We start from the raw sequence: 54726 nt of genomic DNA on the forward strand, positions 1-54726 counted from the left end.
GCGCGATCCAGCATCTGGCCGGGATGAAGGACGCCAAGGTCATCGTCGCCATCAACAAGGACGAAGAAGCCCCAATCTTCCAGGTCGCAGATTACGGCATCGTCGGGGATCTTTTCAATATCGTCCCAGAAATCACCGAAAAGCTCTGAGCCCAGGGGGCCCGGGCCTGCGGAAAGGGCGCGCCTCGAGGCGCGCCCTTTTCACACCATCCGGCCGATGACCGGCAGCAGCCGCGCGGCGGCCATGCGGTGGAAACCCTCCTCAAGCGAACCCCCTGCAGATTCGGGATCGACCGGGCGCCCGGCGCCGGGATCTGTCAGATATTCGACCTGCGCCCCGGCCCGGCCCGCCAGCGCCTCGACCATGGCGCGATCCACCAGCGCCGGATCGGCCGACGGATCGCCCGGAGAGGAATCCAGCGGAGGCGGCGCGATCCCCGCCCACAGCAGCAGCCTGCGGCGGGGCAGCATCTCCAGCACCCGCGACATCCGGGCGAGCCAGACCGATTTCAGCTCGGCCAGCACCGGCGCGAACCGCTCGGGCCCGCGCCGTCCCAGAACCTTCATCAGATGGCCGGTGAAATTCACCTCGCTGAAGTCGACCTCGGGATAAAGCGCCCGCAGGCGCGGCCGCGCGGCAAGGAAGCGGTCGTTGCGCCGGGGATGGACCCGATAGAAATCGTTCGACAGATTGACCGCCCCCACCAGTTGCACGATGCCCAGATGCGCGCCCCGGATCACCGATTCCAGCCTGCGGTCGGCCAGCCAGACATCCGGCCCCGCATTCGCGCAGGAGAGATTGGCGACCCCCAGCCCGCTTTCGCGCCCGATCCGCTCGGCAAAGGGTTCGGCCCCGCCGCGCCCGCAGGATTCGCTGCCGCCCAGAACCACGATGTAATCGCCGTCCAGATCGCGCTCCGGCCCGCGAAACGCCAGGCGGGAGCCCCCGTAGCGACAAGGGGAATGGTCGAGCGCCTTCGCGCCCGTTCGAAGAAGGGACATGCCACACCACCAGTTTTCCAACACCCGGACGGAAGCATGGCGGCGCACTCCTTTCCAAATGACTAAACCATGGCAAGTGGTTCAAACTTGAAACAGTTTCGCGACCCCGCCCGAAGCGCCGCCCGCAGCCTTGCCCTGCCCCGCCCGCCCGCCTAATCTTCGCCCGCAAAGCAGGAGAGGCGAAGATGGACATCCAGTCGGTCGGCATCGTGGGCGCGGGTCAGATGGGCAACGGCATCGCCCATGTCTTCGCCCTTGCGGGATATGAGGTGCTTCTCAACGACATCAGCGCCGAGGCCCTGGAAAAGGGCCTTGGCGTGATCGACCGCAACCTTGAGCGGCAGGTTTCGCGCGGCAAGATCAGCGCCGAGGAGAAGGCGGCGGCGCAAGGCCGGATCCGCACCACGCCGACGCTTGCCGACCTTGGCCCGACCGATCTGGTGATCGAGGCCGCGACCGAGCGCGAGACCGTGAAACAGGCGATCTTCGCCGAGCTTCTGCCGCATCTGAAGCCCGGGACCATCCTGACCTCGAACACCTCCTCGATCTCGATCACCCGGCTGGCCTCGCGCACCGACCGGCCCGAGAAGTTCATGGGTTTCCACTTCATGAACCCGGTGCCGGTGATGCAGCTTGTCGAGCTGATCCGCGGCATCGCCACCGATCAGGACACCTATGAAACCCTGCACCGCGTGGTCGAACGCCTGGGCAAGACCGCCGCCAGCGCCGAGGATTTCCCCGCCTTCATCGTGAACCGCATCCTGATCCCGATGATCAACGAGGCGGTCTATACGCTGTATGAAGGCGTCGGCAGCGTCAAGAGCATCGACGAATCGCTGAAGCTGGGCGCGAACCATCCGATGGGGCCGCTGGAACTGGCGGATTTCATCGGGCTCGACACCTGCCTCGCGATCATGAACGTGCTCTACGACGGCCTCGCGGATACCAAATACCGCCCCTGCCCGCTGCTGACCAAATATGTCGAGGCGGGCTGGCTGGGCCGCAAGACGCAGCGCGGCTTCTACGATTATCGCGGCGAGGTGCCGGTGCCGACGCGCTGATCCGGCGGCGGGCGCAGGCAGTCGCGCGGTGTCCGCCCCGGCGGCAGGACGCATTCCACCCCGCAGGCGGCGCATCGGAAACGGCCCGGACCGGCGCGCCGGTCCTCGCGCCAGCGGCAGGCGCGGCTGAGCCGGTGACTGCGGCGATGGATCCACATGCCAAGGAAGACCAGCGCAAGGCCAAGCGGCAGGAAGATCAGCATGCCGCCCTACCCTTTGGGCCGAATGAAAACGGCCGCCCGCGCCAGGGCGCCGGGCGGCCGTCGGAACGCGAGCGCATGATCAGGCGACGCGATCGACCATCAGCTTCTTGATCTCGGCGATGGCCTTCGCCGGGTTCAGGCCCTTGGGGCAGGTCTTGGCGCAGTTCATGATCGTATGGCAGCGGTAAAGCTTGAACGGATCTTCAAGCTCGTCCAGACGCTCGCCCGTCGCCTCGTCCCGCGAATCGATGATCCAGCGATAGGCGTGGAGCAGCGCCGCCGGGCCGAGATATTTGTCCGAATTCCACCAGTAGCTGGGGCAGGAGGTCGAGCACGAGGCGCACATGACGCATTCGTAAAGACCGTCGAGCTTCTTGCGATCCTCGATCGACTGGCGCCATTCCTTGGCGGGCGTATTGGTCTTGGTCTCAAGCCAGGGCATGATCGAGGCATGCTGGGCGTAGAAATGCGTCAGGTCGGGGATCAGGTCCTTGACCACCGCCATATGCGGCAGCGGATAGATCCGCACGTCGCCCTTGATCTCGTCCAGGCCATAGATGCAGGCCAGCGTGTTGATCCCGTCGATGTTCATCGCGCAGGAGCCGCAGATCCCCTCGCGGCACGACCGGCGGAAGGTCAGCGTCGGGTCGATCTCGTTCTTGATCTTGATCAGCGCGTCAAGAACCATCGGCCCGCATTTGTCCATGTCGAGGAAATAGGTGTCGACACGCGGGTTTTCAGCGTCATCCGGGCTCCAGCGATAGATGCGGAACGCGCGGATGTTCGTGGCTCCCTCGGGCTTGGGCCAGGTCTTGCCGGTCCGAACCTTCGAATTCTTGGGTAGCGAGAACTGGACCATGGGTCAGCCTTTCCAGTCGGGTCTGTCGTAGAGCGGACGCCGGGGCGCCTCGCCGGATTTCGTCATCACGCAGGTCTCGTAGACCGCCGAGGGATCCTTGCCGGTGATCCAGTCGGACGAGATGGAAACGTCAAGCTTGCTGCGCGCCGTGCCGTCCGAGCGGATGCCCACGCCGACCTCTCCGGTCGGACCGGCGGCCATGCGGGCGCGCTGAAAGCATTCGGCCTCGGCGCGCTCAAGCGTCATCGGGCCGCAGGCGGCGAGAAGAAGCGAAAGGAAAGCCAGTTTGCGCATCGACATCCCCCCTCAGAGCACCGGCGGCACGCCGCTGGCGGCAAAGCAGGACTGGGTCCCCGGACGCAGCGAGATATTCCTGACATTCTCGCGGGTCTGGCTGCCCGCCTCGACGCCGATGTCGCGGGCAAGGGCGCGGATCTCGGCGGGGGCGGCGTTTTGCAGCACGCATTCCGTCGCGGCCTGGGCCGGGCCCGCGGGCAGGTCGCGGCTGACCACCGGCAGGACCACATCCGCCGCCATGCTGCGCGCGGTGCGGTCGGCCAGATGCTGGGGATCGCAGGCCGCAAGCGCCAGTGGCGCCAGCAGCAGCAGCCCCCTCCTCCCTGCAAGATGCGCCCGTTCCGCCATCCCTCAGCCCCCCAGCCCGCGCAGCGCGGCGGTGGAAAGGCACTGGCTGGTCTCGGGGCGCTGGACGACCGTGCCCACGGTTCCCGCGACCTGCGACAGGTCCGAGGACGCCCCCGCCCGGGCCAGCGACACCAACTCCGCCGTGGTCGAATTGTCGATCACGCAATCGGTATAGGGCTGGACGTTCACCCCCGGCAGGCGGCGGCTCATCTCGGAATTGACGGCGCTGCGGGCGAGTTCGCGCGTCGCGGCGTCAAGCACGTCCGACCCGGGCGCGCCCGCCACGCAGGCCGCCAGAGCCGAGACCGAGAGAAGCGCCAGGACCCGCATCAGAACTTCCGCTCCGCCGGAGCGATCTTCTTGAGGCTGATGCCGCCCTCCGCCTCGACGGTCAGCGGATCGAGCTTCACCGGGCGATAGTCCAGCCGGACCTTGTTGCCATCCACCCAGGACAGGGTGTGCTTGCGCCAGTTCACGTCGTCGCGGGTCGGGTGATCCTCATGCGCATGGGCGCCGCGGCTTTCGGTGCGGGCATGGGCGCCGTAGATCGTCGCCAGCGCATTCGGCATCAGGTTGGTCAGCTCCAGCGTCTCCATCAGGTCCGAATTCCACACAAGGCTGCGGTCGGTGACCTTGAGGTCGGGCATCTTGCCCGCGATCTCGGTCATCTTGACCTCGCCCTCGGCCAGAACCTCGGCGGTGCGGAAGACGGCGGCGTCGGATTGCATGGTGCGCTGCATCTCAAGCCGCAGTTCGGCGGTGGGGATGGCGCCGGAGGCGTGGCGCAGCCCGTCGAACCGGGCCATGATGCGGTCGATCTCGGCCTTGTTGGTCGCGGGCACCGGCGATTTCGGATCGACGATCTGGCCCGCGCGGATCGCCGAAGCGCGGCCGAAGACCACGAGGTCGATCAGCGAATTCGACCCCAGGCGGTTCGCGCCATGAACGCTCGCGCAGCCGGCCTCGCCCACGGCCATCAGGCCGGGATAGATGGCATCGGGATTGTCGGCGGTGGGGTTCAGCACCTCGCCCCAATAGTTCGTCGGCACGCCGCCCATGTTGTAATGCACGGTGGGCAGGACCGGGATCGGTTCCTTGTGCAGGTCGACGCCGGCGAAGATCCGCGCCGATTCGGTGATGCCGGGCAGGCGGGCCTCCAGCGTCTCGCGCGGCAGGTGGTCGAGGTGGAGGTGGATGTGGTCGCCATGCGCGCCCACGCCGCGGCCCTCGCGGATCTCCATCGTCATGCAGCGGCTGACATAGTCGCGCGGCGCGAGATCCTTGTAATGGGGCGCGTAACGCTCCATGAACCGCTCGCCGTTGACGTTGGTCAGATAGCCGCCCTCGCCGCGCGCGCCCTCGGTGATCAGGCAGCCCGAGCCGTAGATGCCGGTGGGGTGGAACTGCACGAATTCCATGTCCTGCAGCGGCAGGCCCGCCCGCGCCACCATGCCGCCGCCGTCGCCGGTGCAGGTATGGGCCGAGGTGGCCGAGAAATAGGCGCGCCCGTAGCCGCCGGTCGCCAGCACCACCATCTTGGCGTTGAAGACATGGATCGTGCCGTCGTCGAGCTTCCACGCCACGACGCCGGTGCAGGCGCCGTCGGTCATGATCAGGTCGATGGCGAAATATTCGATGTAGAACTCGGCGTTGTTCTTCAGCGACTGGCCATAGAGCGTGTGCAGGATGGCGTGGCCGGTGCGGTCGGCGGCGGCACAGGTGCGCTGCACCGGCGGGCCCTCGCCGAATTCGGTCGTGTGGCCGCCGAAGGGACGCTGGTAGATCTTGCCCTCCTCGGTGCGCGAGAAGGGCACGCCGTAATGCTCCAGCTCATAGACCGCCGCCGGGGCGGAGCGGGCGAGGTATTCCATCGCATCGGTGTCGCCCAGCCAGTCCGAGCCCTTGACCGTGTCATACATGTGCCACTGCCAGTTGTCGGGGCCCATGTTGGCAAGGCTGGCCGCGATGCCGCCCTGGGCCGCCACGGTATGCGAGCGGGTCGGGAACACCTTGGTCACGCAGGCGGTGCGCAGCCCCTGTTCGGCCATGCCCAGGGTCGCGCGCAGGCCCGCGCCGCCGGCGCCGACGACCACGACGTCATATTCATGCGTCTCGTATTCGTATGCAGCAGTCATTCCGTCTTTCCTTACCGCGCGCAGTCGGGGGCGGGCGTCACCGCGCCGCCCCCCGGGGCATGTCTCACAGGGCCAGTTTCACCAGGGCGAACAGCCCGGCGACGATCAGGGCATAGCTCAGGGCCGTCACGGCCACGATCAGCAGCTTGGCCGCCGTGCCATGCACATAGTCCACGATCGCCTCCACCGCCTCGTTCTTGCAATGCAGGGTGACGGCGATCAGGGTCAGGGCGGTGACGATGGCGGGGAACGGGCGGGCGAAATAGGCCAGAACGCCCTCATGGCTGCGCCCAAGGCCCAGGCCGAAGGTGAAGACGAACAGCGGCACCAGCACCACCAGCACGGCCGAGCTGATCATCATATGCCAGTGGTGATGGGTGCCTGCCCGGGCCGATCCCAGCCCCTGCGCGCGCTTGCGGTCGGTGATGAAACGCATCCTTGCCCCTCCTTAGACCACGACGATGGTGACAAGCGTCAGCAGCGTGGCGCCGATGAACATGCCCAGGCCCATGGTCTCGCTGGCCTTCACCTCGACGAAATAACCAAGATCCCAGATCAGGTGACGCAGGCGCCCCAGCACATGATACCAGATCGCCCAGGTCGCGGCGGCCAGAAGCACGTCGCCCAGGATGCTGGTCAGCAGCCAGTCGATCCAGGCGAAGGCGGCGGGCGAGGTCGCGGCCGCAAGCAGCCAGGCGACCAGCAGGAACACCGTTCCAAGCGTCGCGATGCCGGTGATGCGGACCATGATCGAGGAAATCGAGGTGATCTGCGGCCGGTAATACGGGCCGATCATGAACGGTGAAAGGGGTCGGTCGACCCGCTTCGGTGCAGACATGGACTTGTCCCTTCGTCGCTGGCTTGCCCCGCCCAATCGGGGTGTCCGGGGCGGTCTTCCGGGCGGAGCGCGCTTCGATATGGTTCTCTCATAGCGTCTTTTTCCGCCGAGTCACGGGGGTCCGTGCCGCTTTTGCCACCGTTCCCGCTAACGATGACATTTTTATTCTCCAGATGTGATCACAGCAAGAGAAAGTGTGATCACATGCGGCCTCGACGGAAGAAATCCGCCAGTCAGGGACCCGCGGCGCCCCCCCGGGCCCGGGCATCGCCGGGGTCAGAGCGGGACCAGCGCCCAGTAATCCAGATCCAGCAGGACCGGAGGCGCGTATTTCCCGTCCTCGCCGCGCAGGGCGAAAGGCGCCGCGCCGTCCTTCACCGCCACCAGCCTCAGCCGCAGCGCGCCCACGCCCGGGGCGCCGGTCCCGGCGCGGTCCAGCACCTCGGACCAGGCCCGCAAAGTGTCGCCCGCGAAACAGGGATTGGCATGGGCCCCCGCGTTCAGCGCGACCATCATCTGCGCATTGGCGAGGCCGTTGAAGGACAGCGCCCGCGCCAGGCTGATGACATGGCCGCCATAGATCAGGCGGCGGCCATCCTCGCGATGGGTCGCGTCGAAATGCACCTTGGCGGTGTTCTGCCACAGCCGGGTGGCCAGCATATGCTCGGCCTCCTCGATGGTCACGCCGTCGACATGGTCGATCCTCTCGCCCACGGCATAGTCGCCCCAGCGATGACGCTCGCCCGCGAGCGCGAAATCGTAACCGCTGAAATCCAGCCCCGCGGGCACTACGAGATCGGCGGCCTCGACCGCCGGCTTCAGCGCGGGCACCACCGGCGCGGGCGCGGGCGTCTCGCGCCTTTTGCGCACCATCACCCAGCGGACATATTCCAGCACCGTCTCGTCATGCTGGTTCAGTCCGCGCGTGCGCACCCAGACCACGCCCGAGCGCCCGTTGGAATTCTCCTTCAGCCCGATCACCTCGGATTGTGCCCGCAGGCTGTCGCCCGGCCAGACCGGCCTCAGCCAGCGCCCCTCGGCATAGCCCAGATTGGCCACGGCGTTCAGGCTGACATCCGGCACGGTCTTGCCGAAGACGGTGTGGAAGGCGATCAGATCGTCGAGCGGGCTTTGCGCCAACCCGCAGGAGCGCGCGAAGGCGTCCGAGGAATAAAGCGCCCCCCGCGCGGGATAAAGCGCGTGATAAAGCGCCCGCTCGCCCCCCGAAACCGTGCGCGGCACCGCATGGCGGATCACCTCGCCCATGCGGTAATCCTCAAAGAACCGTCCCGGATTGGTCTTCATCCGCCCTTCCCCCCGCGATACCGGCCAAAAGGGGCGGGTCGCCCCTTTCCGGCGCCATCCGCTATTGCTCGCCCAGTTTCAGATCCGGCGCATATTCGCCCGGAACCTCCTTCACCACCGCCTGGCCGCAGCGCATCACGCCATGGCCCGCATCGAAGGCATAGGTCGGCGGGCCGTAAAGCTCCCACCCATTCGCCAGCGCGGCCGAGACCTTGTGGCAGAAGGCGGAAGTGTCGTCCTCGGTCAGAAAGCGGTAGAGTTTCATCCCATCATCCGAAAGCTGCATATCCGAACAGGTAATGCACCCCGGCAAGCGCCGCGTAAACCGCCAGCGCCCCGATCAGCGCCAGCATCTCGCGCCGCACGCCCGCGGGCGCGGGCGGCACCCAGGGGCCCGCCGTCGCATTGATCGCCCACATCTGCACCAGCGCCCAAAGCCCGATCCCGCCGAACAGCAGGAACGACGGCGTGTCCCCGTTCACCAGAAGATGCGCCACCATCCACAGCACCACACCCCAGAGCATCGGATGGCGCAGCCAGCGCGCGGGTGCGGTCTTCATCCCCAACGCGGCGAAAAGCCAGACCGCCAGCAGCATCAGAAGGTTGTTCGCCCCCACCCGCGCCGGGCTGCGGCCCCAATAGACCTCGCCCCCGGCGGCGCGATAGCCGACCACCATGGCAAGCGTCCCCGCCAGCCCCAGGGCGCCGGTCAACGCCAGACCGCCGCCGCGCCCCATCCGTGCCCGAAGCCCGGGGGCGATCCGCCGCAGCAGATGCGCCACGCTCCAGAGAAGGACGCCGGACGCGATCAGGGGCATGGCGAGGGTGGAGGGCATGGCTGGCTCCGGGGAAAGGAGGTTGGCTCGGGACAAGGCGGCCTGGGAATCGGGCAGCCCTGGAATGGGGCGGCCCCGGGGTCAAGGCGGCGGAGGGATCAAGGCGGCGGAGGGATCAGCCCCCCGCCCCCTCCATCTGCGCGATCGCCGCCGCTTTTTCCAGTGTCGCCTTCGCGGTCGCCACATGGAGGTTCTCGACGATCCGCCCGTCGACCACCGCGACCCCGCCGCCCTTGGCCTCGACCTCCTGGAAGGCGGCGATCTGGCGGCGCGCCAGTTCGATCTCGTCAGTCGAGGGCGCGAAAGCCGCATTGGCGATGGCAAGCTGCGCCGGATGGATCAGCGTCTTGCCGTCGAACCCCATGTCCCGGCCCTGTTCGCATTCGAAGGCAAGCCCCTCGTCGTCCTTGAAGGCGTTGTAGACACCATCGACGATGATCCTGCCATGGGCCCGCGCCGCCAGAAGGCACAGCCCCAGCCCGGCCTGCATCGCCAGCCGGTCGGGGCGGAAGCGGCTGCCAAGCTCCTTGGCCAGGTCGTTGGTGCCCATGACCATGCCGCCCAGCCGGGGATGCGCGGCGATGGCGGCGGCGTTGAGCATGCCGAGCCCGGTCTCCATCATCGCCCAGAGATCGACGCCCGGCACCAGCGCCGCCACCGCGTCCAGATCGCCCGGCCCGTTGACCTTGGGGACCAGCACCGCGTCGATCCCGGCCCCCGCCGCGACGGCATCGGCCATGGCGGCGGCATCGGCGCGCCCCCAGTCGGTGTCGAAACCGTTGATCCGCACGATCCGCGCCCGCGCGCCGAAATCCGCCTCGGCCAGGACCCTTGCAACAAGGGCGCGGGCGGCGGGCTTCTCGGCGGGCGCGACGGCATCTTCCAGATCGAAGATGATGGCGTCGCAGGGCAGGTCCCGGGCCTTTTCCAGCGCCCGCTCTTTCGAGCCGGGAATATACAGGACCGAACGGTAGGGGCGGGCCATCTCGACTTCTCCTGAGAAATATTATTGCGCCTAAAAGCACGATATTGGCACATTCGGCAAGAGACTTTCGCCGCATCGCGGAAAGAAGGCGCCCGATCACCCGGCCTCCGGGCCGAAAAACTTCGGAACCGGATCGGCGGAGCGGCGTTGTCCTTGCACAATTCACCAGTGAACATGTGAAAGGAGCTCGCCATGAGCAGCACCAGCGACAGGATCAAGGGTGTGGCCAACGAGGCCACCGGCAAAGTCAAGCAAGCCTTCGGCCGCGCCACCGGCAACGAAAAGCTGGAAGCCGAGGGCATCGCCCAGGAAGTGAAGGGCGAGGGCCAGCAGATCAAGGGCAAGGCCAAGGACGCCGTCAAGAACGTCGTCGACAAGGCCTGAAGCCGGATGCGGGGCTACCCGGCCACGACTTACGAAATAAAGAGGGCGCCCCTGCGGGCGCCCTTGGCTTTTACCCCCGGATCGAACCCGGCCCTCAGATCAAGCCCAGCCCCGCCGCCCCGTCGCGCAGAAGTTTCAGCGACACCAGAAGCAGCGCCCAGACCACCAGCCGGAAAAACAGCCGCTCCGGCAGCCGACGCACCAGCGCGACCCCGGCGAACACCGCCATCGCCGCGGGAACCGCAAGCACGAAGGCCAGTTTCAGATTGCCCGGGCTGAACTGGCCGAGTTGCCAATAGGGCAGCAGCTTCACCACATTGATCACCGCGAAGAACACGGTCGCGGTTCCGGCGAAGACCGTTTTCTCCAGCCGCAGCGGCAGGGTGTAGATCTGGTAGAGCGGCGCGCCCGAATGGCTCACGAAACTGGTGAACCCCGCCAGGGTGCCCCAGAAGAGCCCCGGCCCCACCCGGGCGGGACGCGCCGCGCCCGCCCCGCCCGGCCGCAGCAGCGTGTAAAGCGCGAACGAGACGCCGATCCCCCCGACCAGCGCCGTCACCGCAGCCTCGGGCACCACATGCGCCGTCGCCCAGCCGAACGCCACGCCGACCACCGCCCCCGGCAGCAGGATCGCCAGCACCCGCCGGTCGAGCGCATGGCGATAGGCCCAGAGGCCGAACATGTCCGAGATCACGAAGACCGGCAGCAAGATCCCCGCCGCCACCACCGGCGAGATCACCAGCGCGAAGACCGGCACCCCCAGCATGCCCACCAGGGGAATGCCGCCCTTGCCGATGCCGACGCAGATCGCCGCCACCACCGCCGCCGTCCAGAATTCCGGCGTTTCCATTCCACTTCCCCCCGGGCCCGTCCGCAGCGCCCTGCCCGACGTTACCGCTAACCCCTGGCGCGATCCGGCGAAAGGGCCGAAATCCCGCATACAATCGCATACCGCAGCGTGCGGATGCTGGACAGAAGGCCGCGAAGGGGCTACCCCTCCCCGCAGACTCAGACCCTATAGGGAGACCCCCCATGGCACGTCCCAAGATTGCCCTCATCGGCGCAGGCCAGATCGGCGGCACGCTCGCCCATCTCGCCGCGACCAAGGAACTCGGCGATATCGTCCTGTTCGACATCTCCGAAGGCGTGCCGCAAGGCAAGGCGCTCGACCTTGCCCAATGCGGCCCGGTCGAGGGGTTCGACGCCAGCCTCAAGGGCGCCAATTCCTATGAGGACATCGCGGGCGCCGATGTCTGCATCGTGACCGCCGGCGTGCCGCGCAAGCCGGGGATGAGCCGCGACGACCTGCTGGGCATCAACCTCAAGGTGATGAAATCGGTCGGCGAAGGCATCAAGGCCCATGCGCCGAACGCCTTCGTGATCTGCATCACCAACCCGCTTGACGCGATGGTCTGGGCGCTGCGTGAATTCTCGGGCCTGCCGCATGAAAAGGTCGTCGGCATGGCGGGCGTCCTCGACGCCGCGCGCTTCCGCCACTTCCTGTCGCTGGAATTCAACGTCTCGATGCGCGACGTCACTGCCTTCGTGCTGGGCGGGCATGGCGATACGATGGTGCCGCTGACCCGCTACTCCACCGTGGCCGGGATCCCGCTGCCGGATCTGGTCGACCTTGGCTGGACCACGCAGGAGCGTCTTGACGGCATCGTCCAGCGCACCCGCGACGGTGGCGCCGAGATCGTCGGCCTGCTCAAGACCGGCTCGGCCTTCTATGCGCCCGCCACCTCGGCAATCGAAATGGCCGAAGCCTATCTCAAGGACCAGAAGCGCCTTCTGCCCGCCGCCGCCTTCGTCAAGGGCGCCTATGGGCTGGACGGGCTTTATGTCGGCGTGCCGACCATCATCGGCGCCGGCGGCATCGAGAAAGTGGTCGAGATCAAGCTGAACGGCGACGAACAGGCCATGCTTGATAAGTCGATCGACGCGGTGAAGGGCCTTGTCAGCGCCTGCAAGGGCATCGATCCGACGCTCGCCTGATACCCCGGGCGACGGCGACCGAAGTTGACGCGCGCGCCCTTGGGCGCGCGCGTTGCCGTTTCGGCCCCTGCCACCCTGCTCCGTTGTCCCTTGCCCCCTTGCCCCGATCCGCCCTTTGCGTCATCCCCAGACCGTCCCCAACGCCCGAGGCCCCCATGGACTATTCCAAATCCGGCAATCCGAAACCCGACCGCAACACGCCCCGCCATGCCGGGGCCCGCGCGCCCGGCAAACCGCCCGCCGGGCGCAGCGAGGATGAGAAAAGCCGCAAGGCCGCCCTGCTGGCGCGGATGAAGGCCGTCGCAGGCAAAGCCGCAACGCCCGGCGGCGACGCCTGATCCCGCCGCGCCCCGCCGCCCGCATCCCCAGGAGCCGACAATGGCCGATCCAGAGCGCACAGCCCTTCACGCCGAACTCGAATCGCGGCTGACCCGCTATGCCGCCATCGACAGCCAGAGCGATGCCGACAGCGCCAGCGCGCTCTCGACCGGGATCCAGCTCGACATGGCGCGGCTGCTGCTGGACGAACTGGCAGAGATCGGCGCCGAAGACATCCGGCTGACCGATTACGGCGCGGTGCTGGCGACGGTTCCGGGCACGGCGCCCGGCCCCGCCATCGGCTTTCTGGCCCATATGGACACCACCCCCCAGTTCAATGCGACCGGGGTGAAGCCGCGGGTGATCCGGGGCTATGACGGCGGCGAGATCCGCTTTCCCGACGCCCCCGGACTGGTGCTGTCGCCCAAGGATTCGCCCGCGCTGACGGCGCGGATCGGGCATGACCTGATCACCGCCTCGGGCACGACGCTTCTGGGTGCCGACGACAAGGCCGGGATCGCCGTCATCATGGCCGCCGCCCGGCGCCTGCTGGCCTCGGACCTGCCGCGCCCGAGGCTGCGGCTGGCCTTCACGCCCGACGAAGAGATCGGGCGGGGTGTCGACCCGCGCCTGCCCGCCGACCTGGGCGTGGATTTCGCCTATACGTTCGATGGCGCCAATCCGGGCGAGATCGAATATGAAAGCTTCTCGGCCGATGGCGCCGTGGTGCGGATCGAGGGCGTCTCGATCCATCCCGGCACCGCGAAGGGCAAGATGGTCAATGCCATCACCCTTGCCGCGAAGCTGATCGCGCTGCTGCCGCAGGCGACCATGCAGCCCGAGGTGACCGAGGGGCGCGAAGGCTTCATCCATGCCACCGACATGACCGGCGGCAGTGCCACGATGGAGATCCGGCTGATCCTGCGCGATTTCGAGCTGGAGGGCCTGGCGCGGAAGGGCGAGATCCTGCGCGCCGCCTGCGCCGCCCTTCAGGCGGGCGAGCCGCGCGCGCGGATCGACTGCCGGATCACCCCGCAATACCGCAACATGCGCTACTGGCTGGAAAAGGACATGACCCCGGTCGAGCTTGCGCGCGAGGCCGCCCGCGACCTCGGGCTCTCGCCCGTCTCGGTTCCGATCCGGGGCGGCACCGACGGCTCGCGCCTGACCGAGATGGGCGTGCCCTGCCCCAATCTTTTCACCGGGATGCAGGACATCCACGGGCCACGGGAATGGATCTCGGTCCAGGATATGGGGCTGGCGGTGGATCTGATGCTGGGCATCTGCGCAAGGGCCGCGCGGGGGTGAGTCTTTCGCCCTATCTCGCCCCCGGGTTCTACGACCGGGCGCTGGCCTCGGGCCGCCACCGCGACATCGTCGGCGGCCGATGGGAAGAGACGGCGGGCGCGCAGATGCGCGCGCTGCTGGACGAGGGCATGCGCAGCCACCACCGCCTCCTGGACATCGGCTGCGGCTGCCTGCGGCTTGGCCATGCCGCGGTGCCCTATCTGGCGCCCGGCCATTACTGGGGCACCGATGCCTCGGCCGCGCTGATGGCGCGCGGATGGGAGACGGAACTGCCGCTGTCGGCCCGGCCACGGCTGCCGCGCGCGCAACTGGTCGAGGATGCCGTCTTCGGCTTTCCCGGCATCCCTTCGGGGATGGATTACGCCATCGCCTGGGGGGTCTTCACCCATCTGCCCGCCGAAACGCTGCGCCCGGCGCTGGCGAACCTGCGCCGGACCTGCCCTTCGGTCACGCTTCTGCTGACGGTGTTCCTTGCGCCAGAGGGCCATGAGGGCGCCTGTCGCCAGCCCGATGGCGTGGTCACCCATGCGGATCGCCCGCCCTGGCACCGCGACGCGGGCGCCGTCGAGGCCGATGCAAGTGCCGGCGGCTGGCGGATTTCCTGGCGCGCGGCCCGGCTGCCGCGCGGCCAGAGGCTGGCCGTGCTGCAACCAGGCTGAGCCCTCAGCCCTTCGACAGGATCTCGCGCACCATCGGGATCACCTTCTCGCCGTAAAGACGCAGCCCTTCCATCAACTGCTCATGCGGCATAGGGCCGGTGGCATATTTCATGTCGAAGCGCGAAAGCCCCAGATCCTTCACCGTCGCCGCGATCTTGCGGGCCACCGTCTCGGGGCTGCCGACGTAGAGCGAGCCTCGCTTGACCTCGTCGATGAAATTGGCCCGGTTGACCGGCGGCCAGCCGCGCTCGCGCCCCAGGCGGCCGAACATGTCGGAATAATGCGGCCAGAGCTGTTCGACCGCCGCCTCGTCGGTCTCGGCGACATGGCCTGGGGAATGGACGCCGATGGGCTGCTGCTCGCGGCCAAGCTGATCGGTCGCGCGCTTGTAAAGATCGACATAGGGCAGAAAGCGGCGCGGGTCGCCGCCGATGATCGCCAGCATCAGCCGCAGGTCGTGGCGCACCACCCGCACCACCGATTCCGGGCTGCCGCCGACGCCGACCCAGGTCACCATGCCCTCGGGGCCAAGCGGCGGATAGACGCGCTGGTCCTGCAACCCGCTGCGGGTCTGGCCCGACCAAGTGACGCGATCCTCCTTCACCAGGCGGGCGAAGAGATCGAGCCGCTCCTCGAACAACTGGTCGTATTGCGCCGTGTCGAAGCCGAACAGCGGATAGCTTTCGGTGAAGGAGCCGCGGCCCAGGATCGGCTCGGCCCGCCCGCCGGAAATCGCGTTCAGGGTCGAGAACCGCTGGAACACCCGCACCGGATCATCGGTCGAAAGCACCGTGACGGCGGTGCCCAGCTTGATGCGGCGCGTCTGTCCGGCGATGGCGGCCAGCACGATCTCGGGCGCGGAAATCGCGAAATCGGGGCGGTGATGCTCGCCCAGGCCGATGAAGTCGATGCCAAGGCTGTCGGCAAACACCCCCTGTTCCACCACGTCGCGCAGGACCTGGTCCTGCGGCTTGGGTCGGCCATCCGCGCCGATCGTCACATCTCCGAAACTGTCGAGGCCGAGTTCGACATGCTGGGCCATGGCCGCCTCCCTTGGGGTATCGCCTGTTCGCGGATGAACATAGACACGAAATCTCAGCGGGAAACTGCGCATCCGGGCAGAGAGGCCATGTCAGTTGCGCAGGTCAGAAGCCCAGGCGGCGGCGCAGGTGCCAGCCGCCCCAGGCCCCCAGGATGCAAAACAGCGCGAAGACCTAGCCCGAGGCCGCGCCCGCCATGATCCCCGACAAGAGCACCCCCACGGTGCAGCCAAGCCCCACCATCGCGCCCCAGCCAAGCATCACTCCGCCCAGGAACAGCCGGGGCAGCGTGCGCAGCTTCGGCCATTCGGGCTTCCAGTCGCCCGCCAGCGTGGCCGAGGCGGCCGAGGCCAGCACCATCGCTATCACGAAGACGCCGTTGCGCGACAGGATCGTCTCCTTGACCACCGTCACGCAGCCCGCGAAGGAATCGAGCCCGTGCAGCGTCTCGGGCAGCCAGCCGAGCGCATTGGCGAAGGTGCGCGCATTCGAGCCGAGCTCGGCCGTGACGCCAAGCGGCGCGACGCGGAAATAGGCCAGCACCGCGATCCAGCCCACCAGCGCGCCGCCCAGAACCGCAGGCCAGCGCAGGCGCAGGGCCTCAAGCCCGGTCAGGGCCACCGGCGCATCCGGCAGCGGCCGACGCAAGAGCAAAAGCGCCAGCAGCGACAGCACGCCCAGCGTCAGCGCCAGCGATCCGCCATGGCCCAGCCAGCCCGGCAGCCAGATCACCGGCGCGCGGTAAAGATCGGCCAGATACAGCGTGTTCCAGGACAGGAAGCCCAGGATGAAGCCGCAAAACGCCCCCGCCAGCGCGATGATCGAACCGAAGGCGCCCTCGCCCAGCCGATAGAAATGCGCCGAGACGCAAGAGCCGGAAATCGCCATCCCCAGTCCGAAGACCAGCGCCCCCACCGCAAGCGTGATCGAAACCGGCCCGACATGGGCATCGGGCGGCAGGCGGCCCACGCCGGGGTTCGGCACCCAGGCACCGAAGACCAGGGCATAGCCGATGGCGCCGACCGCCAGCGCCACCAGGATGCCCAGAAGCCCCCTCGGGTCGCGCTCGGCGAACCAGTCGCGGAAGATGCACCAGAAGCAGAACCGCGCGCGTTGCAGCACCAGACCGAAGGCCGCGCCCAGCCCGAACGAGACCGGCAGCGACCGGCCAAGCGCATCGCGCCCGGGCAGCAAGAAAGGGATCAGCGCCAGCGCGACAAGGGCGAAGGCCGCCACGGCGGGGCGCGAGATCGAGGGGGTCGGGGCAACGGTCGGGGGCATCGAGGGTTCCGGCTGTTCGAAATGTTTCGCCGGGGCGATGGAACCCCGCCACAGGCGCGGTTTCAACCCCGAAACGCGGGATATGAAAAGGCCGACCCAAGCAACCCGGGTCGGCAAGTCCAACAGGGAGATGCGTCCCGGGGGACGCGGGGTAACCGGCCCGGCGATGCGGGCCGGAACCCGGGCTTACTGGCCGTCCCAGATCGTGCCGGCCAGGTTGGTCACCGGAACGCCCACGGCATTGCCGTATTCGGTCCAGGACCCGTCGTAGTTCTTCACCTCATAGCCGAGGATCTTCGAAAGCGCGAACCAGGTGTGCGAGGAACGCTCGCCGATGCGGCAATAGGTGATGATCGGCTTGGAGCCGTCGATACCGACCGCGGCATAGACCGCCTTCAGCTCTTCAGCCGATTTGAAGCGGCCGTCTTCCTGTACGGCCTGCCCCCAGGGCACGTTGACCGCGCCGGCCACATGGCCCGCGCGGATCGCGGTTTCCTTGAAGCCTTCGGGCGCGATGATCTTGCCCGAGAATTCGTCGGCCGAACGGATGTCCACGATGGCGGTGGCGCCGCTGCTCGAAGCCTCGACCACATCGCCGATGAAGGCGCGCAGGGCCGGATCGGCCTCGTTCAGGGTGATGTTGCCCGCAGCCAGCGCCAGGGGCGAGGTGGAAAGCTGGCGGCCCTCGGCCTCCCACAGCTTGCGGCCACCGTCGAGCAGCTTGACGTTCTCGACCCCATAGACGTCGAGCACCCAGGCGCCCCAGGCCGCGAACCAGTTGTTGGTGTCGCCATAGAGGATGACGGTCGAATCGTCGCTCACCCCGGCCTGGCGCAGCAGCCCTTCAAGCTGTTCGCGGCTGGCGATGTCGCGGCGGACCGGATCGACCAGATCGGTGTGCCAGACGAAATTGGTCGCGCCGGGGATATGGCCGCGCTCATAGACGCCGGGGTTGACCGAGACTTCGATCAACCGCACCGAGGGGTTGTCGAGATTGGCCTCAAGCCATTCGGTGGTGACGAGCGGGCCTTCCTGGGCGGCGGCGGCGAAGGCAAGAACGGACATGCCCACGGCGGCGGCAAGGGTTCTGAAGCTGAGGGTCATTGAAGGTCCTCCGGTTGATGAAATCTCGACTTACTTGGTCAAGATACCGGCCGGGGCGGCATTCTCAAGGGAAAGGTCAGGTCGATTTTCCGGCTGCCGGAGAGTATATTTTTCGCACGTCCAGCAGCATCGAAGACAAATGTTCCCCGACAAGAGAAAATCGGCCTCGCGACGGGTGCCTCAGCCCCGTCGCGATTCCATCAATGCCTTCAGAACAAGCGCCACCAGCGCGATCAGGGTCAATGTCGAGGCAGCCGCGAAAGCGCCCGCGATGTTCAGATCGTTGAACAAAAGCTCCACCTGCAGGGGCAGCGTGTTGGTCTGCCCCCGGATCGAGCCCGACACGACCGAGACGCCGCCGAACTCGCCCACGGCGCGCGCCGCGCAGAGGATGGCGCCGTAAAGCAGCGCCCAGCGGATGTTCGGCAGGGTCACGCGGCGGAACACCTGCCAGCCGCTGGCGCCCAAGGTGACGGCGGCCTCTTCTTGATCGCTGCCCTGGGCCTGCATCAGCGGCAGCACCTCGCGCAGCACGAAGGGCGAGGTGACGAACATGGTCACCAGCACGATCCCCGGCAGGGCGAACAGGATCTGGATGTCATGCTCGCGCAGAAACGGGCCCAGAAGCCCCTGGCGCCCGTAAAGCAGCAGATAGCAGATCCCCGCGATGATGGGCGAGATCGAGAAGGGGATCTCGATCAGGGTCAGAAGCAGCTTGCGCCCCGGAAAGCGGAACCGCGCGATGGCCCAGGCGGCGCAGATGCCGAAGGCGATGTTCAGTGGCACCACGATCACCGCGACCAGCACCGTCAGCCAGACCGCGTGCAGCGAATCGCGCGACAGGATGTTCCCGGCGAAAACCGCGATCCCGGCGCCGAAGGCCCGGTGGAAGATATAAGCCAGCGGCACCGCGACGAAGATCGCGGTCAGGATCAGCGCAACCCCGATCAGAAGGCGCGGCACCAACCGGCTTTCGCGCGGCGCCAGCGCGCCGGGGGCGGCCATGGCCTGCGCGCTCATGCCGCTTTCCCCTTGTAGCGCAGCGCCCGGGTTTGCAAGAGGTTCGACACCCCCAGCAACACCAGCGCGATGGCCAGCAGGATCAGCGCGATCACGGCGGCGCCGTTGTAGTCGTATTCCTCCAGCCGGATCACCGCCAGCAGCGAGGCGATCTCGGTCTTCATCGGCAGGTTACCGGCGATGAAGACCACGGCGCCGAATTCGCCCAGGCAGCGGGCGAAAGACAGCGTGGTGCCGACCAGCAGCGCGGGCGTGATCTGCGGCAGCACCACGCGGCGGAAGATGGTGAAGCGGCTGGCGCCGAGCGTCAGCGCGGCCTGCTCGTATTGCGGATCCAGATCCTCAAGCACCGGCTGCACCGTGCGGATCACGAAGGGGATCGAGGTGAAGGCCATGGCGATGGCGACGCCCCAGATGGTGAAGACCACCGGCAGGCCCAGAGGCTCCAGCACCGCGCCATACCAGCCATTGGCCGAGAACAGCGCCATCAGCGTCAGCCCGGCCACCGCGGTCGGCAGGGCGAAGGGAATGTCCATCAGCGCATCCAGCAACCGCTTGCCCGGAAAGTCGTAGCGCACCAGGACCCAGGCCATCAGCAGCCCGTAAAGCACGTTGAAGACCGTCGCCATCGCCCCCGCGAGCAACGTCAGTTGCAGGGCGGCGATGGTGCGCGGCGCGGTGGCGATGGCCCAGAATCGGGCGGGTCCGATCTCGGCCCCTTTCAGCACCAGCGCGATGACAGGCAAAAGGACGATGACACCGAGGTAAGTCAGCGTCATGCCCATGGTCAGTCCGAAACCCGGAAGCACCCGCTTCGGCCGCAAGACCGAAGCGGGCGGGGAAATCGCCGTCATTGGTTGACGAGCAGGCTGTCGAGAATGCCGCCCTCGGCGAAATGCTCGGCCGAGATCTGGGCCCAGCCGCCGAAGACCTCACCCACGGTCACCAGCTTGAGCTCGTGGAAACTGTCGGCAACCTCGGCCTTCACGGTCTCGTCGTTCACGCGGTAGTAGAAATCGGCAAGGATACGCTGCGCCTCCTCGGTGTAGAGGAACGACAGATAGGCCCTGGCCATCTCTTCGCTGCCCGCCTTGCGGGCGTTCTCGGTCACCACCGCGACCGGGAATTCCGCGATCAGCGACAGCGAGGGCGTGACCCGCACCAGCCCCTCGGCGGCATATTGGTCGGCGATGCCGCCGGTCTCGGCCTCGAAGGTGATCAGCACGTCGCCGATCCCCTGCTCGACGAAGGTCGTGGTCGCGGCGCGGCCGCCGGTGGCGAAGACCGGGACGTTGCCCAGGAAGGCCTTGACGAATTCCTGCGCCTTTTCATGGTCGCCGCCATTGGCGTCCAGCCCGAAGGCATAGGCCGCCAGATAGCTGTAGCGCGCATTGCCCGAGGTCTTGGGATTGGGGATCACCACCTGCACGTCGTCGCGGGCCAGATCGGACCAGTCCTGGATGTTCTTGGGATTGTCCTTGCGCACCAGGAACGAGGGCAGCGAATAATAGGGCGAGGCTTCGTTGGCGAAGGCCTCGCGCCAGTCGGGATCGACCAGGCCGCCGTTCACCAGCACGTCGATATCGGTGACCTGGTTGAAGGTCACCACATCGGCGGGCAGCCCTTCCAGAATGGCGCGGGCCTGGGCCGAAGAGCCGGCATGGCTCTGGTCGATGGTCAGGTCGCGCCCGGTCTCGGCCTTCCACTTCTCGGCGAAGACGGGGTTGATCGCCTCGAACAATTCCCGGGCGATATCGTAGGAGACGTTGAGCAGCTTGTCCTGCGCGACGGCGGGAGTGGTCAGGCCGAGCGCGAGGGCGGCGGCCAGAATGCGGGTTTTCACGAGAGGGACTCCTTGATCGTGGAAAGAGGCGGAGGGGGATCCCGGCGCTCGGGCGCGGGATGCGCGCCGCCCGGGGCATTCTGGAACGGAAAGATCTGGCCCGCTTCGGGCCTGAGGCGAAGGGTCTGGCCAAGGGCGAAGCTCTGGCCCGCGCGCCGGGGAACCTCGGCCTCGGCGATACAGTCCGACGGGCCTTCCAGCCGCAGCCGGGTCAGCGCGCCGGTGGTCGAAACCTCGACGACGCGGAAGGCGCCTTCGGGATCGGGGATCGGCGTGATATCGGCCGGGCGCAGGAACAGGACCGCCGGGCCATCCGCCATCGCGCGGCACGGCAATGACGAAGCGTCGAGCCCCGGCGCCTCGGCGCGGCCCGCCCGCAAGGTGACGGGAATCTCTACCGTCAGCCCCAGGAAGCGCGCGACGAAAGGCGTCGCCGGATGGTCGTAGATGTCGTCGGGGCGGCCGATCTGCTCGATCCGGCCCGCGCCCATGACCACGACGCGGTCGGCCAGTTCGAAGGCCTCCTCCTGGTCATGGGTGACGAAGACGGTCGTGGTCCCCGCCGCGTCATGCACATTGCGCAGCCAGCGCCGCAGGTCGCGCCGCACCTGGGCGTCCAGCGCGCCGAAAGGCTCGTCCAGAAGCAGCACCTTCGGCTCGATGGCCAGGGCACGGCCAAGCGCCACGCGCTGGCGCTGGCCGCCCGAAAGCTCGGCCGGGTAACGGTCGGCCAGGGGGGTGATCTGAAGGAAATGCAGCAGTTCCTCGACCCGGGCGGCGATCGCCCTGGGCGGCGGGCGGCTGGCCGAGGGCCGCACCGTCAGCCCGAAGGCGATATTGTCGCGCACCTTCATATGCGGAAAAAGGGCGTAATGCTGGAAGACGAAGCCGGTCTGACGGTCCTGCGCCTTGCGCGCCAGCCAGTTCTCGCCCTCGATGGTCAGGCTGCCGGCATCGGGCCAGTCGAGCCCCGCGATGATCTTGAGAAGCGTGGTCTTGCCCGAGCCCGACGGGCCCAGAAGCGCAACCAGCTCGCCCTTGCCGACCTCAAGGTCGATACCGCGCAGCACCTCGGTCTGGCCAAAGCGGCGGGTAAGATTGGCAATCGTCATCGTCATGGGCGGCATCCGGCTCTCGGGTCCCGCACCCTAATTGGGGCAAGGCCTTGGGTTCAAGGAAAGGGAGCGGGCGATTTTTGCCTGTTCGGTAGAATAATATTCTACGGATGCGCCGGATTTTCGCGCGGCGTTTTCCCGCGCATCCATCGGGCGGCGGGAATCGGCGCAAGTCGCGGGCCTGCCGCCCCGGGGCCAAGGCCCCGCCGCGTATGGGGCGGATCAGGCCCCCACCGCCTGAAGGACGGATCAGGCCCGCAGCCCGGAGGGCGGATCAGGCCTTGTCGCGCACCATCAACTGGTTGCCCTCTTGCCGGACCTCGAAACGCGGCAGTTTGCGGATCAGGTCGGAGAGCTTCGCCGCGCCATAGGTCCGGGTGTCGAAATCGGGGCTGGCCTGGGTGATGAACTGGCCGATCTGGCCCAGCGAATACCATTCGCCCTCGGGGTCGATGGCCCGCATCGCCGCCGCGATCAGGGGGGTGGCGCGGACCGGGGGTTCCTTGTCGCCCGCCGAGCCGCCGCCCCCCTCTCCCGGCGCCCGCGCCGGGCCGCCGGGCCGGGCCAGGCCGCCGGAACCCGCGGCCTCGCGCGCACCCTCGGGCTCGGCCTCGCCCAGGTTCTCGACATAGATGAAGCGTTTGCAGGCCATGCGGAAGGCCTCGGGCGTCTTCTTTTCGCCGATGCCGTAGACATCGAGCCCCTGTTCGCGGATCCGCGCCGCCAGGCGGGTGAAATCGCTGTCGGAGGAGACCAGCACGAACCCGTCGAACAGGCCCGAATGCAGGAAATCCATCGCCGCGATCACAAGGCCGATGTCGGAGGCGTTCTTGCCCTTGGTATTGGCGAATTGCTGGTCGGCCACCAGGCCGAGCGCCGCGACCTTGCGCGCCCAGGCGTTGAGGCGCACCGCCGACCAATCGCCGTAGATCCGGCGGACCGAGGCTTCGCCAAGCGAGGCGATCTCGTCGAAGATCGCATCGGCGTAGCCTGCGGGAACATTGTCGGCGTCGATAAGGACGCAAAGGCGGGGAGAGCGTTCGTTTGTCATCCCCCGATCATGCGCCATCGCGAGGGCGGCGGGAAGCCCCCTCCCGCCCCCGCGCCGCCAAACCTGCCGACGGCCGGACCGGAGACCCGACGACGCGGCACCCCGTGGACCGCGCGTTCGTCAGGAGATGGGGATCGCTCCGACCTGCGATCGCACCCGGAAACCCGCTCCGGTGAGGGTGCCGCGCCACAGCCCCGCCCGAAGTGTGCCTGGAATAGACCGATGCAAGCCGTCTCCGACCCGCCAACGTTCCTGAACGGCTGTCGTCTGTCCGATAATTCCGGCCTTCCGCCAGGTTTCCGACCCGACCGGCGCCTCACTTCATCGACGCAAAAACGACGTAAAGAATCGACGCAAAAACAACGTAAAGAGCCCATTACTGCCGTTGGCTCCGGCTTGCAAAGCTGCCAAACGAGCACTACTTGCAAGAAATCCTGCCAATGGAGATACCATAAACATGGACATGAACCTCGCCGCCCTCACCCCTTCGGTTTCGCTGCGAGAAATTCTGCCCCATGCCTGTATCCGTTTCCCTGTCCAGCATCTATTGGTCCGCGCCAGACGGCACACCGCTTTTCACGGACCTCAATCTGGTCTTCGGTCCTGAACGGACCGGCGTCGTCGGACGCAATGGCTCCGGCAAGAGCACGCTTCTGCGCCTGATTTCCGGTGATCTGCATCCGGCTTCAGGTCAGATGCAGATATCTGGCACCATCGCCATGATGCGACAGGATGTGATCGAGCATCCAGACGACACCATCGCAGACCTGTTCGGCGTGCGGCCCGCGCTCGATGTGCTGGGCCGGGCCGAGGCAGGGTTGGCGCAAGTCGATGAACTGGCCGATGCCGACTGGACCTTGCCTGCACGGATTGAGGCCGCGCTTTTGCGCTGCGGCTTATCCGCCGAACCGCATACGCCGCTGGCGACGCTCTCCGGGGGACAGCGCAGCCGTGCCGCCCTTGCCGCCGTGATCCTGGCAGAGCCGGATTTCCTGCTGCTGGACGAACCGACGAACAATCTCGACCGTGAGGGGCGCAGGGCGGTGATTGACCTCCTCCGGGGTTGGTCAGGCGGCGCGATCATCGTCAGCCATGATCGGGAACTTCTGGAAGAAATGGATGCCATTGTTGAGCTGACCTCGCTTGGCGCGACCCGTTATGGCGGGAATTACAGCGCCTTCCGGCAGCGCAAGGATATGGAACTCGATGCTGCGGCCCGCCATCTTGCCCATGCGGAAAAAGCCCTTTCAGATGTTGCGCGTCGTGCGCAGCAGGCGAGCGAGCGCAAAGCGCGCAAGGACAGTGCCGGGCACCGGGCGCGGGCGAAGGGCGATCAGCCGAAAATCCTGATGGACGCGGCCAAGGGCCGCGCGGAAGCCTCGGGCGGTGCAGGTGTGCGCTTGCATGAGGCCCGGCGCTCGGCGGCGGACGAGGCGATGTCCGCGGCACGCGAGAAGATCGAAATCCTGCAACCGCTGCGCATGGAGATTCCCCCGACTGGCCTTGCCCCCGGCAGGAGCGTGCTGCGACTGGATGGGGTGACGGGCGGATATGATCCCGCCCACCCCGTCATCCGCGATCTGTCGCTGACAATCACCGGCCCCGAACGTATCGTCATTGCCGGGCCGAACGGCAGCGGCAAGACCACGCTTTTGAAGATGATCCGCGGGCAGATCATGCCGCGATCCGGGCAGGTGGAGGTGATGGTGCCGTTCGCGCTGCTGGATCAACATGTCGGGCTGCTCGCCCCCGCCCGCACCCTTCGCGATAACTTCCTGCACCTGAATCCCGTGGCCGATATCCATAAGGCCCATGCCGCGCTGGCCCGGTTCGGGTTCCGTGCTGCGGATGCCTTGCGCTACGCGGGCGAATTGAGCGGGGGCGAGCGCCTGCGCGCCGGTCTGGCCTGCGCCCTTGGCTCCCTGCCGCCGCCGATGTTGCTGATCTTGGACGAGCCGACCAATCACCTCGATCTGGACGGGATAACCGCCTTAGAGGCCGCGCTGGCTGCCTATGATGGTGCGGTAATAGTGATCAGCCACGACACGGCATTCCTCAGATCGCTCGCGCCGGACAGAACCGTTCATCTTGGGGAATGACCGCTTTGTCCCGCTTGGTCGACAGTGGGTCAGCCCTGGTTTGATGGTCGGACAAGGAGTGCTCACCACCCTCGGGGCGTATAACTCGACATACTGTCGGCACGCGCGCAATGCGCGCCCGCCAAGGGTGGCGGAGGGCCTCACCGGCCCCCCGCCGCACGCTCAGTAGACGACGACGGCGCGAATCGACTTGCCCTCGTGCATCAGCTCGAACCCCTTGTTGATCTCCTCAAGGCTCAGCTTGTGGGTGATCATCGAATCGATCTCGATCTTGCCATCCATATACCAGTCGACGATCTTCGGAACATCGGTGCGCCCGCGCGCGCCGCCGAAGGCCGTGCCCTTCCACACCCGCCCGGTGACAAGCTGGAAGGGGCGGGTCTGGATCTCGGCCCCCGCGGGCGCCACCCCGATCACCACCGAGACGCCCCAGCCGCGATGGGTGCATTCCAGCGCATCGCGCATCACCTTGACGTTGCCGGTGCAGTCGAAGCTGTAATCCGCCCCGCCGATCCGGTCGAAGGGGGTCTTGGTCAGCTCGACGATATGATTGACGACCGGGCCCTCGATCTCCCTGGGGTTGACGAAATGGGTCATGCCGAATTTCTCGCCCCATTCCTTCTTGTCGTTGTTCAGATCGACGCCGATGATCATGTCGGCGCCCGCCATCTTCAGGCCCTGGATGACGTTCAGCCCGATGCCGCCCAGGCCGAAGACCACCGCCTTCGCGCCGATCTCGACCTGCGCGGTGTTCAGAACCGCGCCGATGCCAGTGGTGACGCCGCAGCCGATACAGCAGATCTTGTCGAAAGGCGCCTCGGGGTCGACCTTGGCCAGCGCGATCTCGGGCAGGACGGTGTGGTTGGCGAAGGTCGAGCAGCCCATGTAGTGGTAGATCGGCGTGCCATCCAGCATCGAGAACCGCGTGGTGCCGTCCGGCATCAGCCCCTGGCCTTGCGTCCCGCGGATCGCGGTGCAGAGGTTGGTCTTGCGCGACAGGCAGGACGGACATTCGCGACATTCCGGGGTATAGAGCGGGATGACGTGATCGCCGGGTTTCAGCGAGGTGACGCCCTCGCCCACCTCGACCACCACGCCCGCGCCCTCATGGCCCAGGATCGCGGGGAAGATGCCTTCAGGATCCGCGCCCGACAGGGTGAATTCGTCGGTGTGGCAGATGCCGGTCGCCTTGATCTCGACCAGAACCTCGCCCCGTTTCGGGCCTTCGAGGTTCACCTCCATGATTTCGAGCGGCTTGCCCGGGGCTACGGCAACGGCGGCACGGGTGCGCATTGGATGGGTCCCTCCCTTTGACGGTCACAGATGCTGGGTCAGTCATGCGACAGCCGAAGCCGGAATGCAAACGCGGCGGCGCCATTCCCCGCCGATCCGATGCCGGGCCGCTGGACCCGAAAGCGGGAATGGGCGATCATCCGGCACGGCAGAAGACAACGGCAAGGCGGAGGATGGCATGCCTTTCACGCAAAGGGGCGCCGCAGGGCTTGCCCGTATCATGATCGGGGTCATGTCGGGGGGGACGCTTGCGGCCTGCACCCCCTCGGACCCGGCGGCACCCGACACCTGCGGCGCGGCCCCGCTTCAGGCCCTGGTGGGCGAGGATCGCGGCCGCATCGCCGGGCTGCAGTTGCAAGGGCCCGTCCGGGTGATCGAACCGGGCATGGCGGTGACGATGGATTACCGCGCCGAGCGGCTGAACTTCTGGATCGACGAGGGCGGCAGGATCGAGCGGATCACCTGTAGCTGATCCGCCCCCCCGCGAGCGGCAAAGGCCCGGCCGGAAGGATCCGGGCCGGGCCTCTTTCACCTGCGGGCGGTGCGGAAAACGGCGCCCCCTCGGGCGGCGCCCTCACTCGCGATAGACCGAATGGCAGGCGCGGCAGGTGCCCCCCACGGCGGACATGCCCGCCTTGACGCCATCGAGCGAGGCGGGGTCGAGGCCTTCGGCCGCCGCCAGCAGCTTGTCGGCCTCGGCCATGAAGCCCTCCCAATCGGTCCAGATCACGGCCGCGGATTCCGAGGCCGGGTCGGCGGCGCCCTCGGTCTCGAACACCGTGCCGAGGCTGGCGGCGGCCTCGACCAGCGCGGTCTGCGCCTGGGTCGCGGCACCGGCGTCGAAATCGGTGCGTCCGCCCGCCATGTCGCCCAGAACCTTCACCTGCGCGCCGATCGTTTTCATCACCTCGGCGCGGGCGACGGCCTCGGGCACGGTCGGCGCGTCATTGGCGCGGGCGGGCGCGGGGGCAAATCCGGGGGCCAGCCCGGCGGCAAGGCTGAGGCCGAAAGCGGCGATAAGGGCGATCTTCATGTCTGGCTCCGAATGCTGGACGAATTGAAGCAAGTCTAACCACATGCTTCGGCATGCGAACAGCCGACCATGCGCTCGCAGCATCTCACAGTCTCGTGAAAGCCCGGCGCGGGAGAAGCAGAAGCATGAAAGGCCGGGACACGAAAGCCATGCCGCCGCAAGTCCCGACGCGGGATCGCAGGACCGGAAGCGCCGCCCCTCACCCCCCGCGCAGGGCGTCAAGCACATCCGGGCTGGCATAACCGTCCGGCACCAGCCCCCGCGCCTTCTGCCAGGCCTTGACCGCCGCGATGGTCTTCGGGCCGATCCGGCCATCCACGCCCCCGGCGTCGAAGCCCGCGACCGTCAGCAGATGCTGCAACTCCTTCCGCTCGTCGAGCGAGAGCGCGCGCCACTGGCGCGGCCAGTCGGCCCGGATCGGCGGCCCGCCCGCGATCCGGTCGGCCAGATGGCCGATGGCGATCACATAGGCATCGGCGCGGTTGTAGCGCTCGATCACCTGGAAATTCGGATAGATCAGAAAGGCCGGTCCGGTCGATCCGGCGGGAAGCAGGACCGAAGCCTCGGCCCCCTCCGGCAGCGCGCCCCCGGCCATGGGGCGGACCCCCATCGCGCGCCAGTCGGCGACGGGCTTCACCACCCGCTCGGAGGTCTGGTCGTAGTCGAACCCCTCGGGCAGGCGCACCTCAAGCCCCCAGGGCAAGGCGGCGTCCCAGCCCCAATGCGCCAGGTAATTCGCCGCCGAGGCCAGGGCATCCGCCGGATCGTCGCTCCAGATGTCGCGGCGATCGTCGCCGTCGAAATCCACCGCGAATTCGGCCCAGCTTGTCGGCATGAACTGCGTGTGCCCCATGGCGCCCGCCCAGCTTCCCACCATGGCCGCGCGCGCGACATGGCCGCCTTCAAGGATACGCAGCGCCTCGATCAACTGCGCCTCGAAAAAGGCGCCGCGCCGCCCGTCATGGGCCAGCGTGGCCAGCGCCGAGACCGTATCGGTCGCGCCGCGCCAGCCGCCATAGCCGCTTTCCAGCCCCCAGACCGCCACGACGACCTCCTTGCGGACGCCGTAGGCGGCCTCGATCCGCGAAAGCAGCGCGCCATGTTCGGCCAAGGCCGCCTTGCCAAGCGCCACCCGGTCCTCGGAAACCGCGATATCGAGGTAATCCCAGATCGTGCGGGTGAATTCGTTCTGGCTGCGGTCGCGCCGCACCACATCGGGCAGGAATTCGGCCGTGCGCAGGGCGGCGTCGAGACCGGCGGGATCCAGACCGGCGGCGATGGCCCGGGGGCGGAAAGCCGCCAGCCAGTCGCCGAACCCGGCCCCGTCAGCCGGTTCTTCCTGAGCGGGCGTGGCGGCCATGGCCTCTCCCTCCTCGCCCTCAAGGGGCTGGCCGCGCGCCGGGGCGGTGGCGGCGACAAGGGTGGTGGCAAGGACAGCGGCCAGGGCCCGGCGCAGGGTCATTTCCGCCGCCTCACCACCCTATGCTTGCGCGCCGCCCGCTCGGCCAGGCGACGGGGCGCCTTGCCGCGCTTCGGACCACGGCCCGGGGGCAAGGCGCGATCCTCGACCTCCAGCAGCTCCAGCATCAGCCCGCCGGTCACCGGCACCGCCTCGGCCAGCCGGACCCGCACCCTCTGGCCGACGCCGATGGTCAGCCCGGTATCGGCGCCCATGATGGTCTGGCTGCCGGGATCGAAATGGAAGAATTCCCGCCCGACCGAACGGATCGGCACCAGCCCGTCGGCGCCGCTTTCGTCCAGCTTGACGAAGAGCCCGAACCTTTGCACGCCCGAGACGCGGCCGCCGAATTCCGCCCCCACCCGGTCGGAAAGCCAGGCGGCAAGGTAGCGGTCCACCGTATCGCGCTCGGCCGCCATCGAGCGGCGCTCGGCGTCCGAGATCAGCTTGGCGGTTTCCTCAAGTCCCTCGATGTCGACGGCGGAGAGCCCGTCGTCGCCCCAGCCGTGGCTCCGGATCAGCGCGCGATGCACGATCAGGTCGGAATAACGCCGGATCGGGCTGGTGAAATGGGCGTAATTGCGCAGAGCCAGCCCGAAATGGCCGAAATTCTGCGGGTTGTAATAGGCCTGTGTCATCGAGCGCAGGGTCGAGATATTCACCAGCTCGTCGAATTCGCTGCCCTCGGCCTGGCGCAAGAGGTTGTTCAGATGCGCGGTCTTCAGCACCTGGCCCTTGGCCAGCGTGAAGCCCGAGGCCTCGGCCACCTCGCGCAGCGCATCGAGCTTCTCGGGGCTGGGCTCTTCATGCACGCGGTAGAGCAGCGGCTGCCTGAGGCGCTGAAGCTCCTCGGCGGCGGCCACATTGGCCAGCACCATGAATTCCTCGATCAGCCGGTGGGCATCCACCCTTTCCTTGAAATCGACCGAAAGGACCTTGCCCTCGTCCGAAAGCACGATCTGGCGCTCGGGCAGATCAAGCTCCAGCGGCTGGCGCAGGGCGCGGGCGCGGCGCAGGCTTTCATAGGCGGCGTAAAGCGGGCGCAGCACCGGCTCCAGCAGGGGCGCGGTCACCGGATCGGGATCGCCGTCGACCGCGCGCTGGACCTGCCCGTATTCGAGACTGGCGCGCGAGCGCATGACGCCCCGCACGAAACGGTGGCTGACCAGCGCGCCATCGGCGCCGATCCGCATCCTGACCGCCAGGCAGGGCCGGTCGACATGTTCATGCAGGCTGCACAGGTCGCCCGACAGCACATCGGGCAGCATCGGCACCACCCGGTCGGGGAAATAGGTGGAATTTCCGCGCCGCCGCGCCTCGCGGTCCAAGGCCGAGCCCGGGCGCACATAGCCCGCCACATCGGCGATGGCGACCCAGATCACATGACCGCCGGGATTGCCCGCCTCGGGATCGGCCATGGCAAGGACGGCATCGTCGCGGTCGCGCGCATCCGACGGGTCGATGGTGACCAGGGCCAGGTCGCGCAGGTCGGTGCGGTGTTCCATGGCGAAGGGGGGGGCGTTCTCGGCCTCGGCCAGGACGGGATCGGGGAAGCGGTCGGGAATGCCGTGCTGGTGGATCGCGATCAGCGAGACCGCGCGCGGCCCCGCCGGATCCCCCAGCCGCGCGACCACTTTCGCCTGCGGCAGGCCCAGGCGGCGGTTGCCGGCGGCCTCGGCCTCGACCAACTCGCCATCGCGGGCCTCCATGTCGTCTTCGGCGCGGACGCGCCATTCGCGGCCCTCGCCCTTGTCGACCGGGACGATCCGCCCACCCTCGGACCCCTTGCGAAACACCCCCAGCACGCGCAGCGGATTCGAGCCGATCTTGCGGATCAGCCGCGCCTCCCATTCATGGTCGTCGCGATCCACCTTCGCCAGCCGGGCAAGGATGCGGTCGCCCGCGCCAAGCGCCGGATCGCCTTTCTTCGCCACGATCAGGATGCGCGCATCGCCCTGATCCACGCCCGCCTCAAGGGTTTCGGCGAAATTGTCGCCCGCCGCATCGGGCGCCAGCACCTTGAGCAGCGCGACCGGCGGCAGTTCCCCCGCGACTGCGACGCGCCGCGCGCCCTTTGCCAGATCGCCCTCGGCCTCCATCTCGCGCAGGAGGCGGCGCAAATCGGCGCGGGCATCGCCCTTCAACCCGAAGGCCTTGGCGATATCGCGTTTCGAGGCAAGGCCGGGGTTCTCGGCGATCCATTCGCGGATCTGGTCCTTGCTGGGAAGGCCGGGGCTGGGAAGGGCGGTGGGGAGAGGGGTTGTCATGGCGCCATGATCTATCACGCCCGGCCCTGCCCGGAAAGCCGCGATAGCCGTCCCGGCGCCCTGCCGCCGGGGCTCGGATACCTTGTGGGGGGCGCGGATCCGGGGCGGGCTCGGCAAAGCCCCGGGCGGGCCCATGCAACCGACATCGAGAGGATGCGCACTGGCCCGAGCTTCGCGCTGGCAAGTCCGTCGCAACGCCCAGAGCCGGGCTTCCCACCGGCGGAACCTTCGCGCCGACCGGACTTCCGCGCCACCCCCGCTTCGCACTGGCCAGAACGCCACGCAATCGGCCATAAGGCGCCATGACCGCCACCGCCGCCCTGCCCGTCTCCTCCGTCCTGCCCGAATTGCGCGCCGCGCTTGACCTTGCCGGGCGCGCGGTGCTGCAGGCGCCCCCCGGCGCGGGCAAGACCACGCTGGTGCCCCTTGACCTGCTGGCCTCGGGGCTGTTTCCCGGCCGGATCGTGATGCTGGAGCCGCGCCGCCTGGCCGCCCGCGCCGCCGCCGAGCGCATGGCCGAGACCCTGGGCGAGGCGGTCGGCCAGACCGTGGGCTACCGGATCCGGGGCGAGGCGAAGCTGTCCCCCGCCACCCGGATCGAGGTGGTGACCGAGGGGATCCTTACCCGCATGATCCAGTCGGACGCGGAACTGACCGGCATCTCCTGCCTGATCTTCGACGAATTCCACGAACGCTCGCTCAACGCCGATCTCGGGCTGGCGCTGGCGATCGAGGTGCGGACGGCGCTGCGGCCGGATCTGGCGATCCTTGTCATGTCGGCCACGCTGGATGCCGCGCCGGTCGCGACGCTTCTGGACGATGCGCCGATGGTGACGGCCGAGGGCCGGGCCTTTCCGGTCGAGACCCGCTGGCTGCCGCGCCCGGTGGATGCCTCGTTGCGCTTCGAGGCGGCGGTGGCGGGGCTGGTGCGCGAAGCGCTGGAGGAGACCGAGGGCGGCATGCTGGTCTTCCTGCCCGGCGAGGGCGAGATCCGCCGGGTCGCGGCGCTGCTGGGGACGGGCGAGGGGGACCGCCTCGCGATCCGCCCGCTTTACGGCGCGATGGATCTGGCGGCGCAGCGGGCGGCTCTGGCGCCGGTGGCCGCGCCCCTGCGCAAGCTGGTGCTGGCGACTTCTATCGCCGAAACCTCGCTGACGCTGCCCGACATCCGGGTGGTGGTCGATGGCGGGCGGGCGCGGCGGGCGCGGTTCGATCCGGCCTCGGGCATGTCGCGGCTGGTGACCGAGCGGGTCAGCCGGGCCGAGGCCGAGCAGCGCCGGGGCCGGGCCGGGCGGGTGGCCGAGGGCATCTGCTACCGGCTGTGGAGCCGGGGAGAGGAAGGCGCGCTGGCCGCCTTTCCCCCCGCCGGGATCGAGGCCGCCGATCTGGCGCCGCTGGCTTTGGAACTCGCGCTTTGGGGCGCCTCGGACCTGCCCTTCCTGACGCCCCCGCCCGCCGCCGCGCTGGCCGAGGCGCGGGGGCTGCTGCACGGCCTCGGCGCGCTGGACGAGGCGGGCCGGATCACCGCGCACGGCCGCAGGCTGGCCGCGCTACCCCTGCATCCGCGCCTTGCGCATATGCTGGAACTAGCGGGCCCCGCGGCCGCGCCCCTGGCCGCGCTCTTGGAAGAGCGCGACCCCCTGCGCGGCGCGGGCCCCGATCTGGCGCTTCGGCTGAATGCGATCGACCGGCCCCCGCCCGAGGCCAGCCGCCCCGCGATCGAGCGCATCCGGCAGGAGGCAAAGCGGCTGGCGCGCGCCGCGGGGCCGGGCCGGAAAAACCTGTCGCTTGGCCAGATGGCCGCGCTGGCCTATCCCGACCGGATCGGGCTGCGCCGCCGGGGCGAGGCGCCGCGCTATCTGCTTTCGGGCGGCAAGGGCGCGCTGGTGGCCGAGGGCACCGCGCTCGGCCGCGCGCGGCTGATCGTGGCGACCGATCTGAACGGCGATCCGCGCGAGGCCAGGGTCCGGCAGGGGACCGCCCTGGCCGAGGCCGAATTGCGCGAGGTCCATGGCGCCCGGATCCGCTGGCGTGAGGTGGTGGAATGGAACAGCCGCGAGGGCCGGATCCGCGCCCTGCGGCAGGAAGCCCTCGGCGCGCTGGTCCTCGACGAGCGCCCCTGGCCCGACGCCCCGCCCGAAGCGCTGGCGCGCGCGGCCTTCGAGGGCCTGCGCGAGACCGGGCTGAACTGGAGCCCCGCCGCCGCGCGGCTGCGCGCCCGGATCGCGCTGGCGCGCGGCCCGGACTGGCCCGAGGTCGGCGATGCGGACCTTCTGGCCGATGGCGGCTGGATCCTGCCCTTCCTGGGCGGTGCGCGAAACGTGGCGGACCTCAGGCGCCTCGACCTGGCCGAGCCCCTGCGCGCGCGGATCGGCTGGGAGAGGATGGCCGAGGTCGACCGGCTTGCGCCCGCCCATTTCACCACGCCCCTGGGCCGCCAGGTGCCCATCGACTACGAGGGCGAACATCCGGCGATCTCGGTCCGGTTGCAGGAAATGTTCGGGGTGACCCGGCATCCGGTGGTCGGCCAGGACCGGCTGCCGCTGCGAGTGACGCTGCTGTCGCCCGCGCAGCGCCCGGTGCAGGTGACGCTGGATCTGCCGGGGTTCTGGGCCAGATCCTATGCCGATGTCAGGAAGGACATGCGCGGCCAGTATCCGCGCCATCCCTGGCCCGAGGATCCGACCGAGGCCGAACCGACGCTCCGCGCCAAGCCGCGCGGCACCTGATGCCCCCCCCGGTTCTGCGGAGCGGCGTTCCGCCGCGCGCCGGGTCCTCGCCTCTGGCGCAAGCGCCAACCGGCTCGGCGCGGGTCGATGCGCCCAGGCAGGCTACCGAAAAAATGTTTCTGGACCGCCTTGCGGTAAAATTTTTCATTTATTATCAATATAATATATTAAATCCGCGCATATTTTTCCGCAATCGGACCGATTTGCCGATTCTCCGCGCAAGCCGAGGTGGCTGCATGACTTTTCCGCACCCTGTTGGCTTAGCGGAACTTGTCGATCAGGCGTTGCATGGCGCTGCGGGGGTCGGGCGCGGCCTGCTCCGCAGCGGGGGCATCGGCCTGCCGTGCCGCCCGCGCCGCGGTCTCGGGATTTCTCGCACCGGAATCTTTCGCACCGGCCTTCACCCCGCCGCCCTCGCCGGTCGAGGACCGGGGCGGCGCCACGCGCAGGGAAACCGCATTCATGAAGCGCGCCGCATCGCCCTCGGCCAGCGCCGCCGCGCCGTCCGAGATCCCGCGCAGCAGATCGTCCAGCCAGTCCTGATCCGCCTTGGCGAAATCATGCAGAACGTAATGCGCCACCGCATCCTTGTGGCCGGGATGGCCGATCCCCAGCCGCACGCGGCCATAGGCCTCGCCGATATGGCCGTGAAGCGAGCGCAGCCCGTTGTGCCCGGCATGGCCGCCGCCTTGTTTCACCCGGCATTTCCCGGGGGCCAGGTCCAGTTCGTCGTGAAAGACCGTGATCGCATCGGGGCCGAGCTTGTAGAAATCCATCGCCGCCCGCACCGACTGGCCCGAGAGGTTCATGAAAGTCTCGGGCTTGAGAAGGATCACCTTGCCCGGGCCGAGCCGCCCCTCGCTGACCTGACCCTGAAAGCCGCGCCGCCAGGGCGAAAAACCGTGGTCCGCGGCGATGCGGTCCAGCGCCATGAAGCCGATATTGTGCCGGTTGGCCGCATATTTCGCGCCCGGATTGCCAAGGCCCACGAATAGCTTCATTGCCGCCCCCTTCCCTTCCGGGTTGCCGCGCCCGGCTTGCGCCCGCCGCCCCGCCCCCTATAGCCTCGGGGGGCCGCGCGCTCAACCGCCCGGCCCCCGACAGACCGGACCATCGGAGAGATCATGGCCAGATTCGAATTGCGCGGCCTGGTGCTTGAGCTTCCCGATGCGGCTTTGCGCGGCGGGCTGGAGCGGGCGCTTGCCTCGGGCCGCTACGAGAACACCGAAGCCGATGCCATCCTGCGCCATCTGCGCGCGGGCGACCGGTTCCTAGACCTGGGGGCCGGGCTTGGCTATCTCTGCGCCCTGGCCGCGCGCGAGATCGGCGCGGCGGCAGTGGCGGGGGTCGAGGCCGGGCCGGAAACGCTGGAACTGGCGCGCGCGAACCTGGCGCGCAACGGATATGGCGCGGCGGCGCTGCGACATGGCGCGGTGACGGCGGGCGACGGGGCGACGGTCGATTTCCTGCAACGGCCCGCCTTCTGGGCCTCGGCGCTCCGGCGCGAGGATGGCGAGGCGCTGCCCGGGCGGGTGGTCGCGGTCCCCGTGCTGGATCTGGCGGCGCTTCTGGCCTGGCATCGCCCGACCGTGCTGTCATGCGATATCGAGGGGGCTGAGATCGACGTGCTGACCGCCGCCGCGCTGGCCACGCCCGAAGCCCGCGCGCTGCGGGTGATCGTGGCGGAAATCCACCCCCGGATCTATGGTGGCGAGGGCGTGAGGCAGCTTTTCGACGCATTTTCCGCCGCCGGTTTCGCCTATACGCCCGAGGGCTCGCGCGGCGCGACGGTGGTGTGGGAGCGGATCGCGCCGCCCCTCTGACCGCCCCGCTCGGCCGCCGCCCGCCTGACCTTTCGACCGCCGTGCGGGGAAGCCGCAGGACGGGCGGCCGCAGATCCAGCAGCCACGGGGCGATCCGTCACGGGGCGGGCGCCTTGACCTTCGCCGCCGGTTGCCCGAGCCTCGGCCCAAGCCAGACCCCGCCCCCGCGCCCCTTCGGCGCCGGGGCACGGTCCAAGCCAGCCAGAACCGCCCGCATTTTCCGATCAGGAGGGACCACCGATGTATCTGACCATGAACCGTTTCAAGGTGAAACCCGGCCAGGAGGCCGCTTTCGAGGCGGTCTGGAAGGACCGCGACAGCCATCTGCTCAAGATGCCCGGTTTCGTCAGCTTCGACCTGTTCAAGGGGCCGGTGGTGGACGGGCTTCAGCTTTATGCCTCGCATGCGATGTGGCAGGACGAGGCCTCGTTCCGCAACTGGACGAAATCCGAGGCCTTCCGCGACTCCCACAAGGGCGGCGCCTCGATGAAGGAAGTGCTGGCCGGACCGCCGCAGCTTGAAATCTTCGAATCGGTGCAAAGCCTGAAGATCACCGCCTGAGGCGCTCTTGCCTTTCCTGCCCCCACCACAGGGCCCGGGCGGCAAGGGAATCACCCGCCCGAAAAGCAGACGGGGGACCGATGGCCCCCCGTCTGGATCCTCAAAAGGCTGCGCCGCAGCGCGCCGGGGCTCAGGCCTCGGCTTCGGCCTCATCGGCGACCGCAAGGCCCGAGGGCGCGGCGATATTGGCGATGGCGAAGTTGCGCTCGACCGTGGGCTTCGCGCCCTTGGGCAGCGTCACGTCGCTGATATGGATCACGTCGCCGATCTGCTTGCCTTCCAGATCCACGGTGATGTGGTCCGGGATGTCCGAGGCCAGCACTTCCAGCTCGACCTCGTGACGGACCACCGTCAGCGTGCCGCCGCGCTTCAGGCCCGGGGCCTTGTCCGCATTGACGAAATCGACGTGGATGAACAGATTGATGCGCGAATTGTCGTGAATGCGCATGAAATCGACATGGGTCGGAAGATCCTTGACGATGTTGCGCTGCACGTTGCGGCAGATCACATGCACATCCGGCTGGCCTTCGACCTTGAGGTTGAAGAGCGTCTGCAGGAAGCGGCCGGCCTTCAGGCGCTTCAGAAGATAGTTGTAGTTCACGTTGATCGCGACCGGCTCCTTGCCGTCGCCATAAACGATACCGGGTACGTTGCCCTCTCTGCGGGCTTGACGGGCGGCCCCCTTGCCTGTCCCCGTCCGCACCACGGCCTCAAGATCGGGGATCTCGCGTGCCATTGGTTCTCTCCATGCGTTAAGGCCGCCATCCTCCAAGGGTGCATGGCGGCGCGCGCCCTCATAGACGGGTCGGGGCGGGAATGCAAATGCGAAAGCGGCGCGGAAAAACCGGATCCCTGCCGCCCCGCGTCAGCAAATCGCAACACCGCCATGCCAAATTGGCGGCAAGAGCCGGATTGGACAGCGCGAAAAGATGGTTTAAGGCTGAACCATCTTCGGAGGAGGGCGGGATGAGCAAGGGTATGCAGGACGAAGCCGCGCAGGCGGCACGCGCGGCGGCGCTGGCCTATCACGAGTTTCCCAAGCCGGGAAAGCTTGAGATCCGGGCGACCAAGCCGCTTGCCAACGGGCGCGACCTGTCGCGGGCCTATTCGCCGGGCGTGGCCGAGGCCTGCCTCGAGATCAAGGCCGACCCGGCCACCGCCAGCCGCTACACCGCGCGCGGCAATCTGGTCGCGGTGGTCACGAACGGCACCGCCGTCCTGGGGCTGGGCAATATCGGCGCGCTGGCCTCGAAGCCAGTGATGGAGGGCAAGGCTGTCCTGTTCAAGAAATTCGCCAATATCGACTGTTTCGACATCGAGGTGAACGAGGCCGACCCCGAGCGGCTGGCCGATATCGTCTGCGCGCTGGAGCCGACCTTCGGCGCCATCAACCTGGAAGACATCAAGGCGCCGGATTGTTTCATCGTTGAACAACTCTGCCGCGAGCGGATGAAGATTCCGGTCTTCCACGACGACCAGCACGGCACCGCCATCGTGGTCGGCGCGGCGGCCACCAATGCGCTGATCGTCGCGGGGAAAAGCTTCGACAGCGTCAAGGTGGTCTCGACCGGCGGGGGCGCGGCGGGGATCGCCTGCCTGGAGATGCTGGTGAAACTGGGCGTGCGGCGCGAGAATGTCTGGCTGTGCGACCTGGAGGGGCTGGTCTACAAGGGCCGCGCCAGTCAGATGACGCCGCAGAAAGAAGCCTTCGCGCAGGGCAGCACCCCAGCCACGCTGGAGGATGTGATCGAGGGCGCGGACCTCTTCCTCGGCCTTTCCGGCCCGGGCGTGCTGACGCCCGCGATGGTGGCGAAGATGACGCCCCGTCCGATCATCTTCGCGCTGGCCAATCCCACGCCCGAGATCCTGCCCGACGAGGTGCGCTCGGTCTCGCCCGATGCGATCATCGCGACAGGGCGGTCGGATTTCCCCAACCAGGTCAACAACGTGCTGTGCTTCCCCTTCATCTTCCGGGGCGCGCTGGACGTGGGGGCGACCACGATCAACAAGGAAATGGAGATCGCCTGCATCGAGGGGATCGCGGCGCTGGCGCGCGCCACCACCTCGGCCGAGGCCGCCGCCTACAAGGGCGAGCAGATGACCTTCGGCGCCGATTACCTGATCCCCAAGCCCTTCGACCCCCGCCTGATGGGCGTAGTGGCCAGCGCGGTGGCCGGGGCGGCGATGCGCACCGGCGTCGCCAGCCGCCCGCTCGACGACCTTGAGGCCTACAAGGAGCGGCTTGACGGCTCGGTGTTCAAATCGGCGATGATCATGCGCCCGGTCTTCGAGGCCGCCGCCCGCGCCTCGCGCCGCATCGTCTTCGCCGAGGGCGAGGACGAGCGCGTGCTGCGCGCCGCCAATGCCATGCTGGAAGAGACCACCGACGTGCCGATCCTGATCGGCCGCCCCGAAGTGATCGCCGCCCGGGCCGAGCGCGCGGGCCTGTCGATCCGCCCCGACCGCGATTTCGAGATCGTGAACCCGCAGAACGACCACCGCTACCGCGACTATTGGGGCACCTATGCCGAGTTGATGGCGCGGCGCGGCGTCTCGCCCGACATCGCGCGGGCGATCATGCGCACGAACTCGACCGCCATCGCCGCCGTCATGGTCCATCGCGCCGAGGCCGACAGCCTGATCTGCGGCACTTTCGGGCAATATCATTGGCATCTGAACTACATCCGCCAGATCCTCGCCCGGGGCGGCCTGCATCCGGTGGGCGCGCTGTCGCTGTTGATCCTGGAGGACGGCCCCCTCTTCATCGCCGACACCCATGTCCATGCCGAGCCGACGCCGGAAGAGATCACCCAGACCGTGCTGGGGGCCGCGCGCCATGTCCGCCGCTTCGGGCTGGAGCCGAAGATCGCGCTGTGCTCGCAAAGCCAGTTCGGCAATATGGAGGTCTCGACCGGCCAGAGGATGCGGGCGGCGCTGGAACTCCTGGACGCCCGCCAGCCCGATTTCGCCTATGAGGGCGAGATGAACGTCGATTCCGCGCTGGACCAGTCGCTGCGCGACCGCCACCTGCCCGGCGGGCGGCTGGAGGGCGCGGCGAACGTGCTGGTCTTCGCCTCGGCCGACACCGCCTCGGGGGTCAGGAACATCCTCAAGATGAAGGCGGGCGGGCTTGAGGTCGGGCCGATCCTGATCGGCATGGGCAACAAGGCCCATGTGGTGACCCCGGCGATCTCGGCCCGCGGGCTGCTGAACATGTCGGCGATCGCGGGCACTCCGGTTGCAAGCTACGGCTGAGAATCAGCCTACGCGCGCCTCTTCGGGCCGGATCCGGCCCGAAGTTTGCAAAGTTCCGCCGAGTTAGCGCCAGATTTTACCCCGGAACCCGCTTTGCATAGTTTTGCAAGCCGATTTCGCGAATTTGTGCAAATAATCCCCGCCGAACAGCCCCGCCCTGCGGCAAGAAAGTTGCGCACCCTCCTTTGCCGTCCTAACAAATGGCAAGGTCTTGGAGGAGACAGACGGGATGGGATATGCGGAGATCTATGGCCGGTGGCAGGCCGACCCCGAGGCGTTCTGGATGGAGGCCGCTCAGGGCATCGACTGGGTGAAGCCGCCGGGCCGCGCCCTCGATTCCAGCCGCGCCCCCCTTTACGAATGGTTCACCGACGGGCTGGTCAACACCTGCTGGAACGCGGTGGACCGCCATGTCGAGGCAGGACGCGGCAACCAGCTTGCCATCATCCACGACAGCCCGGTGACCCATCTGAAGAAGGGCATCACCTATAAGGAGTTGCAGGCCCGCGTCGCGAGCCTGGCCGGCGCCCTGCGCGCCAAGGGCGTGGAAAAGGGCGACCGCATCATCATCTACATGCCGATGATCCCCGAGGCGCTGGAGGCCATGCTGGCCTGCGCCCGGCTGGGCGCGATCCATTCGGTGGTCTTCGGCGGTTTCGCCGCCAACGAACTGGCCGTCCGCATCGACGATTGCAAGCCGAAGGCGATCATCGCCGCCTCCTGCGGGATCGAGCCCTCGCGCATCGTGCATTACAAGCCGCTTCTGGATTCGGCCATCGAACAGGCCGCGCACAAGCCCGATTTCTGCGTGATCTTCCAGCGCGAGCAAGAGGTCGCCAAGCTGATCGAGGGGCGCGACGTCGCCTGGCACACCTTCCAATACGGCGTCGAACCCGCCGAATGCGTCCCGGTCGCGGGCAACCACCCGGCCTATATCCTTTATACCTCGGGCACGACCGGCGCGCCCAAGGGCGTGGTGCGCCCGACCGGCGGCCATCTGGTCGCGCTGCACTGGACCATGAAAGCGATCTACGACATGGAACCGGGCGAGGTGTTCTGGGCCGCCTCGGACGTGGGCTGGGTCGTCGGCCACAGCTATATCTGCTATGCGCCGCTGCTGAAGGGCTGCACCACCGTGGTTTTCGAGGGCAAGCCCGTCGGCACGCCCGATGCGGGCACCTTCTGGCGGGTGATCTCGGAAAACAAGGTGAAAAGCTTCTTCACCGCCCCCACCGCGCTGCGCGCCATCAAGCGCGAGGATCCCGAGGGCGCATTCGTCAACGAATACAACATGAAGCATCTGAAATACTGCTTCCTGGCCGGCGAGCGCGCCGACCCCGACACAATCGCCTGGGCGCAGCGCCATCTGAAGGTGCCGGTGATCGACCACTGGTGGCAGACCGAGACCGGCTGGGCCATCGCCGCCGATCCGATGGGGATCGAGCAGCTTCCGGTGAAGCCCGGCAGCCCCTCGGTGCCGATGCCGGGCTATGACGTGCAGGTGCTGGACGAAGGCGGCCATCCGGTCGCGCCGGGCACGCTTGGCGCCATCGCGGTCAAGCTGCCGCTGCCCCCCGGCACGCTGCCCACGCTTTGGAACGCGGAAGAGCGGTTCCTGAAAAGCTATCTGAGCCATTTCCCCGGCTATTACGAGACCGGCGATGCGGGCTACGTCGACGAGGACGGCTATCTCTACATCATGGCGCGCACCGATGATGTGATCAACGTCGCGGGCCACCGGCTGTCGACCGGCGCGATGGAAGAGGTCCTCGCCTCGCATCCCGAGGTGGCGGAATGCGCGGTGATCGGGGTGGCGGATGATCTGAAGGGCCAATCGCCCCTTGGCTTCCTGTGCCTCAACAAGGGCACCGCGCGGCCCCATGCCGAGGTAGTCGGGGAATGCGTCGCCTTGATGCGCGAAAAGATCGGCCCTGTGGCGGATTTCAAACGCGCCGTGGTGGTCGAGCGTCTGCCCAAGACCCGCTCGGGCAAGATCCTGCGCGCGACCATGGTCAAGATCGCCGACAGCCAGCCCTGGAAGATGCCCGCGACCATCGACGATCCGGCGATCCTCGACGAGATCGCGGCGGCGCTGCGAACCCTCGGCCTCGCCAGGGGCTGAGGGGCGGGCGGGGACCGAGGGCCCGGGACGGAGGGCTGAAACTGCGCATCGGTCCGGCCCGGGAGGAATCCGTCCGTCCCCCGAGGGGTCGCGTCTCAGGTCTCAGGTCTCAGGTCTCAGGTCTCAGGTCTCAGGTCTCAGACGAATTGCTCGCGAATCAGCCGCTCTTCCAGCCCATGCCCCGGGTCGAAGAGCAGCCGGTGGCGCACCCCCGGCTCGGACCGCACCACGACCGAGACCACGTCGCGCACCGAGGACCGGCTGTCGGCATCCACCATCACCGGGCGCTTCTCCGGCTCCAGCACGTCGAACCGCACCTCGGCCGTCTTCGGCAAGAGCGCGCCGCGCCAGCGGCGGGGGCGGAAGGCCGACATCGCCGTCAGCGCCAGCACATCGGCGCCGATGGGCAGGATCGGGCCATGGGCGGAATAGTTGTAGGCGGTGGAGCCCGCGGGCGTCGCCACCAGCGCCCCGTCGCAGACAAGCTCGGCCATCCGCTCGCGCCCGTCGATGGCGATCCGCAGCTTGGCGGCCTGCGGCCCCTGGCGCAAGAGCGAGACCTCGTTGATCGCCAGCGCCTGCGTGCTGCGGCCCCGGGCATTCTCGGCCCGCATCGACAGGGGGTTGAGGATCTCGGCCTCGGCCGATTGAAGCCGGGCGGGCAGATCGTCCTCCTGATAGGCATTCATCAGAAAGCCGATGGTGCCGCAGTTCATGCCATAGACCGGCAGATCGCGCGAGGCGGGCGCGTGCAGCGTCTCCAGCATGAAACCGTCGCCGCCCAGGGCCACGACGACATCGGCGCGCCGCGCCTCGGCCTGACCGTAAAGCGCGGTCAGACGCGCCAGCGCCTCTCGCGCCGCGGGCGCGTTCGAGGCCGTGAACCTAATGCGTGTCGTCATGGCGATCTCCCGGCCCGCACCATTGCCGGGCGCGCGCGGAAACTCAACCCCGGCGTGATCCCGGACCGCGCCCCTGCCCGGGCGTGGCCCGCAAGGCACCCCCGGGCGCCCGCAACCGGGCCGCTTCCGCCTGGCCCCGGGGCCGCACCGCCCGCCGATTTCGCGCCGCGCCCGGCAGGCGTCGCTTTACGCCCTTTCCCCGGCGGCGGGGGTGATCTAAATACCGCCGCAGCTTTGGCCCAAAGGGAGACGCGCATGACCCGCGACACCGGCTTTTTCACCGAAACCCTTTCCTCGCGCGACCCCGAGCTTTTCGGCGCCGTCACCGCCGAACTTGGCCGCCAGCGCGACGAGATCGAGCTGATCGCCTCGGAAAACATCGTCAGCCTGGCGGTGCTTCAGGCTCAGGGCTCGGTCCTGACCAACAAATATGCCGAGGGTTATCCGGGCAAGCGCTACTACGGCGGCTGCCAATATGTCGATATCGCCGAGACCCTGGCGATCGAGCGGGCCAAGCAGCTTTTCGGCTGCAACTTCGCCAACGTCCAGCCCAATTCCGGCAGCCAGATGAACCAGGCGGTGTTCCTGGCGCTGCTGAAGCCGGGCGACACGTTCATGGGGCTCGACCTCAACTCGGGCGGGCACCTGACCCATGGCTCGCCGGTGAACATGTCGGGGAAATGGTTCAACGTGGTCTCCTACGGGGTGCGGCCGCAGGACCAGCGCCTCGACATGGAGGAAATCCGCGCCAAGGCGCTGGAAAGCCGCCCGAAGCTGATCCTTGCGGGCGGCACCGCCTATAGCCGCGAATGGGACTGGGCCGCCTTCCGCGCCATCGCGGATGAGGTCGGGGCCTATCTGCATGTCGACATGGCCCATATCGCGGGCCTGGTGGCGGGCGGCGTCCATGCCTCGCCGGTGCCGCATGCCCATGTGGTCACCACCACCACGCATAAATCCCTGCGCGGCCCGCGCGGCGGCATGATCCTGACGAATGACGAGGATATCGCCAAGAAGATCAACTCGGCGGTGTTCCCCGGCCTTCAGGGCGGGCCCTTGATGCATGTGATCGCCGCCAAGGCCGTGGCCTTCGGCGAGGCGCTGCGGCCCGAGTTCAAGGCCTATGCCGCCCAGGTCAAGGCCAATGCGGCCGCCATGGCGGATGAGCTGATGAAGGGCGGGATCGACATCGTCTCGGGCGGCACCGACAACCACCTGTGCCTGGCCGACCTGCGCCCCAAGAAGGTCACCGGCAAGGCGGCCGAGGCCGCGCTTGGCCGCGCCCATATCACCTGCAACAAGAACGGCGTGCCTTTCGACCCCGAAAAGCCCTTCGTGACCAGCGGCATCCGTCTGGGCGCCCCCGCAGGCACCACGCGCGGCTTCGCGGAAGAGGAATTCCGCCAGATCGCGCGCTGGATCGTCGAGGTGGTCGACGGACTTGCCGCCAATGGCGATGCCGGAAACGGCGAGGTCGAGGCCAAGGTCCGGGCCGAGGTCGAGGCGCTCTGCGCCCGCTTCCCGCTTTATCCGACGCTCTGAGCCGGATCGCCGAGAAAAAGCGAAGGGGCGCCGGTCCGGGCGCCCCTTTCGCATTTCCGGGGCCGGGCCGCGCGGCCTCAGAGGTAGCCGCGCCAGACCAGAAAGCCGATCACCGCCGCCCCCACCACCAGGAGCGAGAAGGCGACCGAGGCCCCGATCGAAAGCCAGACCGCCTTGCGTCGATCCGCCCGCCCCAGGGGCCCGAGATAGCGCAGGCAGGTGTCATAGGCCTCGGCCACGCGGCCCTCGTCGATGCGGACCTGCAGCTTGGGCGTCAGCGCCATTTCCGAGGCCTCGGCCAGCAGCGCGGCGGCGCGGCGCACCCGGCGCGGCAGCTTGTGCCCACCGCGCGCCAGCTTTTCAGTCAATCCGCGACCGCGGATCCGCAGCCGCTCCTCCATCAGACCGGCCACCCTGTCGGCCATCTGCCGGATGCTTCCCACGCCCATTGCCGCCGTTCCGTTTCCCGTTCTGCGGCCCCTGCGCCGCGATCCGTCCCGAGTATCGCGCAAAGCCGGGGCGGGCTTCAACCGCTCTGGCGCGGGACAGAGCGTTTCGCTAGAAGAACCGCCATGCTTGCCACGATCCGACATCCCGCCGCCGCCCCCTCGGGCCAGCCGCCCCTGGTGATCGCCCATGGGCTTTACGGCTCGGGCCGCAACTGGAACGTGATCGCGCGGCGGCTGGCCGATCTGCGCGACGTGATCGCGGTGGACATGCGAAACCACGGCGAAAGCCCGCGCTTTCCGACGCAAGGCTATGCCGACATGGCCGGGGATCTGGCCGAAGTCATCGAAAGCCTTGGCGGCACCGCCGATCTTCTGGGCCATTCGATGGGCGGCAAGGCGGCAATGCAGCTTGCGCTGACCGAAGGCGACAACGCGCGGATCCGCCGTCTCGTCGTCGCCGATATCGCGCCCGTCGCCTATGCGCATGACCAGAGCCAATATGCCCGGGCGATGCGCGGCCTTGATCTGGGCGGCCTGACCTCGCGCGGCGAGGCCGACCGCAGGCTGGCCGGGGGGGTGGACGATCCCGCGCTGCGCGCCTTCTTCCTGCAATCGCTGGACCTCAAGGCCGAGGGCGGGCCGCGCTGGCGGCTGAACCTCGACGTGCTGGAGGCCGAGATGCCGAAGATCGTCGGCTGGCCCGGCACCACGGGGCGGTTCGACGCGCCCGCGCTGTTCGTCACCGGATCGGAAAGCGGCTATGTCCGCGCCGAGAACCGCGAGACCATCCGCAGCCTGTTCCCCAAGGCGCGCTTTGCCAGGCTGCCGGGGGCGGGCCACTGGCTGCACGCCGACAAGCCGCGCGAATTCGAGGAAACCGTCCGGGTCTTCCTGAACGCCTGAGCAGCGCGCCCCGAGGCCCCCTGCCCCGCCCGCGTCCCTGCCCGCCCGTCAGGTCAGCCTGCCTCTTCCGGCGGAACCGGCGCGGCTTCGGCCAAGGCCCGGGGCGCGGCATGCCAGAATGGCCCCCGGGCCCGCAACTCCTGCCAAAGCGCCGCCGAACGGGCCCGGGCCTTGTCCTCTTTCCCCGATTCGCCGACCCGGCCCCGGGCGCGGGCATTGGCGAGGTCGTTGAGCAGGCCAAGCTCGTCCTGCAGATCCTGCAACAGGGCTCGGAATCGCGGCCAGTCCTCTCCCGGCCAGAGCGGAGAGAAGAATTCGCTCAGATAGCGCAGGGTTTTCATGTCCTTGCGGAAATCGTGCATGGCTTCGACATCCTCGCCGAAGGGGGCGTCCCCCGCCGCCACGCCCGCCGACCAGGCGGCGGTCAGCGCCCGGGCCGCCAGATCGCCCACAGGGGCGGCGCGCAACGCCCGCCCGCCCGCGCCCTCTTTCAATATCCCGCCCTCGGCGATCATCCGCATCAGGGCAGGCGCATAGGCGACCGCCTTGTTCGCGCGCAGCTCGCGCCGGACGGCCTCGCGCAGCGCCTCGGTCTCGCGCGTCAGCGCGCGATCCTCCTTGCCGCCCTCGCCGCCGCCATGGGCGGCCAGGAAGACATCGGCATCGCGCACCCGGCCGAGCGCGCGAAAGATCTCCTTGGCGTCCCGCCGCGCCCTCGCCCCGGCCTTGCGGCGCAGGATCGGCGCGAAAGCGTCCAGCGCGGTGGTCAACCGCCGCAGGGCGACGCGCGCCTTGTGCGGGCCGGATTCGTCCTCGGAACCGAAAAAGACGAAGAGATGGCTGTCGATCTCATCGGAGCAATCGCCTACGATACGGGCGAACGCCTCTTCGCAGGCCATATCGGCGTGAATCGCCTCCGCCGCCTTTTCCCGTTCTGTCACGAAGGATGCCCCTGTTGCTGAAATGCCGCGTCGCTGGAATGCCGCAATAGCCCGAGTCCGTAACAGTAAAGCCAAAGCCATATGACGGTTCCCGCGATCCCCCGCGCGGGCCCGGGAACCGGCGGAAACCGCCGCCGGACCGGCCCACCGGAAATCCCCGACCCCGGGGCCCGTGCCCGCCCCTTCCCGCTTGCCGATGGCGCGCCGCTGTTGTCCAATCGGCGATGGATGCGGCGCCATGGCAGCCCCATGCGCATGCCGAGAAGGAGGCCAGATGCACCACCCCGACACGCCCGCAGGCCATTCGGCGATCCCCGACGCCAAGGCCTTTCTGCTCAGGCTGTTCGACCGGGCGGTCGAGGTCGCCGATCCAATGCGCTCGCTCTCCCGGCACCTTCCCGAAAAGCCGCCGGGCCGGGTGGTGGTGATCGGCGCGGGCAAGGCCAGCGCCCGCATGGCCGAGGCGGTCGAGGCCGAATGGGGCCCCTGCGAGGGGCTGGTCATCACCCGCTACGGCTATGGCCGCCCCTGTCGCGGCATCGAGATCGTCGAGGCCGCCCATCCCGTCCCCGACTGGGCCGGGATGGAGGCGACGGCGCGGATGCTTTCGCTGTGCGAAAGCCTGGGCGAGGGGGATTTCGTGCTGGCGCTGATCTCGGGCGGGGCCTCGGCGCTGCTGGTGGCGCCCGCCGAGGGTGTCACGCTTGAGGAGAAGCAGGCGGTGAACGCGGCGCTGCTGGCCTCGGGCGCGCCGATCGACCGGATGAACACGCTGCGCAAGCACCTCTCGCGCGTCAAGGGCGGGCAGTTGGCGGCGGCGGCCTGGCCCGCGCGCATGCTGGCGCTGATGATCTCGGACGTGCCGGGGGATGATCCGGCCTTCATCGGCTCGGGGCCCACGGTGGGAGACGGCACGACCGCGGCCGACGCCCGGGCGGTGCTGGAGCGCTGGCGGATCACCCCGCCCGAGACGGTGACCGCGGCGCTGGCGCGCCCGACCGGCGTGGTGCCGCCCGGGGATCCGCGCCTGTCACGGGTCACCAACCTGATCTACGCCGCCCCGGCGCAAAGCCTTGCCGCCGCCGCCGATCTGGCGCGCGCGGCGGGCTGCGAGACCCGGATCCTGGGGGATGCGCTGGAGGGCGAGGCGCGCGAGGTCGCCGCCGATCAGGCCCGGCTCGCGCTGGAATTGCAGGCCGAACGGAAGCCCGGGGCCCCGCCGCTCTTGCTGCTTTCGGGCGGAGAGCTGACGGTGACGCGCCGGGGCGATGGCGTGGGCGGGCCCAATGCGGAATTCTGCCTTGCGCTGGCGCTGGCGTTGAAGGGCGCCCCCGGCATCCATGCGCTGGCCTGCGACACCGATGGCGTCGATGGCGCGGCCGAGGTGGCGGGCGCCGTGATCGGGCCCGAGACACTGGCAGAAGCCGCGACGCTGGCACAGGCGAAGGGCCTTGGCCTCGATCCCGAAGCCGCGCTGGCGCGCAACGACGCCCATGGCTTCTTCGGCGCCCTCGGCGCGCAGGTGGTGCCGGGGCCGACCCTGACCAATGTGAACGATTTCCGCGTGATCCTGATCGTCTAGGCCACGGCCGTTCCGGGCCCTGCAATTGCCGGGCCCGGGACTTCGGTCATGGGGACTGCCCCCGAAGCCAGGCCCGCCGCAGGGAAATGGCGCGCGGTTTTTCAGGGCGGTCCAGACCGCCGGGGGCTCACCTGCCCTTGATCTCGACCGAGAAGCTGCGCTGCGCGCCGGGCGGCGGCGCGGGGAACGGGGCAGAGCGGCGGACGTGATCCACCGCATGCTGGTCCAGCGCCGGATTACCCGAACCGCGCCCCACCGAAACCGAGGCGAGGCCGCCGTTCGGCGCGATGGTGAAGCTGACGATGGTCACGCCGCGCCCGGGCGCGTTGCGCTGCTTGGTGCGGCGGATCTTCTTCATCACATCCGAACCATAGGACGCCGCAGCCGCCTTGCCCGAACCGGCCGAGGCCGCGCCCGCCGAAGGGTTCGAGGCGGTCGAACCGGCCGAAGCCTCGCTGCTGGATTTCTTCGGCGGGGCCTTCTTGGGCTGCTCTTTCGGCTTCTCGGCGGTCTTCACCGGCTCTTTCTTGACCACCGGCGGCTCTTCGCGCACGGGGCGGGGCTTGGGCCGGGGCGATTGCTGGACCACGCTTTCGGCAACCGGCGGCGGGGGCGCATCGGTGTCGATCTCGGGCACATCCTCGGCCAGAAGATCGTCCGGCAGCTCCACCGCGTCGGGGGTCTCGGGCGCCTCGGTCAGTTCGGGCGTCTCGGGCACCTCCTCGAAGTCCTCGGGCGCCTCGACCACTTCCTCGGGGGCATCGTCGACCGCATCGGGGGCGGGCTCGCTCATCGCCTCGACCGGGGCGGCGGCAGGCAGCATGACGATCAGCGGCTCGGCCGCTTCGCCCATGGATTCGCCCGCGGTCTGCACATTCGTCATCGCGATCGCGGCGATGGCCGAAACCAGCAATGCCGCGACCGAGGTCGAGCCGGCCCAGGCCAATGTCTTTTTTCGCCGCGACGGACCGGCGAGCGAGGGCAGAAGCGGCGCCATGGGACAGCGCGAAGCCGCAAGCGGATGGGATGCAGTCTTCGGGGCGTGAGTCATCGAGGGCGGGGTCATGGGGCAGCACCTCCTTCGGTTCCGACGCTTTCAAGGCCGACGAGCGCGACCTTCAGATAACCCGCATTGCGCAGGCCATCCAGCACGGTCATCAACTCGCCATAAGGAATGTCGCGATCCCCGCGCAGGAAGATCGCAGTCGTGCGATCCCCGCCGGTGCGCGCCTCAAGCGCGGCGGCCAGCGCCGCCAGTTCGACGGGATCGTTGCCGAGGCTGAGGACGCCATCCGCGCCGAGCGACAGCCAGACCGGCTCTTCCGGGCGCTCCTGCGGCGGGGCCGAGGAACCGGGCAGGTTCACCGGAACGTCCACGGTCGAAAGCGGTGCCGCGATCATGAAGACGATCAGCAGAACCAGCATGACGTCGATGAACGGCGTCACGTTGATTTCCGACATTTCGTCGCCGTCGTCGTCGTCCTTGATCGAGGCAGCCATGGTTTCAGCCCTCCTGCGCGGCCAGGCGGTCGAGCGCGTGGCTCTGCAACCGCTCGGCGGCGGCACCGACATCGTTCAGACGCAAGCGGAATTTGGCAAGTCTGCGCGAACAGATATTGTAGATCAGAACCGCGGGAATGGCCGCGGCAAGGCCGATTGCCGTCGCAAACAGCGCCTCGGCGATGCCGGGGGCGACGACGGCAAGGCTGGTCGTCTTCGATTCGGCGATGGCGAGGAAACTGTTCATGATGCCGAAGACGGTGCCGAACAGCCCGACGAAGGGCGCAAGCGAGCCGATCGAGGCCAGAACCCCGGTGCCCGAGCGCAGGCCATGGGCGGCCCCGGCCTCGATCCGTCCAAGCGCCGAGGCGGTACGCTCGCGCACGCCGGGTGCCAGAACGGGATCGGCCTGGGCGGCTTCAAGCTCTTCGGTGGCGGCGCGGATCATGTCGGCCGCGGGGCCGCGATGCCGGGCGGTGGCGCTGCGCGCGGCATCCAGGCTGGTCGCGGCGGACAGCGTGCGGGCGGTGCGGTTGAGCCGGGAGAAAGCGGCGGCGAATTCGATGGTCTTGTGGATGAAGATCACCAGCGCGACGAAAGCGGCGATGGCAAGGCCTACCATGACCGCCATGACGACCCAATGGGCCTGCATGACGATTTCCCACAGATCGGCGGAATGGGGGACGGCAGCGGCGGCGCCGCCCTCGGCCGGGGCCGCGTCGGCTCCGGCGGCATCGGATGCGATGTCGGCTGTCGGCGCCGTGGTTCCGGCGGGAGCATCGGCCTGAACCGTGCCCTCGGTGGCGGTGGCCGCGCCCTCGGCGGCAGCAGGAGCATCCCCGGCAGCGGCATCCGCGGTGGGTTGCGGTGCTGGCTCCTGGCCCTCGGCTGCGGGCGCTGGAACCTCGGCCGCAGGCGCTGGAACCTCGGCCGCAGGCACGGGGCCTGCGGCATCGGTCGTGGCTGGGGTGGCAGGGACATTCCCTTCCCGAACCACCCCCTCGGCTTCGGTCGGCAGAGAGGGAAGGTCTGCCGCCGGTTCCTCGGTCGGGGCGCCGGATTGCTCCGGCGCCTCGGAAGAGACAACGGGCGCACCTCCGTCCTGGGCAACCGCGGGGGCCGCGAGTGAAAGAAGCAGGATGATAAGCGCGTTCCGCATTGTCTTGATCTTACCAGGTGAAGTTCTTGGCGATGGAAAGCTTCGCATTGCGGCCGGGGGCCACATCCGACGCAAGGTTGTTCAGGTATTCCTTGTCGAAGACATTCTCTACGGCAAGGTTCACCTCAAGCCCGGCCAGCGCGCCCTCATCAGGCCGCCAGGTCACGAACAGGTCGTGGGTGTCATAGGCCTTGCCCGCAAGATCGGGACGGCCCAGCGAATGCGCCGCACCCGTCGAGATGCTGTCGAAGTAATAGCCGCGCCAGCCCAGGATCAGGTTCTGCTCGGGCAGTTTGGCGCCCAGGGTCAGCGCGACGTTTTCAGCGGGCGTATTGGCCAGTTGCGCGCCGGTGTCCATGTTCTTCGACTTCACCTTGCTCCAGGCCAGACTCGCGAACCAGCGTTCGGCGTCATAGCTGGCTTCCAGTTCGGCGCCCCAGATCCTGGCCGCGTCGATGTTGATCAGGCCATCTTCGCCCGACACGCCGCTGGTGTTGTTGGCGATAAGGTCGGTCATGTCGTTGTGGAAGCCGGTGATCTTCACGCCGAAGAAGTCGTCGGCCGAGAACAGCCCGGTCTGCTGATAGGCGAAGCCGATCTCGATGGTCTCGGCGCTTTCCTTGTCGAGGTTGAGGCTGGGCGCATAAACGGCGCCGCCCGCGCTGCGCGTCGCGTAAAGCTCGTCCAGCGTCGGCATCCGCTCGGTGGTCGAATAGGAGCCGAAAACCGAGAGGTTGTCGTTGAACTCGTAAAGCGCCGCGAGCGAGGCCGAGACGGCGGTGTCGTCGACGGCTTCGCCGCCCAGGGCGATGACCGCCGCCGAAGGGTCCCGGTCGCCGAAGTCGACGCGGACGCCGGGGATCAGCACGAAACGGTCGTTCAGCGTGAACTCGCCCTGCGCATAGACGCCGATCCGCCTGTCCGTCCCCTCGGGGTGGAAGGTGAAGCTGCCCAGGACCGAGCTTGCGGTGCGCTCCTGCTCGGAAAGCTGCACGCCGACGGTCAGGTAGTTCTGCCAGGCGCCGAAGGAGACGTCCGAGACGTTCTCGACCTTCAGCGTGACCGTGCGGTAGCCGTAAGAGCTGTCGCACAGGATCGAAAGCGTGCCCGGGCCGCAGGGCAGGCCGCCGGTGAAGTTAGAGCGGTCAACCGTGGTATCGCTGTAGGAAAGCTGCACCGTCAGGTCGAGCAGGTCGTTGCCCGCGAAACCGTGGTTCCATGTCAGGGTCGCGGTGTCGTCGACTGTCTTCAGGTCGGTCTGGCCGAACAGAGCGGACATCGAGGCATTGCCGCCGGTCTGCACGACCTCGGTCCCCTTCAGGTCCGCTTCGGTGCGCGAGTAGGAGAAGGTCAGCGACTGGTCGTCGTCATTGCCGAAATACCACTTGCCCTTCACCAGCGCCGAATAGGCGTCGAATTCGGTGCCGCGCAATTCGTTCCCGCCGCCGTCCTTGATCACGTCGCTGTCGGATTTGTTCAGAGAGGCGAGGAATTCGGAATTGCCGACCCGGGTGGCGTAGGTCGCGCCCAGCCCGGTGTGATCCCTGTTCGACCCGTAGGAGCCCTTGAACCGCAGCGCCGAGCTTTCGCCATCGGCCAGGAAGTCGCTGGCGTCCTTGGTGGTGAAGACCACCGCGCCGCCGATCGCGCCTGTGCCGTAAAGCGTCGAGGACGCCGGGCCGCGCAGGACCTCGACCCGCTTGAACAGTTCGAGATCGCCGAAGAACGACCCCATCCGGTAGCCCTCGAAGAACTTCGGCGCGCCGTCCACGGTGACCTTGATGCGGTCCTCGGACGAGGCGGTGTCGGTCGCGCCGATGCCCCGGATGTTGAAGGCCTGGCCCAGCGGACGGGCCGAGGCGCCCGAGGTCTGCACGCCCGGAACACCCTTGAGCAGGTCCGAAAGCGTCTGGGGCTGCAACTGGTCGATATCCCCTTGCTCCAGCGCGGTCACCGCCTGCGGCGTGTCGATCGCCACCTTGGCCGTCCCCGTGCCCAGGATGATGCGGCCGAGCATCTGAAAGAAACCCTCGCTCTGCTGCGCCGCGGCGGGGGTGGCGCAAAGCGCCAGGATGGTCGCTGAGGCAAGCAGCCTACGCCTTAGGGCAGGTGTCTTGAGGTCTGTCATGGCGGGTTCCCTTCGTCCGTATTTTTGCTGCGTTCTCGAAGGGCTGGCACGAGCGCGGTCGGCTGGCGGTGCAGAAGATTCTGACTTGATCTGTCAGGGAAAGGCTCTTAGGAATACTGACTGTAATTGTCAAGTATCCCTAAGGGGATAGATTGCGCGCGCCAGCCCGGTCGCCAGAGACGCGCGTTGCCTTGCCCAGCAAAAGGAAACGCCATGGCCCCGCGCCTCAGCCCCGCCGAAATCCGCACCCTGCGCGCCGAAAACCCCAAGGCCCGCGCCCGAGATTTCGCAACTGCGAACAACCTGACCGAAGCCGAGCTGGTCGCCGCCTGGGTCGGCCATGGCAATACCGCGATTGCCGCGCATCCCGACCGGATCATGCCCTTCGTCGCGCAGATGGGCGAGGTGATGGCGCTGACCCGCAACGAATCCTGCGTGCATGAGCGTGTGGGTGTATACAGCGACTACCGCTCGGGCGAGGTCGCGGCGATGGTGCTGGGCCCGGAGATCGACCTGAGGATCTTTCCCGCGCATTGGGTCCATGCCTTCGCCGTCACCGAAGAGACCGACAAGGGCCCCAAGCGCTCGGTGCAGGTTTTCGACGCGGCCGGGGATGCGGTCCACAAGATCCACCTGCGCGAGGCCTCGGACCCGGCGGCCTTCGAGCGGATGGTCGAGGCGCTGCGCCTGCCCGATCAAAACGGCGTGATCACGCCCGAACCGCGCAAACCCGTCGAATCGGCGCGCGGCGATCATGCCCGGCGCGACGAATTGCGCGCCGCATGGGAGAAAATGACCGATACCCATCAGTTCCTGTCCCTGGTCAAGGGGCTGAAGATGAACCGGCTGGGCGCGAACCGGATCGCCGGGGCGCCTTTCGCGACGCCGCTCGCGCTCGACGCGGTGACGCGCACGCTTGAGCTGGCCTCGGAACGCAAGGTGCCGGTGATGATCTTCGTCGGCAACATGGGCTGCATCCAGATCCACGGCGGGCCGGTCGAGCGGATCGTGCCGATGGGGCCCTGGATCAACGTGCTGGATCCGCGCTTCGACGTGCACCTGCGCACCGATCATGTCGCCGAGGTCTGGCGGGTCAGGAAGCCCACCCGGACCGGCGATGCCATCAGCATCGAGGCCTTCGACGCCGAGGGGATGCTGATCCTCCAGATCTTCGGCTATCGCAAGGACACGCCCGCCGAACCCTGGAACGACCTGACCGCAAGCCTGCCCGTGCTTGAAGAGGTGAACGCGTGATGCGCCTTGTCTCCACCGCGATCCTGGGGCTGTGGGCCGCCGCCGCCCCGGCCCTCGCCGAAAGCTATCCCGAGGCCGACCGGATCGTCTCGATCGGCGGCTCTGTCACCGAGATCGTGGTCGAACTGGGCGCCGAGGCGCGGCTGATCGCGCGCGACACCACCTCGAACCACCCGGCCTCGATCCTGGAGCTGCCGGATGTCGGCTATATCCGCGCGCTCTCGCCCGAGGGGGTGCTGGCGCTCGACCCCGACCTGATCATCTCGGAACAGGGCGCGGGCCCGGTCGAGGCGGTCGAGGTGCTGCGCAGCGCGGGCATTCCCTTCATCGAGATGCCCGGCGACCCGACCCCGGCCGGGATCGCGACCAAGATCCGCGCCGTGGGCGAGACGCTCGGCCTGTCCGACCGCGCCGAGGCGCTGGCCGTCTCCGTCACTGAGGGGCTGGCCGCCGCCGAGGCCCGGGCCGAGGCCGTGACCGGGAAGAAGCGCGTCCTTTTCGTGCTGGCGATCCAGAGCGGGCGCGTGATGGCCGGGGGCACTGGAACCGCTGCCGAAGGCATCATCGAACTGGCCGGCGGCACCAATGCGGGCACAGGCTTTGCGGGCTACAAGCAGATGACCGACGAGGCCGTACTGGAGGCCAATCCCGACGTCATCCTGATGATGAACCGCGAGGGAGACCTTCAGATCGCCAATGACGACATCCTTTCGCATCCCGCCCTGTCGCAGACCCTGGC

The 54726-nt window shown here is 68.2% G+C and carries 53 protein-coding genes and 1 pseudogene (1 of these 54 only partly in view); 19 read left to right on the forward strand and 35 right to left on the reverse strand.

Annotated elements, in window-relative coordinates:
* Window positions 1-149 (forward strand): annotated as a pseudogene (locus ABNX41_RS15340) (electron transfer flavoprotein subunit alpha/FixB family protein); the annotation flags it as partial.
* A gap of 51 nt (window positions 150-200) precedes the next feature.
* Here the strand turns inward: ABNX41_RS15340 and ABNX41_RS15345 are convergent.
* Window positions 201-1001 (reverse strand): DUF6473 family protein, encoded by an 801-nt coding sequence (locus ABNX41_RS15345; RefSeq protein WP_438670605.1) that lies wholly within the window; start codon window positions 999-1001, stop codon window positions 201-203.
* A 185-nt stretch (window positions 1002-1186) separates the two neighbouring features.
* Between ABNX41_RS15345 and ABNX41_RS15350 the strand changes: the two genes are divergently transcribed.
* Window positions 1187-2062, forward strand: a complete 876-nt coding sequence (locus tag ABNX41_RS15350) for a 3-hydroxybutyryl-CoA dehydrogenase (protein WP_438670606.1) — start codon at window positions 1187-1189, stop codon at window positions 2060-2062.
* On the opposite strand, the gene ABNX41_RS15355 is transcribed toward ABNX41_RS15350, so the two are convergent.
* The 12 genes from ABNX41_RS15355 to ABNX41_RS15410 form a co-directional block, all read right to left on the reverse strand.
* The gene (locus ABNX41_RS15355; RefSeq protein WP_438670607.1) at window positions 2029-2265 is read right to left on the reverse strand and encodes a hypothetical protein; all 237 of its coding nucleotides are present in this window, start codon (window positions 2263-2265) and stop codon (window positions 2029-2031) included. The two genes, ABNX41_RS15350 and ABNX41_RS15355, sit on opposite strands and share 34 nt — an antisense overlap.
* 79 nt (window positions 2266-2344) lie before the next feature.
* On the reverse strand, window positions 2345-3124 hold the full coding sequence (locus tag ABNX41_RS15360) for a succinate dehydrogenase iron-sulfur subunit (RefSeq protein ID WP_438670608.1): 780 nt from the start codon (window positions 3122-3124) through the stop codon (window positions 2345-2347).
* A gap of 3 nt (window positions 3125-3127) precedes the next feature.
* The gene (locus ABNX41_RS15365; RefSeq protein ID WP_438670609.1) at window positions 3128-3418 is read right to left on the reverse strand and encodes a hypothetical protein; all 291 of its coding nucleotides are present in this window, start codon (window positions 3416-3418) and stop codon (window positions 3128-3130) included.
* Between the two features lie 12 nt (window positions 3419-3430).
* Window positions 3431-3769: a hypothetical protein gene (locus ABNX41_RS15370; RefSeq protein WP_438670610.1), complete on the reverse strand. Its 339-nt coding sequence runs from the start codon at window positions 3767-3769 to the stop codon at window positions 3431-3433.
* A gap of 3 nt (window positions 3770-3772) precedes the next feature.
* Window positions 3773-4099: a hypothetical protein gene (locus ABNX41_RS15375; protein WP_438670611.1), complete on the reverse strand. Its 327-nt coding sequence runs from the start codon at window positions 4097-4099 to the stop codon at window positions 3773-3775.
* Entirely contained in the window at window positions 4099-5904 is a 1806-nt protein-coding gene (gene sdhA / locus ABNX41_RS15380; protein WP_438670612.1) for a succinate dehydrogenase flavoprotein subunit, read from the reverse strand. Before sdhA ends, ABNX41_RS15375 begins: the two co-directional genes overlap by 1 nt.
* A 64-nt stretch (window positions 5905-5968) precedes the next feature.
* Window positions 5969-6340, reverse strand: a complete 372-nt coding sequence (sdhD, locus tag ABNX41_RS15385) for a succinate dehydrogenase, hydrophobic membrane anchor protein (protein WP_438670613.1) — start codon at window positions 6338-6340, stop codon at window positions 5969-5971.
* A 12-nt stretch (window positions 6341-6352) separates the two neighbouring features.
* Window positions 6353-6742 (reverse strand): succinate dehydrogenase, cytochrome b556 subunit, encoded by a 390-nt coding sequence (gene sdhC, locus ABNX41_RS15390; RefSeq protein ID WP_438670614.1) that lies wholly within the window; start codon window positions 6740-6742, stop codon window positions 6353-6355.
* Between the two features lie 276 nt (window positions 6743-7018).
* Complete coding sequence (locus ABNX41_RS15395; RefSeq protein WP_438670615.1) at window positions 7019-8047, reverse strand: MaoC family dehydratase; 1029 nt, start codon at window positions 8045-8047, stop codon at window positions 7019-7021.
* A gap of 61 nt (window positions 8048-8108) precedes the next feature.
* Window positions 8109-8312: a DUF1737 domain-containing protein gene (locus ABNX41_RS15400; RefSeq protein ID WP_438670616.1), complete on the reverse strand. Its 204-nt coding sequence runs from the start codon at window positions 8310-8312 to the stop codon at window positions 8109-8111.
* A 4-nt stretch (window positions 8313-8316) separates the two neighbouring features.
* Window positions 8317-8883, reverse strand: coding sequence for an NnrU family protein (locus tag ABNX41_RS15405; RefSeq protein ID WP_438670617.1), 567 nt, complete (start codon window positions 8881-8883; stop codon window positions 8317-8319).
* A 115-nt stretch (window positions 8884-8998) separates the two neighbouring features.
* The gene (locus tag ABNX41_RS15410) at window positions 8999-9868 is read right to left on the reverse strand and encodes an HpcH/HpaI aldolase/citrate lyase family protein (RefSeq protein ID WP_438670618.1); all 870 of its coding nucleotides are present in this window, start codon (window positions 9866-9868) and stop codon (window positions 8999-9001) included.
* 192 nt (window positions 9869-10060) lie between these two features.
* On the opposite strand from ABNX41_RS15410, the gene ABNX41_RS15415 reads away from it, so the two are divergent.
* A complete protein-coding gene (locus tag ABNX41_RS15415) occupies window positions 10061-10252 on the forward strand; it encodes a CsbD family protein (RefSeq protein ID WP_438670619.1) in 192 nt (63 codons plus the stop codon).
* A gap of 94 nt (window positions 10253-10346) precedes the next feature.
* On the opposite strand, the gene ABNX41_RS15420 is transcribed toward ABNX41_RS15415, so the two are convergent.
* Window positions 10347-11102, reverse strand: coding sequence for a sulfite exporter TauE/SafE family protein (locus ABNX41_RS15420; protein ID WP_438670620.1), 756 nt, complete (start codon window positions 11100-11102; stop codon window positions 10347-10349).
* Window positions 11103-11284: 182 nt separating this feature from the next.
* On the opposite strand from ABNX41_RS15420, the gene mdh reads away from it, so the two are divergent.
* From mdh to ABNX41_RS15440, 4 genes are all read left to right on the forward strand, one after another.
* A complete protein-coding gene (gene mdh / locus ABNX41_RS15425) occupies window positions 11285-12247 on the forward strand; it encodes a malate dehydrogenase (RefSeq protein WP_438670621.1) in 963 nt (320 codons plus the stop codon).
* A 155-nt stretch (window positions 12248-12402) separates the two neighbouring features.
* Window positions 12403-12585, forward strand: coding sequence for a hypothetical protein (locus ABNX41_RS15430; RefSeq protein ID WP_438670622.1), 183 nt, complete (start codon window positions 12403-12405; stop codon window positions 12583-12585).
* Window positions 12586-12625: 40 nt separating this feature from the next.
* Entirely contained in the window at window positions 12626-13873 is a 1248-nt protein-coding gene (pepT, locus tag ABNX41_RS15435) for a peptidase T (RefSeq protein WP_438670623.1), read from the forward strand.
* Window positions 13870-14532: a class I SAM-dependent methyltransferase gene (locus ABNX41_RS15440; RefSeq protein WP_438670624.1), complete on the forward strand. Its 663-nt coding sequence runs from the start codon at window positions 13870-13872 to the stop codon at window positions 14530-14532. The genes pepT and ABNX41_RS15440 overlap by 4 nt, the downstream gene beginning before the upstream one ends.
* Window positions 14533-14536: 4 nt before the next feature.
* Here ABNX41_RS15440 and ABNX41_RS15445 read toward each other — a convergent pair whose 3' ends face one another.
* The 8 genes from ABNX41_RS15445 to ABNX41_RS15480 form a co-directional block, all read right to left on the reverse strand.
* Window positions 14537-15574, reverse strand: coding sequence for an LLM class flavin-dependent oxidoreductase (locus tag ABNX41_RS15445; protein ID WP_438670625.1), 1038 nt, complete (start codon window positions 15572-15574; stop codon window positions 14537-14539).
* Between the two features lie 172 nt (window positions 15575-15746).
* Complete coding sequence (locus ABNX41_RS15450) at window positions 15747-16853, reverse strand: YeeE/YedE family protein (RefSeq protein WP_438670626.1); 1107 nt, start codon at window positions 16851-16853, stop codon at window positions 15747-15749.
* Between the two features lie 186 nt (window positions 16854-17039).
* Window positions 17040-17957 carry a sulfurtransferase gene (locus tag ABNX41_RS15455; protein WP_438670627.1) on the reverse strand — a complete coding sequence of 306 codons (918 nt, stop codon included), beginning with the start codon at window positions 17955-17957 and terminating at the stop codon, window positions 17040-17042.
* Between the two features lie 180 nt (window positions 17958-18137).
* Window positions 18138-18977 (reverse strand): sulfate ABC transporter permease subunit CysW, encoded by an 840-nt coding sequence (cysW, locus tag ABNX41_RS15460; RefSeq protein ID WP_438670628.1) that lies wholly within the window; start codon window positions 18975-18977, stop codon window positions 18138-18140.
* Entirely contained in the window at window positions 18974-19831 is an 858-nt protein-coding gene (gene cysT / locus ABNX41_RS15465; RefSeq protein ID WP_438670629.1) for a sulfate ABC transporter permease subunit CysT, read from the reverse strand. The genes cysW and cysT overlap by 4 nt, the downstream gene beginning before the upstream one ends.
* On the reverse strand, window positions 19828-20820 hold the full coding sequence (gene cysP / locus ABNX41_RS15470; protein WP_438670630.1) for a thiosulfate ABC transporter substrate-binding protein CysP: 993 nt from the start codon (window positions 20818-20820) through the stop codon (window positions 19828-19830). Before cysP ends, cysT begins: the two co-directional genes overlap by 4 nt.
* Entirely contained in the window at window positions 20817-21938 is a 1122-nt protein-coding gene (locus ABNX41_RS15475; protein ID WP_438670631.1) for a sulfate/molybdate ABC transporter ATP-binding protein, read from the reverse strand. Before ABNX41_RS15475 ends, cysP begins: the two co-directional genes overlap by 4 nt.
* Window positions 21939-22209: 271 nt before the next feature.
* Window positions 22210-22986: an NYN domain-containing protein gene (locus ABNX41_RS15480; RefSeq protein ID WP_438670632.1), complete on the reverse strand. Its 777-nt coding sequence runs from the start codon at window positions 22984-22986 to the stop codon at window positions 22210-22212.
* A 515-nt stretch (window positions 22987-23501) separates the two neighbouring features.
* On the opposite strand from ABNX41_RS15480, the gene ABNX41_RS15485 reads away from it, so the two are divergent.
* On the forward strand, window positions 23502-25085 hold the full coding sequence (locus ABNX41_RS15485) for an ABC-F family ATP-binding cassette domain-containing protein (protein ID WP_438670633.1): 1584 nt from the start codon (window positions 23502-23504) through the stop codon (window positions 25083-25085).
* Between the two features lie 162 nt (window positions 25086-25247).
* On the opposite strand, the gene ABNX41_RS15490 is transcribed toward ABNX41_RS15485, so the two are convergent.
* Complete coding sequence (locus tag ABNX41_RS15490; RefSeq protein WP_438670634.1) at window positions 25248-26378, reverse strand: S-(hydroxymethyl)glutathione dehydrogenase/class III alcohol dehydrogenase; 1131 nt, start codon at window positions 26376-26378, stop codon at window positions 25248-25250.
* 178 nt (window positions 26379-26556) lie between these two features.
* Between ABNX41_RS15490 and ABNX41_RS15495 the strand changes: the two genes are divergently transcribed.
* The gene (locus tag ABNX41_RS15495; protein WP_438670635.1) at window positions 26557-26850 is read left to right on the forward strand and encodes an I78 family peptidase inhibitor; all 294 of its coding nucleotides are present in this window, start codon (window positions 26557-26559) and stop codon (window positions 26848-26850) included.
* Window positions 26851-26952: 102 nt separating this feature from the next.
* Here the strand turns inward: ABNX41_RS15495 and ABNX41_RS15500 are convergent, their stop codons facing one another.
* The 3 genes from ABNX41_RS15500 to rnr all read right to left on the reverse strand — a co-directional run bounded on the left by ABNX41_RS15500 (window position 26953) and on the right by rnr (window position 31137).
* Window positions 26953-27411, reverse strand: coding sequence for a c-type cytochrome (locus ABNX41_RS15500; RefSeq protein WP_438670636.1), 459 nt, complete (start codon window positions 27409-27411; stop codon window positions 26953-26955).
* Window positions 27412-27610: 199 nt separating this feature from the next.
* The gene (locus ABNX41_RS15505; RefSeq protein ID WP_438670637.1) at window positions 27611-28873 is read right to left on the reverse strand and encodes a lytic murein transglycosylase; all 1263 of its coding nucleotides are present in this window, start codon (window positions 28871-28873) and stop codon (window positions 27611-27613) included.
* On the reverse strand, window positions 28870-31137 hold the full coding sequence (gene rnr / locus ABNX41_RS15510; RefSeq protein WP_438670638.1) for a ribonuclease R: 2268 nt from the start codon (window positions 31135-31137) through the stop codon (window positions 28870-28872). The genes ABNX41_RS15505 and rnr overlap by 4 nt, the downstream gene beginning before the upstream one ends.
* A 302-nt stretch (window positions 31138-31439) precedes the next feature.
* Here rnr and hrpB point away from each other — a divergent pair, with 302 nt between their 5' ends.
* Entirely contained in the window at window positions 31440-33866 is a 2427-nt protein-coding gene (hrpB, locus tag ABNX41_RS15515; RefSeq protein ID WP_438670639.1) for an ATP-dependent helicase HrpB, read from the forward strand.
* Between the two features lie 260 nt (window positions 33867-34126).
* Here hrpB and pth read toward each other — a convergent pair whose 3' ends face one another.
* Complete coding sequence (pth, locus tag ABNX41_RS15520; RefSeq protein ID WP_438670640.1) at window positions 34127-34867, reverse strand: aminoacyl-tRNA hydrolase; 741 nt, start codon at window positions 34865-34867, stop codon at window positions 34127-34129.
* Window positions 34868-34990: 123 nt separating this feature from the next.
* Between pth and ABNX41_RS15525 the strand changes: the two genes are divergently transcribed.
* Window positions 34991-35689 carry an FkbM family methyltransferase gene (locus tag ABNX41_RS15525; RefSeq protein ID WP_438670641.1) on the forward strand — a complete coding sequence of 233 codons (699 nt, stop codon included), beginning with the start codon at window positions 34991-34993 and terminating at the stop codon, window positions 35687-35689.
* A 240-nt stretch (window positions 35690-35929) separates the two neighbouring features.
* Complete coding sequence (hmuQ, locus tag ABNX41_RS15530) at window positions 35930-36250, forward strand: heme-degrading protein HmuQ (protein WP_438670642.1); 321 nt, start codon at window positions 35930-35932, stop codon at window positions 36248-36250.
* A 130-nt stretch (window positions 36251-36380) separates the two neighbouring features.
* Here hmuQ and ABNX41_RS15535 read toward each other — a convergent pair whose 3' ends face one another.
* Window positions 36381-36986, reverse strand: coding sequence for a 50S ribosomal protein L25/general stress protein Ctc (locus tag ABNX41_RS15535; protein WP_438670643.1), 606 nt, complete (start codon window positions 36984-36986; stop codon window positions 36381-36383).
* Window positions 36987-37216: 230 nt separating this feature from the next.
* Between ABNX41_RS15535 and ABNX41_RS15540 the strand changes: the two genes are divergently transcribed.
* Window positions 37217-39505 (forward strand): NADP-dependent malic enzyme, encoded by a 2289-nt coding sequence (locus ABNX41_RS15540; RefSeq protein ID WP_438670644.1) that lies wholly within the window; start codon window positions 37217-37219, stop codon window positions 39503-39505.
* Window positions 39506-39734: 229 nt separating this feature from the next.
* Window positions 39735-41627 carry a propionyl-CoA synthetase gene (locus ABNX41_RS15545; protein WP_438670645.1) on the forward strand — a complete coding sequence of 631 codons (1893 nt, stop codon included), beginning with the start codon at window positions 39735-39737 and terminating at the stop codon, window positions 41625-41627.
* 137 nt (window positions 41628-41764) lie between these two features.
* Here the strand turns inward: ABNX41_RS15545 and ABNX41_RS15550 are convergent, their stop codons facing one another.
* Window positions 41765-42529 carry an NAD kinase gene (locus ABNX41_RS15550; protein ID WP_438670646.1) on the reverse strand — a complete coding sequence of 255 codons (765 nt, stop codon included), beginning with the start codon at window positions 42527-42529 and terminating at the stop codon, window positions 41765-41767.
* Between the two features lie 255 nt (window positions 42530-42784).
* On the opposite strand from ABNX41_RS15550, the gene glyA reads away from it, so the two are divergent.
* The gene (gene glyA / locus ABNX41_RS15555) at window positions 42785-44071 is read left to right on the forward strand and encodes a serine hydroxymethyltransferase (RefSeq protein WP_438670647.1); all 1287 of its coding nucleotides are present in this window, start codon (window positions 42785-42787) and stop codon (window positions 44069-44071) included.
* Between the two features lie 77 nt (window positions 44072-44148).
* Here glyA and ABNX41_RS15560 read toward each other — a convergent pair whose 3' ends face one another.
* Window positions 44149-44520: a hypothetical protein gene (locus tag ABNX41_RS15560; RefSeq protein WP_438670648.1), complete on the reverse strand. Its 372-nt coding sequence runs from the start codon at window positions 44518-44520 to the stop codon at window positions 44149-44151.
* Window positions 44521-44643: 123 nt separating this feature from the next.
* On the opposite strand from ABNX41_RS15560, the gene ABNX41_RS15565 reads away from it, so the two are divergent.
* Entirely contained in the window at window positions 44644-45423 is a 780-nt protein-coding gene (locus ABNX41_RS15565) for an alpha/beta fold hydrolase (RefSeq protein WP_438670649.1), read from the forward strand.
* A gap of 53 nt (window positions 45424-45476) precedes the next feature.
* Here the strand turns inward: ABNX41_RS15565 and ABNX41_RS15570 are convergent, their stop codons facing one another.
* Window positions 45477-46364 (reverse strand): CHAD domain-containing protein, encoded by an 888-nt coding sequence (locus ABNX41_RS15570; protein WP_438670650.1) that lies wholly within the window; start codon window positions 46362-46364, stop codon window positions 45477-45479.
* Between the two features lie 274 nt (window positions 46365-46638).
* Here ABNX41_RS15570 and ABNX41_RS15575 point away from each other — a divergent pair, with 274 nt between their 5' ends.
* Window positions 46639-47946: a glycerate kinase type-2 family protein gene (locus tag ABNX41_RS15575; protein ID WP_438670651.1), complete on the forward strand. Its 1308-nt coding sequence runs from the start codon at window positions 46639-46641 to the stop codon at window positions 47944-47946.
* A gap of 127 nt (window positions 47947-48073) precedes the next feature.
* On the opposite strand, the gene ABNX41_RS15580 is transcribed toward ABNX41_RS15575, so the two are convergent.
* The 4 genes from ABNX41_RS15580 to ABNX41_RS15595 are packed head-to-tail and all read right to left on the reverse strand — an operon-like array spanning window position 48074 to window position 52733.
* On the reverse strand, window positions 48074-49012 hold the full coding sequence (locus tag ABNX41_RS15580; RefSeq protein WP_438670652.1) for an energy transducer TonB: 939 nt from the start codon (window positions 49010-49012) through the stop codon (window positions 48074-48076).
* On the reverse strand, window positions 49009-49446 hold the full coding sequence (gene exbD / locus ABNX41_RS15585; RefSeq protein ID WP_438670653.1) for a TonB system transport protein ExbD: 438 nt from the start codon (window positions 49444-49446) through the stop codon (window positions 49009-49011). The genes ABNX41_RS15580 and exbD overlap by 4 nt, the downstream gene beginning before the upstream one ends.
* A 4-nt stretch (window positions 49447-49450) precedes the next feature.
* On the reverse strand, window positions 49451-50605 hold the full coding sequence (gene exbB / locus ABNX41_RS15590; RefSeq protein ID WP_438670654.1) for a tonB-system energizer ExbB: 1155 nt from the start codon (window positions 50603-50605) through the stop codon (window positions 49451-49453).
* A gap of 10 nt (window positions 50606-50615) precedes the next feature.
* Window positions 50616-52733 (reverse strand): TonB-dependent receptor domain-containing protein, encoded by a 2118-nt coding sequence (locus ABNX41_RS15595; protein WP_438670655.1) that lies wholly within the window; start codon window positions 52731-52733, stop codon window positions 50616-50618.
* Window positions 52734-52946: 213 nt separating this feature from the next.
* Between ABNX41_RS15595 and ABNX41_RS15600 the strand changes: the two genes are divergently transcribed.
* Entirely contained in the window at window positions 52947-53987 is a 1041-nt protein-coding gene (locus tag ABNX41_RS15600; protein WP_438670656.1) for a hemin-degrading factor, read from the forward strand.
* Window positions 53987-54726, forward strand: the 5' portion of a protein-coding gene (locus tag ABNX41_RS15605) for a heme/hemin ABC transporter substrate-binding protein (protein ID WP_438670657.1). The gene runs 139 nt beyond the window's last position; the window shows 740 of its 879 coding nt (coding positions 1-740); it begins with the start codon at window positions 53987-53989; its stop codon lies beyond the right edge, outside the window. Before ABNX41_RS15600 ends, ABNX41_RS15605 begins: the two co-directional genes overlap by 1 nt.

The sequence above is a fragment of the Pseudogemmobacter sonorensis genome (assembly GCF_042762395.1).
Lineage (GTDB): Bacteria > Pseudomonadota > Alphaproteobacteria > Rhodobacterales > Rhodobacteraceae > Pseudogemmobacter > Pseudogemmobacter sonorensis.

Coding starts and splice junctions, on each gene's coding strand:
- ABNX41_RS15345 (WP_438670605.1), bottom strand. CDS start 1,001: ATGTCCCTTCTTCGAACGGGCGCGAAGGCGCTCGACCATTCCCCTTGT.
- ABNX41_RS15350 (WP_438670606.1), top strand. CDS start 1,187: ATGGACATCCAGTCGGTCGGCATCGTGGGCGCGGGTCAGATGGGCAAC.
- ABNX41_RS15355 (WP_438670607.1), bottom strand. CDS start 2,265: ATGCTGATCTTCCTGCCGCTTGGCCTTGCGCTGGTCTTCCTTGGCATG.
- ABNX41_RS15360 (WP_438670608.1), bottom strand. CDS start 3,124: ATGGTCCAGTTCTCGCTACCCAAGAATTCGAAGGTTCGGACCGGCAAG.
- ABNX41_RS15365 (WP_438670609.1), bottom strand. CDS start 3,418: ATGCGCAAACTGGCTTTCCTTTCGCTTCTTCTCGCCGCCTGCGGCCCG.
- ABNX41_RS15370 (WP_438670610.1), bottom strand. CDS start 3,769: ATGGCGGAACGGGCGCATCTTGCAGGGAGGAGGGGGCTGCTGCTGCTG.
- ABNX41_RS15375 (WP_438670611.1), bottom strand. CDS start 4,099: ATGCGGGTCCTGGCGCTTCTCTCGGTCTCGGCTCTGGCGGCCTGCGTG.
- sdhA (WP_438670612.1), bottom strand. CDS start 5,904: ATGACTGCTGCATACGAATACGAGACGCATGAATATGACGTCGTGGTC.
- sdhD (WP_438670613.1), bottom strand. CDS start 6,340: ATGCGTTTCATCACCGACCGCAAGCGCGCGCAGGGGCTGGGATCGGCC.
- sdhC (WP_438670614.1), bottom strand. CDS start 6,742: ATGTCTGCACCGAAGCGGGTCGACCGACCCCTTTCACCGTTCATGATC.
- ABNX41_RS15395 (WP_438670615.1), bottom strand. CDS start 8,047: ATGAAGACCAATCCGGGACGGTTCTTTGAGGATTACCGCATGGGCGAG.
- ABNX41_RS15400 (WP_438670616.1), bottom strand. CDS start 8,312: ATGAAACTCTACCGCTTTCTGACCGAGGACGACACTTCCGCCTTCTGC.
- ABNX41_RS15405 (WP_438670617.1), bottom strand. CDS start 8,883: ATGCCCTCCACCCTCGCCATGCCCCTGATCGCGTCCGGCGTCCTTCTC.
- ABNX41_RS15410 (WP_438670618.1), bottom strand. CDS start 9,868: ATGGCCCGCCCCTACCGTTCGGTCCTGTATATTCCCGGCTCGAAAGAG.
- ABNX41_RS15415 (WP_438670619.1), top strand. CDS start 10,061: ATGAGCAGCACCAGCGACAGGATCAAGGGTGTGGCCAACGAGGCCACC.
- ABNX41_RS15420 (WP_438670620.1), bottom strand. CDS start 11,102: ATGGAAACGCCGGAATTCTGGACGGCGGCGGTGGTGGCGGCGATCTGC.
- mdh (WP_438670621.1), top strand. CDS start 11,285: ATGGCACGTCCCAAGATTGCCCTCATCGGCGCAGGCCAGATCGGCGGC.
- ABNX41_RS15430 (WP_438670622.1), top strand. CDS start 12,403: ATGGACTATTCCAAATCCGGCAATCCGAAACCCGACCGCAACACGCCC.
- pepT (WP_438670623.1), top strand. CDS start 12,626: ATGGCCGATCCAGAGCGCACAGCCCTTCACGCCGAACTCGAATCGCGG.
- ABNX41_RS15445 (WP_438670625.1), bottom strand. CDS start 15,574: ATGGCCCAGCATGTCGAACTCGGCCTCGACAGTTTCGGAGATGTGACG.
- ABNX41_RS15450 (WP_438670626.1), bottom strand. CDS start 16,853: ATGCCCCCGACCGTTGCCCCGACCCCCTCGATCTCGCGCCCCGCCGTG.
- ABNX41_RS15455 (WP_438670627.1), bottom strand. CDS start 17,957: ATGACCCTCAGCTTCAGAACCCTTGCCGCCGCCGTGGGCATGTCCGTT.
- cysW (WP_438670628.1), bottom strand. CDS start 18,977: ATGAGCGCGCAGGCCATGGCCGCCCCCGGCGCGCTGGCGCCGCGCGAA.
- cysT (WP_438670629.1), bottom strand. CDS start 19,831: ATGACGGCGATTTCCCCGCCCGCTTCGGTCTTGCGGCCGAAGCGGGTG.
- ABNX41_RS15475 (WP_438670631.1), bottom strand. CDS start 21,938: ATGACGATGACGATTGCCAATCTTACCCGCCGCTTTGGCCAGACCGAG.
- ABNX41_RS15480 (WP_438670632.1), bottom strand. CDS start 22,986: ATGACAAACGAACGCTCTCCCCGCCTTTGCGTCCTTATCGACGCCGAC.
- ABNX41_RS15485 (WP_438670633.1), top strand. CDS start 23,502: ATGCCTGTATCCGTTTCCCTGTCCAGCATCTATTGGTCCGCGCCAGAC.
- ABNX41_RS15490 (WP_438670634.1), bottom strand. CDS start 26,378: ATGCGCACCCGTGCCGCCGTTGCCGTAGCCCCGGGCAAGCCGCTCGAA.
- ABNX41_RS15495 (WP_438670635.1), top strand. CDS start 26,557: ATGCCTTTCACGCAAAGGGGCGCCGCAGGGCTTGCCCGTATCATGATC.
- ABNX41_RS15500 (WP_438670636.1), bottom strand. CDS start 27,411: ATGAAGATCGCCCTTATCGCCGCTTTCGGCCTCAGCCTTGCCGCCGGG.
- ABNX41_RS15505 (WP_438670637.1), bottom strand. CDS start 28,873: ATGACCCTGCGCCGGGCCCTGGCCGCTGTCCTTGCCACCACCCTTGTC.
- rnr (WP_438670638.1), bottom strand. CDS start 31,137: ATGACAACCCCTCTCCCCACCGCCCTTCCCAGCCCCGGCCTTCCCAGC.
- hrpB (WP_438670639.1), top strand. CDS start 31,440: ATGACCGCCACCGCCGCCCTGCCCGTCTCCTCCGTCCTGCCCGAATTG.
- pth (WP_438670640.1), bottom strand. CDS start 34,867: ATGAAGCTATTCGTGGGCCTTGGCAATCCGGGCGCGAAATATGCGGCC.
- ABNX41_RS15525 (WP_438670641.1), top strand. CDS start 34,991: ATGGCCAGATTCGAATTGCGCGGCCTGGTGCTTGAGCTTCCCGATGCG.
- hmuQ (WP_438670642.1), top strand. CDS start 35,930: ATGTATCTGACCATGAACCGTTTCAAGGTGAAACCCGGCCAGGAGGCC.
- ABNX41_RS15535 (WP_438670643.1), bottom strand. CDS start 36,986: ATGGCACGCGAGATCCCCGATCTTGAGGCCGTGGTGCGGACGGGGACA.
- ABNX41_RS15540 (WP_438670644.1), top strand. CDS start 37,217: ATGAGCAAGGGTATGCAGGACGAAGCCGCGCAGGCGGCACGCGCGGCG.
- ABNX41_RS15545 (WP_438670645.1), top strand. CDS start 39,735: ATGGGATATGCGGAGATCTATGGCCGGTGGCAGGCCGACCCCGAGGCG.
- ABNX41_RS15550 (WP_438670646.1), bottom strand. CDS start 42,529: ATGACGACACGCATTAGGTTCACGGCCTCGAACGCGCCCGCGGCGCGA.
- glyA (WP_438670647.1), top strand. CDS start 42,785: ATGACCCGCGACACCGGCTTTTTCACCGAAACCCTTTCCTCGCGCGAC.
- ABNX41_RS15560 (WP_438670648.1), bottom strand. CDS start 44,520: ATGGGCGTGGGAAGCATCCGGCAGATGGCCGACAGGGTGGCCGGTCTG.
- ABNX41_RS15565 (WP_438670649.1), top strand. CDS start 44,644: ATGCTTGCCACGATCCGACATCCCGCCGCCGCCCCCTCGGGCCAGCCG.
- ABNX41_RS15575 (WP_438670651.1), top strand. CDS start 46,639: ATGCACCACCCCGACACGCCCGCAGGCCATTCGGCGATCCCCGACGCC.
- ABNX41_RS15580 (WP_438670652.1), bottom strand. CDS start 49,012: ATGACCCCGCCCTCGATGACTCACGCCCCGAAGACTGCATCCCATCCG.
- exbD (WP_438670653.1), bottom strand. CDS start 49,446: ATGGCTGCCTCGATCAAGGACGACGACGACGGCGACGAAATGTCGGAA.
- exbB (WP_438670654.1), bottom strand. CDS start 50,605: ATGCGGAACGCGCTTATCATCCTGCTTCTTTCACTCGCGGCCCCCGCG.
- ABNX41_RS15595 (WP_438670655.1), bottom strand. CDS start 52,733: ATGACAGACCTCAAGACACCTGCCCTAAGGCGTAGGCTGCTTGCCTCA.
- ABNX41_RS15600 (WP_438670656.1), top strand. CDS start 52,947: ATGGCCCCGCGCCTCAGCCCCGCCGAAATCCGCACCCTGCGCGCCGAA.